The sequence below is a fragment of the Bradyrhizobium sp. 14AA genome (assembly GCF_054185205.1).
This window is the reverse complement of sequence record NZ_JAVAYM010000001.1, coordinates 57,516-115,186: the sequence shown is the minus strand read 5'-3', so window position 1 is coordinate 115,186 and position 57,671 is coordinate 57,516. Positions and strand designations below refer to the sequence as shown.

At 62.8% G+C, this 57,671-nt stretch carries 48 protein-coding genes and 1 pseudogene (2 of these 49 cut by a window edge); 14 read left to right on the top strand and 35 right to left on the bottom strand.

Features of this window, described 5'->3' with window-relative positions; translation table 11 throughout:
• The 25 genes from RAD15_RS00490 to aceE form a co-directional block, all read right to left on the bottom strand.
• Positions 1-264, bottom strand: partial view of a hypothetical protein gene (locus RAD15_RS00490; protein ID WP_458173310.1) — the 5' portion only. It extends 45 nt beyond the left edge of the window; 264 of the gene's 309 nt are visible here — the first part of the coding sequence; it begins with the start codon at positions 262-264; its stop codon lies beyond the left edge, outside the window.
• Positions 261-710, bottom strand: a complete 450-nt coding sequence (locus tag RAD15_RS00485) for a hypothetical protein (RefSeq protein WP_458173308.1) — start codon at positions 708-710, stop codon at positions 261-263. The genes RAD15_RS00490 and RAD15_RS00485 overlap by 4 nt, the downstream gene beginning before the upstream one ends.
• A 14-nt stretch (positions 711-724) precedes the next feature.
• The gene (locus tag RAD15_RS00480; RefSeq protein ID WP_458173306.1) at positions 725-2,788 is read right to left on the bottom strand and encodes a sigma-54-dependent Fis family transcriptional regulator; all 2,064 of its coding nucleotides are present in this window, start codon (positions 2,786-2,788) and stop codon (positions 725-727) included.
• Between the two features lie 103 nt (positions 2,789-2,891).
• Positions 2,892-3,386 carry a hypothetical protein gene (locus RAD15_RS00475; RefSeq protein WP_458173304.1) on the bottom strand — a complete coding sequence of 165 codons (495 nt, stop codon included), beginning with the start codon at positions 3,384-3,386 and terminating at the stop codon, positions 2,892-2,894.
• Between the two features lie 171 nt (positions 3,387-3,557).
• Complete coding sequence (gene groEL / locus RAD15_RS00470; RefSeq protein ID WP_458173302.1) at positions 3,558-5,189, bottom strand: chaperonin GroEL; 1,632 nt, start codon at positions 5,187-5,189, stop codon at positions 3,558-3,560.
• Between the two features lie 104 nt (positions 5,190-5,293).
• Positions 5,294-6,130, bottom strand: coding sequence for a metal-sulfur cluster assembly factor (locus RAD15_RS00465; RefSeq protein WP_458173300.1), 837 nt, complete (start codon positions 6,128-6,130; stop codon positions 5,294-5,296).
• Positions 6,131-6,135: 5 nt separating this feature from the next.
• The gene (locus tag RAD15_RS00460; RefSeq protein ID WP_458173298.1) at positions 6,136-7,158 is read right to left on the bottom strand and encodes an amidohydrolase family protein; all 1,023 of its coding nucleotides are present in this window, start codon (positions 7,156-7,158) and stop codon (positions 6,136-6,138) included.
• Between the two features lie 123 nt (positions 7,159-7,281).
• Positions 7,282-7,653, bottom strand: coding sequence for an MmoB/DmpM family protein (locus RAD15_RS00455; RefSeq protein ID WP_458173296.1), 372 nt, complete (start codon positions 7,651-7,653; stop codon positions 7,282-7,284).
• 6 nt (positions 7,654-7,659) lie between these two features.
• A complete protein-coding gene (locus tag RAD15_RS00450; RefSeq protein WP_458173294.1) occupies positions 7,660-8,730 on the bottom strand; it encodes an aromatic/alkene monooxygenase hydroxylase subunit beta in 1,071 nt (356 codons plus the stop codon).
• Positions 8,731-8,790: 60 nt separating this feature from the next.
• Positions 8,791-9,831, bottom strand: a complete 1,041-nt coding sequence (locus RAD15_RS00445; protein ID WP_458173292.1) for a 2Fe-2S iron-sulfur cluster-binding protein — start codon at positions 9,829-9,831, stop codon at positions 8,791-8,793.
• 85 nt (positions 9,832-9,916) lie between these two features.
• A complete protein-coding gene (locus RAD15_RS00440) occupies positions 9,917-11,587 on the bottom strand; it encodes an aromatic/alkene/methane monooxygenase hydroxylase/oxygenase subunit alpha (protein ID WP_458173290.1) in 1,671 nt (556 codons plus the stop codon).
• A 1,196-nt stretch (positions 11,588-12,783) separates the two neighbouring features.
• Entirely contained in the window at positions 12,784-13,836 is a 1,053-nt protein-coding gene (locus tag RAD15_RS00435; RefSeq protein WP_458173288.1) for an NAD(P)-dependent alcohol dehydrogenase, read from the bottom strand.
• Positions 13,837-14,673: 837 nt separating this feature from the next.
• Positions 14,674-16,389, bottom strand: coding sequence for a PHA/PHB synthase family protein (locus RAD15_RS00430; RefSeq protein ID WP_458173286.1), 1,716 nt, complete (start codon positions 16,387-16,389; stop codon positions 14,674-14,676).
• Between the two features lie 69 nt (positions 16,390-16,458).
• A complete protein-coding gene (locus RAD15_RS00425; protein WP_458173284.1) occupies positions 16,459-17,835 on the bottom strand; it encodes a sigma-54-dependent transcriptional regulator in 1,377 nt (458 codons plus the stop codon).
• On the bottom strand, positions 17,832-19,694 hold the full coding sequence (locus RAD15_RS00420; RefSeq protein WP_458173282.1) for a sensor histidine kinase: 1,863 nt from the start codon (positions 19,692-19,694) through the stop codon (positions 17,832-17,834). Before RAD15_RS00420 ends, RAD15_RS00425 begins: the two co-directional genes overlap by 4 nt.
• 7 nt (positions 19,695-19,701) lie before the next feature.
• Positions 19,702-20,706: a cytochrome d ubiquinol oxidase subunit II gene (locus RAD15_RS00415; RefSeq protein WP_458173280.1), complete on the bottom strand. Its 1,005-nt coding sequence runs from the start codon at positions 20,704-20,706 to the stop codon at positions 19,702-19,704.
• Positions 20,703-22,094 (bottom strand): cytochrome ubiquinol oxidase subunit I, encoded by a 1,392-nt coding sequence (locus RAD15_RS00410; RefSeq protein ID WP_458173278.1) that lies wholly within the window; start codon positions 22,092-22,094, stop codon positions 20,703-20,705. Before RAD15_RS00410 ends, RAD15_RS00415 begins: the two co-directional genes overlap by 4 nt.
• A 66-nt stretch (positions 22,095-22,160) precedes the next feature.
• Positions 22,161-23,483: an NAD(P)/FAD-dependent oxidoreductase gene (locus RAD15_RS00405; RefSeq protein ID WP_458173276.1), complete on the bottom strand. Its 1,323-nt coding sequence runs from the start codon at positions 23,481-23,483 to the stop codon at positions 22,161-22,163.
• A gap of 50 nt (positions 23,484-23,533) precedes the next feature.
• Positions 23,534-25,810, bottom strand: a complete 2,277-nt coding sequence (locus RAD15_RS00400) for an NADP-dependent malic enzyme (RefSeq protein WP_458173274.1) — start codon at positions 25,808-25,810, stop codon at positions 23,534-23,536.
• A gap of 66 nt (positions 25,811-25,876) precedes the next feature.
• Positions 25,877-26,602, bottom strand: a complete 726-nt coding sequence (gene phbB / locus RAD15_RS00395; protein ID WP_458173272.1) for an acetoacetyl-CoA reductase — start codon at positions 26,600-26,602, stop codon at positions 25,877-25,879.
• Positions 26,603-26,720: 118 nt separating this feature from the next.
• Positions 26,721-27,893: an acetyl-CoA C-acetyltransferase gene (locus tag RAD15_RS00390; protein WP_458173270.1), complete on the bottom strand. Its 1,173-nt coding sequence runs from the start codon at positions 27,891-27,893 to the stop codon at positions 26,721-26,723.
• A gap of 57 nt (positions 27,894-27,950) precedes the next feature.
• The gene (locus tag RAD15_RS00385) at positions 27,951-29,294 is read right to left on the bottom strand and encodes a dicarboxylate/amino acid:cation symporter (RefSeq protein WP_458173268.1); all 1,344 of its coding nucleotides are present in this window, start codon (positions 29,292-29,294) and stop codon (positions 27,951-27,953) included.
• Positions 29,295-29,341: 47 nt separating this feature from the next.
• Positions 29,342-31,090, bottom strand: a complete 1,749-nt coding sequence (lpdA, locus tag RAD15_RS00380; protein ID WP_458173266.1) for a dihydrolipoyl dehydrogenase — start codon at positions 31,088-31,090, stop codon at positions 29,342-29,344.
• A gap of 18 nt (positions 31,091-31,108) precedes the next feature.
• Complete coding sequence (locus RAD15_RS00375; protein WP_458173264.1) at positions 31,109-32,671, bottom strand: dihydrolipoyllysine-residue acetyltransferase; 1,563 nt, start codon at positions 32,669-32,671, stop codon at positions 31,109-31,111.
• A gap of 23 nt (positions 32,672-32,694) precedes the next feature.
• Positions 32,695-35,382 (bottom strand): pyruvate dehydrogenase (acetyl-transferring), homodimeric type, encoded by a 2,688-nt coding sequence (aceE, locus tag RAD15_RS00370; RefSeq protein WP_458173262.1) that lies wholly within the window; start codon positions 35,380-35,382, stop codon positions 32,695-32,697.
• Between the two features lie 615 nt (positions 35,383-35,997).
• On the opposite strand from aceE, the gene lipA reads away from it, so the two are divergent.
• Together lipA and RAD15_RS00360 are read left to right on the top strand one after the other, a co-directional pair.
• Positions 35,998-36,966, top strand: a complete 969-nt coding sequence (lipA, locus tag RAD15_RS00365) for a lipoyl synthase (protein ID WP_458173260.1) — start codon at positions 35,998-36,000, stop codon at positions 36,964-36,966.
• A 196-nt stretch (positions 36,967-37,162) separates the two neighbouring features.
• Positions 37,163-37,288: pseudogene (locus RAD15_RS00360) on the top strand ((2Fe-2S)-binding protein); the annotation flags it as partial.
• Between the two features lie 58 nt (positions 37,289-37,346).
• On the opposite strand, the gene RAD15_RS00355 reads toward RAD15_RS00360, so the two are convergent.
• The 9 genes from RAD15_RS00355 to RAD15_RS00315 all read right to left on the bottom strand — a co-directional run bounded on the left by RAD15_RS00355 (position 37,347) and on the right by RAD15_RS00315 (position 48,722).
• Positions 37,347-37,982 carry a response regulator gene (locus tag RAD15_RS00355; RefSeq protein ID WP_458173258.1) on the bottom strand — a complete coding sequence of 212 codons (636 nt, stop codon included), beginning with the start codon at positions 37,980-37,982 and terminating at the stop codon, positions 37,347-37,349.
• Between the two features lie 168 nt (positions 37,983-38,150).
• A complete protein-coding gene (locus RAD15_RS00350) occupies positions 38,151-38,780 on the bottom strand; it encodes a response regulator transcription factor (RefSeq protein WP_458173256.1) in 630 nt (209 codons plus the stop codon).
• A gap of 60 nt (positions 38,781-38,840) precedes the next feature.
• On the bottom strand, positions 38,841-40,046 hold the full coding sequence (locus RAD15_RS00345; RefSeq protein WP_458173254.1) for an ATP-binding protein: 1,206 nt from the start codon (positions 40,044-40,046) through the stop codon (positions 38,841-38,843).
• Between the two features lie 391 nt (positions 40,047-40,437).
• On the bottom strand, positions 40,438-40,686 hold the full coding sequence (locus RAD15_RS00340) for a hypothetical protein (protein ID WP_458173252.1): 249 nt from the start codon (positions 40,684-40,686) through the stop codon (positions 40,438-40,440).
• A gap of 14 nt (positions 40,687-40,700) precedes the next feature.
• Complete coding sequence (locus tag RAD15_RS00335) at positions 40,701-41,540, bottom strand: outer membrane beta-barrel protein (protein WP_458173250.1); 840 nt, start codon at positions 41,538-41,540, stop codon at positions 40,701-40,703.
• 141 nt (positions 41,541-41,681) lie between these two features.
• Positions 41,682-42,947: an arginine deiminase gene (arcA, locus tag RAD15_RS00330; RefSeq protein ID WP_458173248.1), complete on the bottom strand. Its 1,266-nt coding sequence runs from the start codon at positions 42,945-42,947 to the stop codon at positions 41,682-41,684.
• 14 nt (positions 42,948-42,961) lie between these two features.
• Entirely contained in the window at positions 42,962-44,395 is a 1,434-nt protein-coding gene (locus tag RAD15_RS00325; RefSeq protein ID WP_458173246.1) for a basic amino acid/polyamine antiporter, read from the bottom strand.
• A gap of 176 nt (positions 44,396-44,571) precedes the next feature.
• The gene (locus RAD15_RS00320; protein WP_458173244.1) at positions 44,572-47,637 is read right to left on the bottom strand and encodes an efflux RND transporter permease subunit; all 3,066 of its coding nucleotides are present in this window, start codon (positions 47,635-47,637) and stop codon (positions 44,572-44,574) included.
• Complete coding sequence (locus RAD15_RS00315) at positions 47,634-48,722, bottom strand: efflux RND transporter periplasmic adaptor subunit (RefSeq protein ID WP_458173242.1); 1,089 nt, start codon at positions 48,720-48,722, stop codon at positions 47,634-47,636. The genes RAD15_RS00320 and RAD15_RS00315 overlap by 4 nt, the downstream gene beginning before the upstream one ends.
• Before the next feature lie 242 nt (positions 48,723-48,964).
• Between RAD15_RS00315 and RAD15_RS00310 the strand changes: the two genes are divergently transcribed.
• Positions 48,965-49,153, top strand: coding sequence for a DUF3551 domain-containing protein (locus tag RAD15_RS00310; RefSeq protein ID WP_458174953.1), 189 nt, complete (start codon positions 48,965-48,967; stop codon positions 49,151-49,153).
• 225 nt (positions 49,154-49,378) lie between these two features.
• Entirely contained in the window at positions 49,379-49,882 is a 504-nt protein-coding gene (locus RAD15_RS00305; protein ID WP_458173240.1) for a DUF1269 domain-containing protein, read from the top strand.
• An 18-nt stretch (positions 49,883-49,900) separates the two neighbouring features.
• On the opposite strand, the gene RAD15_RS00300 is transcribed toward RAD15_RS00305, so the two are convergent.
• A complete protein-coding gene (locus RAD15_RS00300) occupies positions 49,901-50,611 on the bottom strand; it encodes a Bax inhibitor-1/YccA family protein (RefSeq protein ID WP_458173238.1) in 711 nt (236 codons plus the stop codon).
• Between the two features lie 260 nt (positions 50,612-50,871).
• On the opposite strand from RAD15_RS00300, the gene RAD15_RS00295 reads away from it, so the two are divergent.
• The 10 genes from RAD15_RS00295 to RAD15_RS00250 all read left to right on the top strand — a co-directional run.
• Positions 50,872-51,102, top strand: a complete 231-nt coding sequence (locus RAD15_RS00295; protein WP_458173236.1) for a DUF6894 family protein — start codon at positions 50,872-50,874, stop codon at positions 51,100-51,102.
• Positions 51,103-51,270: 168 nt separating this feature from the next.
• Positions 51,271-52,704, top strand: a complete 1,434-nt coding sequence (locus tag RAD15_RS00290; protein WP_458173234.1) for a basic amino acid/polyamine antiporter — start codon at positions 51,271-51,273, stop codon at positions 52,702-52,704.
• Positions 52,705-52,735: 31 nt separating this feature from the next.
• Positions 52,736-52,975 (top strand): hypothetical protein, encoded by a 240-nt coding sequence (locus tag RAD15_RS00285; RefSeq protein WP_458173232.1) that lies wholly within the window; start codon positions 52,736-52,738, stop codon positions 52,973-52,975.
• Positions 52,976-53,006: 31 nt separating this feature from the next.
• Positions 53,007-54,128 (top strand): AI-2E family transporter, encoded by a 1,122-nt coding sequence (locus tag RAD15_RS00280; RefSeq protein ID WP_458173230.1) that lies wholly within the window; start codon positions 53,007-53,009, stop codon positions 54,126-54,128.
• Between the two features lie 6 nt (positions 54,129-54,134).
• Positions 54,135-54,734: a hypothetical protein gene (locus RAD15_RS00275; protein ID WP_458173228.1), complete on the top strand. Its 600-nt coding sequence runs from the start codon at positions 54,135-54,137 to the stop codon at positions 54,732-54,734.
• Positions 54,735-55,217 carry a DUF992 domain-containing protein gene (locus RAD15_RS00270; RefSeq protein WP_458173226.1) on the top strand — a complete coding sequence of 161 codons (483 nt, stop codon included), beginning with the start codon at positions 54,735-54,737 and terminating at the stop codon, positions 55,215-55,217.
• Between the two features lie 134 nt (positions 55,218-55,351).
• Positions 55,352-55,930 (top strand): HdeD family acid-resistance protein, encoded by a 579-nt coding sequence (locus RAD15_RS00265; RefSeq protein WP_458173224.1) that lies wholly within the window; start codon positions 55,352-55,354, stop codon positions 55,928-55,930.
• The gene (locus tag RAD15_RS00260; protein ID WP_458173222.1) at positions 55,927-56,232 is read left to right on the top strand and encodes a twin-arginine translocation signal domain-containing protein; all 306 of its coding nucleotides are present in this window, start codon (positions 55,927-55,929) and stop codon (positions 56,230-56,232) included. The genes RAD15_RS00265 and RAD15_RS00260 overlap by 4 nt, the downstream gene beginning before the upstream one ends.
• A gap of 39 nt (positions 56,233-56,271) precedes the next feature.
• On the top strand, positions 56,272-56,514 hold the full coding sequence (locus tag RAD15_RS00255; RefSeq protein WP_458173220.1) for a hypothetical protein: 243 nt from the start codon (positions 56,272-56,274) through the stop codon (positions 56,512-56,514).
• A 39-nt stretch (positions 56,515-56,553) separates the two neighbouring features.
• Positions 56,554-57,671: the 5' portion of an efflux RND transporter periplasmic adaptor subunit gene (locus RAD15_RS00250; protein WP_458173218.1), read on the top strand. Its footprint extends 124 nt past the window's final position; the window shows 1,118 of its 1,242 coding nt (coding positions 1-1,118); its start codon is at positions 56,554-56,556; its stop codon lies beyond the right edge, outside the window.

Here is a 57,671-nt window from a genome sequence, read left to right as displayed (position 1 = left end):
TTCCAGCGCGGCGCATCGAGCCTCGCACTCTGCCATTCCGGCATCCGCGCTCGCTAAGCGCCCGCGCGCGTCCTCGAGCGTCTTCGTGAACGCATACGAGGCCCCTATTTCTGCAATCTCCCGCTCGATCCTCTGGATCTCGAAACCCGCTCCGCCACCAAGCTGACGGTGCAGAAGGCTGCGCGATTGAACGGCCGATATCTGCTGAACGACGAGCAACCGCTCCTTCAGCATGTCGACAAGGGTCGCCGGATCCCCGCTCATCCGCCCGACTCGAGTTGGTCCAGAACCCGCTGCAGGCCTCCAGCACCAGATACGAAGTGTTGCTGAGCGTCATTGACGTGAGATTGCAGTGAGTCCCACAGATCGACCCTCAGTAACCGCGCCGGATCTCCGGCCATCGTCTCGATGGTCTGGAGGCCGAACTGATGCCGCAGGCCGATACCCTGCAAGACGAAATCCGAGAGTTCGCGTGCATGCGCTTCGATGAAAGGACGCAATAGCGGATGTACGCCGTAACTCATCCCTCGCTTTGCGAGCTCGGCCTCGATAAACACGATGAAATGTCGCACCAGCAGGCTTTGGCTTTCGCCGATCAGGTGCACCACGAAAGTGACGTCGCGGTCCGCGCGCGCAAGGATCTGCGAGGCCAGGGTCGCCGGGGCGAGCGGCCCTCCCCCGCCCTTCTGTTGATTGCAGACAGCCGCCATGTCTGACCCCATCCCTAGGTCTGGGAACGGTATTGGTGCAATTTGCGATACAGCGTGGCGCGCGAGAGCCCCAGCTTTTCGGCAGCGGCCGCAATATTGCCGCCGGCGTTCGCCACCGCTCTCTCGATTGCGCGACGCTCCATGTCGTCGAAACGGGCGATCTCTTCTTCGGCCTCCGTCGCGCGGTGCGCCGTTTGCGCAGGGCCTGACTTGGGCTGAGCAGGACCTGGTTCGAGGAAGTCCTCCGGCAAGTCCCTGAGGGTCACAACGCCGGTCAGCGTCATCAGTACGAGGTTCTCGACCAGATTGCGAAGTTCGCGGACATTCCCCGGCCAGCTGTAGCGCTGCAGCAATTCCATCGTGTCTGGCTCGAAGCGCAGCGCCTGGGTGTTATAGGTAGTCGCAAATTTGTGGTTGAAATGGTCGATCAGGATCTCGACATCGCCCTGGCGCTCGCGGAGAGGCGGGATGGTGAATTTGACGACGCCGATCCGGAAATACAGGTCTTTTCTGAAACGCCCCTCTGTCACTTCCTGCTTCAAGTTCCGATTCGTAGAAGCAACAAGTCGAACGTCGACCGGGCGCGGCTTGCTGTCGCCGAGCCGGTACACCGCGCGCTCCTCCAGCACGCGAAGCAGATAGGGCTGGAGATCCAGCGGCAGTTCGCCAATCTCGTCGAGGCTGAGCACACCACCATTGGCGAATTCGAAGCGTCCCGGCTTTCCTTCGCGCGTGGCACCGGTAAACGCGCCGGGAGCATGGCCGAACAGTTCGCCGCCCAGAAGGTCTTTTGAAACCGCACCGCAATTGAAGGCGATGAAGGGCTCCTTGCCCGTCTTTTGGCCGGCCGCGTGAATGAGACTGGCAAACAGCTCTTTGCCGACTCCCGTTTCGCCCTCGAGCAGGATCGCCGTCCGGCCGAACGCCGCGCGCTCGACTTTCTGGACGATCTCAAGCAATGCCTCGCTGCATCCGACGATCGCGTCCTTGGCCGACATCAGCGCTGTGCGGGCTGTCGGCGACATCTCGGATGCAGCAGGATTTGCCCGTGGCTTCGACGCGAGAACGAGCATTGCGCCCTTCACTTCTCCGTTGACGACCAGTGGCTCGATCCGCTGTTCGCGCAGTTCCTCGGGCAACGCCTGCGCCAGGTCTTTGCCCAACAGACCCTCGCGGCTTGGGAGAATTTGTGATCCGATGTTCAACTCACGCGACTGCGCGATCCGCCGCCAGCGAGCCGACGCCATATCGTTGTGATGAACGACCCGACCAAAGCGATCCAGGATCACCACGCCGTCAGTGCTGCCCATCCCTGACATTCGAGAGATACTCGCCTCGAGAAGCAGTATTCTTTCGAGCCGGATCTTTTCCGAGAGCGCGAGCTCTATATGGTTGGCGGCGATCACCGCCAATGCGACGTTGTGCCGATGAAAGATCGCCTGGGGTCCGGAAAAATCGATGATGCCGATGATGCTACCGTCGATCGGGCTACGAATGGGACTACCGACGCAAGTCCAGGCCTTGATGCCTTCGGAAAAATGCTCCGCCGCGTGGACATGGACCGGTTTGCCTGTGACAAGCGCTGTGCCAATGCCATTGGTGCCGGTCACCGTCTCGCCCCAATCGGCGCCGACTTCGAGGCGAATATCGTGCCCGGCATCTATCGTCCGTTGGTCGCCCCCGACATCAAGCACGACGCCGTTCCTGTCGGTGATGACCAACATCGTGGCCGCATCGCCGAGTACATCCGCTACACGGCGAAATGTCTGAGCGCTGGAGCCAAGCAGATCATCGTTCTTCAGACGCAGCTCATAGAGATCGTCCGGCGACGCGACGAGACCGCTGCCCTTGCAACGGGCATCGACCCCCGATTGGATGCTGCGCTGCCATGACTCCTCGATGACGCCTCGGACCAGAGCGTTCTCGCGCTTTGCGTCTCCGAACGTCAGAAAGTTTTCCCACGCCCTGTTGGTTTCCCGTTCATCGTATGGCCGCCCCTGCTCCGCGTCCGTGACGTCCGGAACTTTGTAGCCTTCCAGGGAAAATGGCGGCTTGGCCATGAACGTTTCCGTCAGCATTGGGGCACCAAACCTACATTGGCAAACAGCAGCTTGATCGGCAGAAACGACATGCGCCAGACCTGATCGAGATCGATATCCCGCCAGATCCAGCTCGTGGAGATCATTCGTTGCTTCTGGCGATCGCGTCCAAGCCAAGACGACTTGAGATGACCTGCTCCAGCTGAGCCTCCGACGTCTCGTCGGGGACGCTCACGCCTTCCAGGTCGACCAGGACTTTGTACAATTCGTCATCCAGCGGATCGAAGATCCCATTCTCGTGCGTTGCCAGCGCAAAGTATCGCGACCGGCCGCTGCCGCGCAGTTCTCCAACAAAATGGAGTTGCCGCCCCGAAGCAAGATCGGCAATCACGACGCGACCATTGAAGCTGATCAGCACGTAGGGCTCAAGCTCTTTTGGGCGGGCCCGAGGCGTGGACCAGAGCTTGCCCGATGGCTGAGGCTGTGAAGGAGTCTTCGGGTGGCGCAGCTCCTGCCAACGCCCGAGCGTCAGATGATTGGCGAGCGAGTTGATGGTCGTGCGGTTCTTCTGAAGGAAGTCCTTCGCCGCCACCTCTTCGCGGTGCGGACCGTCACGTTTGGAGATGATGTAGGCCATGTCCCGCTTCCTCCTGCCCGGCTAATCGAATGTCCGTGGAGGCTTGTTGCACGCCTCCTTCGGCCCATGCCGGAGCTGCCAAGATTGTACCGCGTTCCAGATCGTTGTCACCTAAGATATCCCGACCACGGAGCCTGAGGCGGCGCGACGGAACGCAAACCACGTACGTACTCATGCGCGGCCAAGTTTCTCCGCCCCGCCGCCGAGTGCCGGTCCCTGTGTCGAGTCAATGTACTCCGGCACGTCGGCAACCAACGTGTTGGTGGTCAGGACCAGCGTGGCGACAGAGGCTGCGTTTCGAAGTGCGGTATACGTGACCCTGACGGGGTCGACGATGCCGGCTGACACCATATCGATGAAAACCCCGTTGGCAGCGTCGAACCCGACCCCCGTCCGTGAGCTTTGCAGCTCGGCCACGACCTTCTGCGCGTCGTGCCCCGCATTTCGGGCGATGAAGGCGGCAGGACGCGACAAGGTTTCACGTACCAGCTTGATGCCTTCACCCAGGTCGCCATTGATGTTGCCGAGCGTGCGCGCCACCACCGGCGCACACTGCGCCAGTGCTGTCCCGCCACCAGGCACGATGCCCTCCTCGGCCGCCGCCCGCGCCGCGCTCAGCGCATCATCGATCAACTGGATCGTACGCTTCTGTTCGACTGGCGTGACGCCGCCCGCAAAGATGACCGCGGTTCCGCCCGACAGTTTGGCCAGTCGTTCCTTGAGCTTGTCCTGCTCGATGTTGGGCGGTGCCAGATCGTGTTGCTTTGCAACCTGCTGGCGCCGCGCCGCAATCGCGGCATCGTCACCACCGCCCCGGATAATGACCGTTTCACGCGCACTCGCCCGCACCTGCCGCGCGGTGCCGAGATCGCCAATGCCAACCTCCTCCAGCCTGCCGCCGAGTTCGCGGGCGATGACCCGCCCACCGGTGATGATGGCGAGGTCGTCCATTATCGCTTTGCGCCAGTGGCCGTAGTCTGGTGGATTGACCACAAGCACCTTGCCGCGGTTGCCATCGCCCAACAGCGTGACGACGACCTCCGGCGCGATCTCCTCAGCGACGATGACGAGCGGCCGTCCGGTCGCGGCAACCATCGCGCGGAGCGGTGACAGCTCACCCGGCGTCCTGATCTTCAGATCGGTCAGGAGAATGCAGGGCTGATCCAGCACCACTTCCATCTTCTCGACGTCCGTCACCATATGATGAGAAAGGTACCCCCGGTCGAACGACATGCCTTCGACGACCTCGAGCGTCGTGCTCGTCGTCAGCCCGTATTCGGAGCTGATGATGCCGTCCTTGCCGACGCGCTCGACCGCCTCGGCTATCAGACCGCCCAGGTGAGCGTCGGTCGAAGCTATCGTCGCCACCGCCTGCAATGTCTTGCGATCCGATACGGCGACCGCCGCTCTCTTCAGGGTCTCGACAACGACTTCGACGGCCCGGTCAATCCCCTTGCAGAGATCGACGGCCTTCGCGCCGCGCTCCAGCGCCGCAACGCCCCCTTGTATGAGGCCGTTCGCGAGAACCATCGCCGTCGTCGTACCGTCGCCCGCGACTTCGTTGGTCTGCATCGAGACCTCGCGCACCACCTGGGCGCCCATGTTCTCGAAGCGATCCGGCAGTTCGATCTCGGAGGCGATGGTAACGCCATCGCGAGACACGATGGGCGTGCCGATCGGCCTGTCGACCATCGCGTTCATGCCCTTGGGACCGAGCGTCGATTCGACCGCGGCAGCAAGCTTCTGGACTCCGCGCGCGAGAGCGCGGCGAGCTTCTATGTCATGCAGCAGAACTTTTGGCATTGCGCTTCACTCCCACGTGGTCGTCTCTTGGTTATCAGGTCGGGCGGACTTGCTGTCCGCTCCGTCTATTGGCGCTCGCAGGCGCTGCGCGTATCAGCGCAACCTTAAGCAAGCGCGACGGAATGTTTCTTCATGCCTGCCGGTCCGACAGACTGCACGCCACAGCCACTGCCGCAGCCACCGCACGGCCCGGAGGTCTGGCCCGAACGATCCCCATCGAACCCGCGATAGCGAACCGCAAGAAGGCCTCTGCACAAGGAGCTGTTAAACTCCATGTTGATACGCACTCCTCGCAACCGCTGCAGATACAGGACCACTTCGTGGCGCTTGATGGTGCGCCCATCGTAGGTGACAAAGGCGCGGTCGCCGGGGAGACTGGCGAGGCTCCGTTCGACCAGAAGCTCTCGATAGCGCGGTTTCTGGCGCGCAACTTCTTCCGAGCCGAAGTTGATCGCGTCAAACGCGCTCAGATTCATCCGGCAGATCGCTGGATCCTCATAACCCAACCCCCGTAATGCCAGTATCATGACCTCCTGGCGCCGTTCGAATGCCTTGCGACGAAATTTCTCCCGCAGATCGTCGAGCGACCCGCCGGCCGCGAAGTCCTTGAGTGCATCGCCAAACGACATACCCTCGCGGACACCTCTGTTGATCTCCTCGGCCACCATGTGATCCCGCAGTTGCGGGCGGGCCTCACGAACCCACGGCAGCGACGCCACCGCCCGACGCATGTCATCGGCCATCAGGAACGCGAAGTTCGCCGAACACCAGTAGGTCGGCAGGCGAAAGACGATATCGACCCTGTCACAATGATCGACCGAGACCTGTTCGATAAATCCGAGCTCGGTAACCGACTCGTCCAGCTCGGGGTCCGTTACCGACGCAAGGCGCTCCCACACCTCGCTGGTCTTACGATCATGCCGATGTTGGAGCGCGCTCATGGTGTCTACTCCGCCGCAGTCGCGTGAACCTGCTGCGCAAGCTTCGCCTTCTGCGCCTCGACGTCGACGCCATAGAGGCGCGCGGCGTTGAGGCCCAGAATCTTCCTCTTCGCCTCCGGAGTGAGATCGACGCCGTGCTCCTGCTTGAGATCTTCCGGCAGCTCGAAATTCCAGAACTTCTCGACCAGCCAGCGCGGCGTCCAGATCGCGTAGTCGCTGCCGAAAAGCAACTTATCTTCGCCGACCCAGAACAGCAGTTCGCTGATCACTTCGGCGAAATAGCGCGGGCGCCCGTGGATGAACGGCAGCGCCACCGCGAGGCCACCGTAAACATTGGTCTCCTGCACCGCAATCCAGCAGAAATCGTCGAGACGAGGCAGACCGCAGTGCTCAATGATGAAGTTCAGCCCCTGGAAGTCGGTCGCGGCATGATCGACGTCGTGAACATCAAACGCGTCCTTGTCCAACGGAATGATCGTCGGCCCCTTATGGACGTGGACGTTGGTGATACCGAGCTTCTGGCAGAGCTCGAGGCAGCGGTAGGCATTGGGGTCCGTGAGCTTCCACCCTCGCGAATCGCCCTTCCACTCGGCTGTATAGAGCTTGACGCCCTTGATGCCGAACGTCTCCTTCATGTAGTGGATGTATTCGAGTGCCTTCTCACCGTCCCGCGGGTCGAAGGCACCGTTGACGATGAAGCGATCCTTGTACTTCTTTGCCATCTCGGCATTGCGATCGATGGTGTTGAAGCCGTTCTTGTAGAACTCTGTCAGGTAGGTCGACTGAACGACGGCCATGTCGTCCGGACCGTCGATGAACAGATCGTGGTACATCTGGTCGGCGCTGTATTTTTCGAACTGCTCCTTCGGCCAGAGCTTGTCCTTCGGGCTGAGCGAGGTGTGATAGGCGTAGAAGCAATCGATGAACTGCTTGCCGTGGATGTTGGCCTGGTTCGCCGGACTGCCGTCCCAGAAATGGGTGTGACCGTCTAAAACGAACACTTCCTCGCCGCTGGGAGTGATGAACATGGTGGTCTCCAGGAATTCTTGGTTTGCTCTATTCGATCAAATCGAGGCGCAGTAGTCGCGCGAGAACAGTTCGAGAAGCGGTGGGGCCACGAAGCGGCCCCACCCAGTCAGGGAGAATGGAGCTCACTCGATGTATTCGAAGACCTCGTCCATGTTGCCGAACAGCGTCACCGTGTTGTCGTCGACGCGCACCATCCGTCCATAGTGGGTCGAGGTATTCACTTCGAAGATCTCGGCAGTCATTTCCTTCCCGAGAATTTCGCTGATCTCATCCATCTTGAAGATCAGCTTTCCTTCGCCGTCGATGCGGATCAGGGCCGGTTGATAGGTCACGGTCACGTTCGGCTTCTTCCCCATGAATTCGGCGATGGCCCGCGCCTCGACACTGTCATTCATGGTGACGCCGCACTGATGAGAAATTGTTTGCTCGAAACGGAGGTCTCCCATCTTCTGGAAGATATTCTGATTGGTCGCAGATCTGGAAACGACGGACATTGCAATTTACTCCTTGGGAAGGGTGAGGCCGAGCTCGCCGAGAATTTTCTTGATGCGTTCGACCGACTGCGCGCGCGCGTCGGCGTACTGCACCGGCTTTGAATGCGACTGCGACCAGATCGGCTGAAGGCCGGCGGCCGCCTTGTTGGCGAGCGCCACATGCTTGTTCACCCACCCCTGGAACAGCTTCTTGTTGTGAGCGCCATGCTGATTGTCGGTCACCAGGAGGTGCATCAGGTCGATCGTGTTCGCGAGATTGCGCTCATAGTCCGCTTCCGCGGACGAAATCACCGGCGGCGTGATGAAATCGCCGTTCGACGAGGCTACCTGCATCAGGAAGCCGCTGCGGAACAGCTCGCCGACGAGCGGTTCGAAGACGATGTTGGTGGCGAAATACTGCTCGAGATAGTCGGGCGAGCCCATGATCGACTCGATCGCTTCCCGTGTGCCCTGCCAACCCTTGTCCTCCAGCCAGGCGCGCTTGCCGGCCGTGTCGTCGAACCCCGGAATGTCCATTCCGATCTCGGCGAGATAGAGCGTAATGTCCTGGGAAAGTCGAAGCTTGTAGGACGAGTTGGTCAGCGTCGCATTGTTGATCATCTGGGTGTAGCCGTAGCGCTGGGCCTGCATCAGCGACGTGCCGAGACCGAACTCGGCGTGCTTCCACGCGCCGAGATGGTTCTGCAGGACCTTGATCCAGGCCTTGTCGAAGCTCTTCGGTGCCCCCGACTTGCGACCGTTCGCGATCACGGCCTGGACCATGGCTTCGATCTTGGACTGGCGCTGATAGTGAGTACGCTCCCACTCCTGGTCGGGGGCGCGGAACGCATGCCAGTTCGAGCTGAGCGCCGCCGTGTTGTCCTTGGTGTATGCACCCTTGCCGTTCGGAAAGGAGATGATCCAGTCCTGCAACAGATAGCGTTCCGGATCCGGTTGGACGTCAACCGTCACGTCTTCGTAGTGCGTGGCTCGCTTGCTGCGTGGCTCGAAGTACCGGTATTTCCGGCTATCTGAGTCCGGGAACACCGCAGAACCTGCTGCACCGGATTTGGCTGTTTCGGCTTGAACCGCAGTCATGGTCGTCTTCCTCCTCCTGTTGTTGGGCTCTCGAATTGGTCGTCAGCCGGTCAACGCCTCTTAGTTGGTGGCTGGCGTGAACTTGTCGAAATAGACGCGATCCGACTCGACGTCGTTCATCTGCAGCACTGGCGTCAGCGCCTCGATCATCGGCGATGGTCCGCAGGCATAGACGTCCACGTCTTCGCCGTATCCCGCATTGCGAAGGTGTGATCCGACGGCTTCGTGCACAAAGCCCTTCGCTCCACTCCAGCCCGTGTCGTCGGCTGCATGGGAGAGAACGGGGACGAAGGCAAATTCCGGATGGTTGGCGGCGAGCTCTGCGAAGCGATCGAGATAGAAAAGGTCGCTCTGCGTACGAGCTCCGTAGAAGAAGTGCAGCGGGCGCACTTCTCCCGAGCTGATGTGATCGTGCAGGATTGACCACAGTGGCGACATCCCTGATCCGCCGCCGACCAGGATCATGGCTCCGGTTTTGTTTTCTCGCCGGAAGCAGGTGCCGTAGGGCCCCTTGATTTCGACTCTGGTTCCGGCGGCGAGATCTCCGTCGAGGCGCGAGGAGAAACGTCCGTTGGGGTATTTCTTGATGATGAACGCGAGTTTTTGGCTTTCGCCCGGCGGATTTGCCATGGAAAACGAGCGCGTAATCGTCTCTGGTCCCGGGAGCGTGATGTCGACATATTGACCGGCCCAGAACTTCAGAGGTTGCTCCAGAGTAACTTCAAGGCGGCGGATGTCGTGAGTCAGGGCGGAGACGCTCGTGACCGTCCCTGTGAATTCCTTGACGGGGATCGATTTCGACAGCACTTCCTCGTCGTAATTGAGGAGCTCCACCTCGAGATCCGAATAGGCCAAAGTTCGGCAGAGCAGGATGTAGTCCTGGCTGCGCTCCATCTCGTTGAGGGCAAACGTCGAATATTTCTTCAGCTCGACATCGCCTCCCGTAAGGACGCATTTGCACGCCGAGCACTGCCCCTCCTTGCAACCATGCGGAAGCGCGATTCCTTGGCGAAACGCGGCGTCGAGAACGGTTTCGTTCTCCTCGACCTCGAACTCGATGCCCACCGGTTGCAGGCGAACGACATTAGCGGGCGCGCCCATAGGGGGCCTCCTCAAACCAGAGCTTTCATGTCTTCCGGGGAAGGATCGGGAAGGAGCCAACCGGAGCCGGCCCCTTCCGTCCCGCTTAGTTGCAGGGATTGATGGTGAATCCCTTGCGATAATCGGCGATATGCGCCTCGCGGTCGGCCGGGCTCATCTCCCGCAGCGTCTGCAGCGGGCTCTTGAGGATGTGGCCACGGACGTCGTCCAGCGTCCACATTTCCTTCTGGTCGAAACGCAGGTGCGGCTGGGCGACCAGGGTCTTGCCGTCCGTGCGGACAAAGCCGAGATCCTTGATGGCGTCGGCAATATCGACATTGTGGTAGACGCTTTCCCACTCGCGACGGCCGCTGAACCGTCCCATCGCCGGGGTCGGACGTCCCTGGTACTCGCCGGCGAAGGCTTCGACGGCCGTCCAACGATCGAGCTCATGGGCGAAGGTGTGCAGCTTGCCGTCGATCTCGTCGGTGACCATGTCCTCGCGGATGAGGCATGGAACGAGACACGACCAGCAACGATGCGGATAGACATAGCCGACGTCGCTGTTGAACAGGATGTTGGTCTGGCCGCGATGCGACAGCTTCTCGTACCATTTCCAGAACTCGCCGAACTGCGCGTACCAGCCCGGATACTTCTGCTCGAACCACTCGAAGTCCTTTTCGGTCTGAGCTTCGATGCGCCAGAAGTTGGCCGACCAGCCGACCGCAAAGAACTGCGCGACCTTGTGGACGTAGTGCTTCTCGGTCAGACGCTTCCAGGCGGTCTGGACGTCGTCATGATGGATCTTGATGCCGTACTTCTCGAGCGGCAGCATATAGGTCCGGTAGTAGTCCTCGAAGATCCAGCGGTGCCACATCTCCGCGTAGGATTCCTTATTCTTGTCACGGTTCGTAGTTCCGTACTCGATGAAGGTTCCGATCGCCGCGTCGACAATGGCGTGGTTCTGCCAAAACGCATAGCGCATGTCGCGCTCGAGCAGGAGGTGGTTCTCCGGCTCCTTCAGCATCGACATCAGCATCGAGTGGCCATTACCGATATGGCGGCTCTCATCGGACTGAACCGAGAGGAACACGGTCGGCAACGCATAGTCGCCGTTCCGGGCCGCTTCCGACGGCATGGCGACGAACAACGTGTTGGTGAACGCGGTCTCTGCAACCACGGTCAGGTAGACGTTCGCGGATGTGATGGCGTCACCGGTGATGAAGCCCTCGCCGAACTGCCGGCCGATCGTGGTGGCGTAGCACTTGCCGAACGCCTCCTCCGTGATGTCGAATCCGGCCGGGTCGATGTAGTTCTCCATGTACCATTTCTTCAGGTTCATCTGGATCGTCGAGTGACGGAATTCGTCGACCATCTGCATCGTGAAGCCGGTCCGAAGATCCTCACCCGGGGCCAGACGGCCGACCATGGCCATGGACCGCGCGGCGGAGATTTCGGGGAACGGGATGATCGCCAGGAACAGCTTCATCCACTCGACCCATCGTGGCTCGACGTTGCGGAACATGTCGCCGCGGAGCGCCGCGTCGAGCGCACCGTAGACGCGATTGTCCTTTTCCTCCTGCATTGGAAAATAGGAGCGAAGGACCTGCTTCATCGGATCCTTCGGTGCCTTCGTGATCTTGTAGTCCGTGGGGAAGGTCATCGCTTCCTGGACGTAGGACGGATTCCATCCGAGGTCTGCGATCTTCTTTGCAGCCTCACCTACGGAAATGCCCCGTTGGGCCGTGATCTTGTTGAGAGTTAGTGTTCCAGACATCTAGTCTTTCCTCCTGATCGGGTCAGAAACCACATCGATATTTCGCCTGCCCTGGCCCTCGTCGGGCCGGTCAGTGCTTACCCGTGCGTTACGGGCCACCTCGCGGCCGTTCGCACGGCCGGACGCTTGATATCGGCAAGGGTCTCAGGACGACTGTGGAGCACTAGGAGGATGATCAGGCGCGATCTTCGGAGCGGCGGTCGTCCGATCGCAGTTACTTCATCCCGCAATGATGCGCCCTTCTCGACGTCCCTTCCCTCGTTCTTTTCGCGGCTCGCCCCGTAGAGAGCAGTCGACGTTCTTGTATCGGGAGCTTTGCAACGGTTGTGCCAGCAGTCAGGAGGGCTCGTTGGGTCGCTTGTAGCTGTGCGGAAGCGGAGATTGGCGCGAACGGAGGCGTTACCGCTACCAGTTGGCGGTCGGAGCCGATGCAAATTGCGACAGAAATTGCAGATTGAGAATCTCAGCAGACCAGAAGCGTGAGTTTGCGTCGCACTATTTGCACCGCAGCAACAACCACCCGCCGAGCACCGGAATTACGTCAATGGGCGTTGATCCCAGCAACGCCCGCCCCAAGCTCCAAGGCCCAGCGACAGGAATAGAGCGCGTAACATTCGTAGTCGCAGAACGACAGACCTGTGCTGAGCTCTCTCAAATAGCTTGCATGAATTGGCCCACAGCAATGCATGCAAAGGGTCTTCGAACATGGCGTCCTACCATTCACCAGAACGAACCTCATGTGACGCTCCCGAAGCGAAGCTGTACAATGCTGTTTGAAAGTCCTGCGACTACCCGGCCTGCAATCAGCGAAGCCATTTGTGGTGGCTTCCTTACGTTGTTTGAACCGATCGACTCACTTCCTGAAGCACAGCGCCACGCGCCAGAGATAGTGGCGGACAAGCCCGAACGTCCCGCGGCAGATGGTGCAGCACCTGGCCGCGCCGTGGTGGTGGCTCTGGAAGTCCGAGTGCATTTTGTCCACTGCTGCGACGCAAATTGAGACGGCGATGCAAAATGAGACTCTCAGCGTCTGCGCGGTCACTCGCCTCGACGGCTTGCCGTACAAAATGGTCAGCGAGCCCGAAGATTTTCGCCGAGCACCATCCAAGAGAGGTTCATTCCATTACGGAGCGAGAGCCCCCTCGAGTTCCATCGCGAGCAAGTGCATACCCGCGATGGATCGGGTTGGATCGGGCTCAGGGAATAAGAACCGCACGTCCGTGAATTTTTCCGGCGTTGAGATCGTGCAAGGCCTTGTTGGCATCCGCGAGGCGATACTCGGCCGTAGCGAGTTCGACCAGACCTCGGTCTGCAAGCGCCATCAACTCGGTCAACTCGGCCCATGTCCCGACCAGATTTCCGATAATGTTCTTCTCGGCAATCACCATGTCGACGGTCGGCACCCGAATGTCCTCACCATAACCGACGATGTAATAGCTTCCCATCGGGCGGGTCATTGCCAGGCCCTTCGAGGTCGTGCCCTTCTCGCCGACGAAATCGATCACCGCCTCTGCACCATTTCCAGCAGTCAGGGCCAGAACGGCCGCTACTTCGTTGCCGTCGGCCTTCACGAGGTGATCGGCGCCTGATTTTTCGGCTAGTTTCAACGATCCTTCCGACTTGTCGACGACAACAATGTCGGCCGCACACATCGCTTTAAGGCACTGGATTCCAATGTGGCCCAACCCACCCGCACCGATGACGACGCAAAATTCGCCCGGCAAAAGATGACGTGTGGCTTTCTTGGCTGCGCGATACGCCGTGAGGCCCGCGTCCGCGTATGGCGCGACCTCTTTTGGTGCAAGGGTCCGCGGCAGAGGGACAATGTTCCGCTCCGAGGTGCAAAGGAATTCTGCATAACCACCATTGCAATCGAGGCCAGGAAATGTGCCGGCACCGTGCATGTCGAAGCCCCGGCGACAGGCCAGACACGTCCCGCCGGTGATCTTCGGATGGACGATCACAGGATCGCCTTTCTTCAGTCCCTCGACTTCCTTGCCGACTTCCTCGATCCAGCCGGCGTTTTCGTGTCCCATGATCAGGGGCAGCAGCTTGTCGCCGGTCGGATCCATGTGCGGCTTCCACACGCCTTCGACGATATGGAGATCGGTCCTACACACGCCCGCACCGCCGATGCGGACGATGACGTCTGTCGATTTCGTCAGCTTCGGATCAGGCACTTTTTCTTCGCTGACCCAGCGCTCACCGGAAAGCTTTTCGTCATACGCTCTCAGTACTTGGGCTTTCATGTTGTCCTCCTTCCGCGGCGAACTTCATGCTCGCCATCGCCGGGGCGGCTCAGCATTTTTCGTGCCAGCGGAAATGGCTCGAATGTCGCAACGCACCAAGGAATGCGTATGCAAATGCCTTTCAGCTCGATCCGAGCATGTCAGTGAATTCCCCCCTTTCCGTCACCGCCCTTGCAAATTCGTCGACCGCCGCTCGATGAGGGGCTGAATATCTTCTCGCGCGTCAACGCCCTTGAGCACGCGATCCCGGATCGCGGGAATAAGGCAATCGCAACTGCCCCGCCTGCTCGTCATATTTCGCAGCATGGCGCGATGACGGAGAGGGTGGGACCCACGATTCACGGCCGTGGTGCTAAATCGGATGACCACCCGGCCACCCTCAGGCGGGAGCGCACGCAACGGCGCTGTGAAAGAACCAAACCCATGCTTCAGGTCAGCCGAACACGCACGACGTCTGGTCGCAGTTTCGAGCCCTGGAGGACCCCAATTGCTCGGTGATCTTCACCAGCTTCTGCCTTCACTGTTGTTCTTGAATCTCTGGGCGATCGGCCGAGCGTCCAGCTCCGCCGAAGCGCTCCAAGTTTGGGGGATGACGTCCCCAGCTTCCGCTGCGTGAGCCTCAGGCCGTTCACGCTTCTCCTGACATCCGCCCACTTCCAAAGATGATCGCCGACACTGGCCTACAATAGATCGTTCTTGATCTCCCGGTGCACACGCCGCCTTCTAACTCATTGAAACGCTTTAACTCTCGCTCCAATCCATCACGGGCCAGTTTGAGCCAACTACTGAAAGGCCAATCGAACATGGTCCGCTCGGCCGCACCAATCTGCCCTGCCGTCAGCTCGCCCTTTCCTTTACATACCTGCCTGGTGCGGCCTCGCCCGGAGGGTAGAGGTTGCTGCCGAGCTGGGTCCGCGCCGCCAGCTTGTCTTGCGCCCATGGTTCGAGCCAAGCGATCCAGTCATTCCACCAACTGCCCGGCTTCTCCTGCGCGGCGGCAAGCCACGCCCCGGGATCTTCGTGCCGATCGTTCGACAACCAATAGCTTCTCTTGTTCTTCGATGCGGGATTGATCACGCCGGCAATATGTCCGCTGGCGCCGAGCACGAAGCGAACGTCGCCGCTGAACAGACCAGTGGTGCGATAAGCGGATCGCCAAGGCACGATGTGGTCTTCCATCGTCGCCAGGACATAGGCGGGTACATCGACGCGGCCCAGATCGACTGACGTACCGCACATCATCAACCTGTTTGGCTTCCGGAGGTTGTTCTCCAGGTACATATTCCTGATGTACCAGCAATACATCGGGCCCGGCAGGTTGGTGACATCAGCGTTCCAGAACAGAAGATCGAAGCGCTCGGGCGGCTTGCCCTTGAGATAATGATTGACCACGTTCGGCCAGATCAGTTCCTTCGAGCGCAGCGTCTGGAACACGAAACCAAGCTCCGCGCCCCGATAGATGCCGTCCCGCCCGATCGTCTGTTCGCGCAGGGCCACGCTCTCTTCGTCCACGAACACACCGAGGTCGCCGGGCTCGCTGAAGTCGAGCATGGTCGTCAGCAAGGTCGTGCTTGCGACCGTTTCGTCTCCTCGCGTGCGCAGAAGTGCGAGCGCCGAGGACAGGATGGTGCCTCCGACGCACCATCCGACCACGTTGACCCTGTCGGCGCCCGAAATCGATCGGGCAATTTCGATGGCCCGCATTGCGCCTTTCTCTACGTAGTCGTCCCAACCGAGATGCCCGCATGACGCATCGGGATTGCGCCAGGAAACCATGAAGACCGTCAAGCCGTGCTCGACCGCAAAGCGGACAAAGGAATTGGTCGGCTGAAGGTCGAGAATATAGAACTTGTTGATGCAGGGTGGAACGATCAGCAGCGGCCGCGCAGCCACCTGCTCGGTCGCCGGTTCATACTGGATGAGCTGAAACAATTCATTCTCGAACACGACAGCACCTTTCGATGCCGCGACGTCTTTCCCCACCTCGAACGCCTGCTCGTCCGTGATCGTGAGGTTTCCACGGCCGAGATCGGTCATCAGATTGCCCAGACCGGTGGTCAGGCTTTGGCCCTCCGTTTCGGTCGCGAGCTTGATGGCATCAGGGTTGGTGACGACGAAGTTGGTCGGGCTCATCGCCTCGACAAACTGCCGCATGAAGAACCGCAGGCGATGCTTCTCCTTCTCGTCCAGATCGAGCGCTTCGACCATTTCAATGCAATAGCGCGAATTCAGGAGATAGCATTGCTTGAGCAAGCTATAGAGCGAGTTGTCGCGCCATTCCGCGCCATTGAATCTGCGATCCCCGCGCGCGGGCTCGACCGCAGTCACGCTCTCGATGCCGGCGCTCGACTTGAAAGCATCTTCCGCGAGCACATAGAGGCGGCGCAGATACTCGGCCTGGAGCTCCGCAATCCGCGACGGCGACTCCATTATCGACCTCGTCTCCGCATCGCCGGTGGCGACGGATGCCGAGGCCCACGACCGCCACAGGCTCGCCCCCGCCTTCACGAAGGCATCGACGAATTCGTCTGGCATGTTGAACGGACGGTCCATGTTACCCTCACTTGAACGACGCACAACGTATTGGTTATTTCCTGCCCGAGACCGCTCCAGCCGGCAGCCTCACGTTCCACCGCGAAAACTCGCACCTTCCCTGATGCCGTCCACGTTCACGGCAAGACGCTTGATCTTGTCGTACAGGGTCTGCTTTGGCAGGCCGAGGAGCGCCGCGGTTGCCTGGACATCGCCCTGCTTGCGGCGCAACGCGTCCTCGATGATCGATCGCTCGATGTTCTCGAGCTGGCGAGGCAATGACCCGTCAGAGCTCCCGAGCCCGGACTTGTTGATGGTTTTGCCGTCGAGGACACCAAGCACGAAGCGGTCGGCGACGTTGCGAAGCTCGCGGACGTTGCCCGGCCATGAATAAGCCAGCAAGGCAGACGTTGTCTGCTCATCGAGGATCGGCGCATCGCGCTCGAACCTCCGGGCGGCTTCCAGCGTGAAATGCTCGAACAGGAGCGGAATGTCTTCACGGCGCTCGCGGAGCGGCGGCAGCTCGATGAAGGCGACTCCGAGGCGGTAATAGAGATCCGCCCGAAACAGCCGCTTCTCGCTCAACTCCAGCAAGTTCGCCTTGCTTGCCGCCACGACGCGGCAGTCGACCGAGATCGGCTTGTTCGAACCAACGCGCTCGATCAACCGATCCTGAAGCGACCGCAACAGCTTCACCTGCACGCTGAGCGGCATGCTCTCAATTTCATCGAGGAACAGCGTTCCTCCGTTGGCGTATTCGATCTTGCCGATGCGCTGGCGCGTGGCGCCGGTGAAAGCGCCGATCTCGTGACCGAACAGCTCGCTTTCGACGAGCGATTCCGGCAAGCCGCCGCAGTTCACCGGGACATAATTCCCGCTACGGCGCCCGCTGTGATTGTGCAGGCAACGCGCGACGACGTCCTTGCCGGTGCCGGTTTCACCGTAAATCGTGACGTCGACATTGGTCGCGGCCAACGTGGCGACCAGTCTGCGCACCTCCTGGATCTGCGGCGAGCGCCCGAGCAGGCTCGCCTCGATGCCTTGGCGGTCGGCCAGGGCAGATCGCAGCGAACGCACCTCGAGGGTCAGCCGCCTCTTCTCGGCGGCCCTGCGAACCACGGACACGAGCTGCTCCGACGAGCACGGCTTCTCGATGAAGTCGTACGCCCCGTTTCGCATGGCCTGCACGGCCATCGAAATATCGCCGTGGCCGGTGATCAGTATCACCGGGAGCTCCTGATCCAGCCGGCGCAGATCGGTCAGCCAGTCAAGACCGCTCCTGCCTCGCAGGCGCACGTCGCAGACGACGATGATCGGCCGATCCGATCTGACGGCAGCATCAGCGGCCTCGACCGACGTGAAGCCGGCGACGGCAAAGCCGGCAAGCTCGAGGGCCTGGACGCCGCCGATCCGGACGTCGTCGTCGTCCTCCACGTAGATCACGCCGATCGACTGCTCATCGCTCATGCCGGAATTCCTGCTGTGTCGACCAGTGGAAGAAGCACGACAAATTCGGCGCCGCGCGGCGCGAGATTTCGCGCCTGCAGTTCGCCGCCAAACGAGCGTGCAATGTGATTTGACAGCATCAAACCAAGACCGAGACCTTTCCCGGCGGGTTTCGTCGTCACGAAGGGTTCGAACATCCGCTGAAGGACGTCAGGCGCGATCGGTGGGCCGCTGTTGCTGATGGCGATGCGGACGCGAGGGCTAAGCCCTTCCTCTCTACTCACCCGGATCGCAATCGACTTCTGTTGCACCCCTTCCAGAGCATCCAGCGCATTCGCCAGGATGTTGCACAGGAGCTGTTCGAGCCGGATCTGATCCGCGACGACGCGGAGACCGGGCTCGGCATTCGTAGAGACATCGACGCCGCTTTCCTTGATCCGCGCTGCAACGATCTTGAAAGATTCGGCCAGAGCGTGTTCGACAGACACCGCGTCGAGAGGACTGTTCGATTTATAGGCGAAGACGCGCAGCTGGCCGGTCAGGCGGCCCAACCGGCGAACCAGTTCGCCGATCCGCGTGAGATTGCCGCGAGCATCACCGATCTTGCCGCGGTCGACGAGCAGAATTGCGTTGTCGGAAGCAGTCTGCAAAGCCGCAAGCGGCTGATTTAATTCATGCACGATACCGGCCGACATCTGGCCGAGGGCCGCGAGCTTGCCGGTATGCACAAGTTCGTCTTGCGCGGATCGCAGCTCAGCGGTTCTCTCCTGCACCCTGATTTCGAGGCTATCGTTCGCGGCTTGCAATGCCGCCTGGTTGGCAAGGCGCTGCCTGAGCTCCTTCCTGCGCTGCTCGAAGAGCCCAAACGCCAGCAATGCCGCAACCCCGGCGAGCCCCGAGAAGCCGCCGATGGCGATGGCCGTCTGCCGCATCGGCCTTTCGTCGCCGAGAAGAATGAGTCGCCATTGATTCCCGTTCAACCAGCGCTCATCGAGGCTATAGGTCCAGCCATCCTCAGCCGCGACCCGGTCGGCGCCGGCGAGATACGTCCAGCCGAGTGGCTTGAGCTCGGAGTTTCCGTACGGCTTGGACCGCGCAATATCGTCGCGAACTTCAGACGACAATGGCGCGATGGGACGAAACCGCCATTCATCCCGAGAGGAAAGGATCGTGACCTGGCGAGCGTCGATCAGGACCAGATCGCTCGCCCTGTCGCGCCATTCGCGCTCCAGCGACTCGAGATTGACCTTGACCACGGCCACGCCCTTCGTCTGCCCCCCCTCCTTCAGAGCATAAGACAAGTAGTAACCGGCCCGCGAGCTCGTGATGCCAATTCCAAAGAACGCGCCGCGGCCGCTCGCAAGAGCATCGGTCATGTACGGACGATAGGAGAGGTTCATGCCAACCGGCGTGCCCGGCTGGTCGAAATCGGCGGCGGCCAATGCTTCGCCGGAAACGGCCAGGACGTAAAGGTTGTCTGCTCCCGCAAGAAGGTTGATCGACTTCAGGTACAAGCTGACCGCGTGCTGCAGTGCGGGATCGGTGGGATCGCCCAGCAACCGAAACACGTCAGGCGACGTCTCCAGCAGCGACGGCAGGTATTCAAATCGGGAGAGGTAACCATCCAGGCGCGCGATCTCGACAGCCAGCCGCTGTTGGGCCGTGGCATGCAAATCGCCCAGCCCCCGGTAGAAAGCACCCGCATATCCAAGCCACGATGCGGCCAAGACCAGCACGAGCGCTATTGCGCCGCGAACGATCCAACCCGCTGAATGGGGAGCCACCGAGCCGGCTTCGGTGCGTTCCTTGATGTTCACCAGGGATGGAAGGCCCGTCATCTCATGAACCAAACAGATCCGAGGCGTGTCGACCGCGATCAACGACCCGTCACGCATAGTCCAACTCTATGGTTTTGCCCCGGAATACGCGATAGGAAAATCCGGTATAGGCGACGATGACAGGCACTGTCACGCACACGCCGATCAGGATGACCTTGAGCGATGCGGGGCTGCTGGCGGCCTGCCAGACCGTCAATCTGTCGATCACGACGAAGGGATAGATGCTATAGCTCAGACCCAGGAAGCTCAGGAAGAAGACCAGCACCAGAAGCGCGAAAGGCAACCAGCAGAGGCTGCTCCGCACAGCAGCAGAACCGAGCAGGAGACGCACCGCAAGCAGCGCGATCCCCGCTGTGATCGGGATCGATGCCACCGCGATCAGCGCAGGCAGGGTAAACCACCTGAGGCGAACGGTTTCGCTGATCCACGGCGTCGCCATGGAGATCAGGATCAGGCCGAGCACCATCGGGGGCCACGCGATCTTGCTCCAGGTGATCGCCTTCTCCTGAAGCTTGCCCTCGGTCTTCATCACCAGCCATGTCGCGCCGAGCAGGGCATAGGCCATCGGCAGGGCAAGCGCGATGGCACCGGCAAAAATCGGATAGTTCCAACCTTCGCCAAAGCCGCTGATGTAGCGGCCGAGCATCCAACCCTGGCAGAGCGAAGCCAACATCGAGCCGGCGATGAACAGCCGGTCCCACATCGGCTTACGATCGACCTTTCCTTTCACCCTGAAGTCGAACGCCGCGCCGCGGAGGATCAGGCCGACCAGCATCAGCGTGGTCGGCAGGTACAGTTCCGAGAGAACGAGACCGTGCGCCTTGGGAAAGGCGACCAGAAGGAGCCCGACGCCAAGGACCAACCAGGTCTCGTTCGCATCCCAGAACGGGCCAATGGAGGCAACCATGGTGTCACGCTCCTCGGGCGAGGCCCTGTGCATCAGCATGCCGACCCCGAGGTCGTAGCCGTCGCTCACGACATAAACGAGCAGCGACACTCCCATCAACCCGATGAAAATGAGAGGCAATGCCTCATCGAAGCTTATCGAGATCATGCGTATTCTCCGCTGCCCAGCTGCTGCTGCGGATCATCCGTCAGTTCTACCGGTCGGATCGCACGCAGCTTCTTGTCCGATGTTTCCGACATGTATTTCAGTACACCGACATAGGCCACGAGCAGCGCGACGTAGAGCGCGACATACACGCCGAGCGTCACGGCTATGTTGGACGACGGGACGCGGGAGGCGACATCGCTCGTCCGGACCAGCCCCGAGACGATGAAAGGCTGGCGTCCGATCTCCGTAACATACCAACCGGCGATCGTGGCAATCCAACCGGCGAAGGTCGTTGCCGCGAACAGCTTGAGCATCGATCGCGGCATCCGGGCGACATCCCACCTGCTACGCCAATATTTCCAGAGGCCGGTCCAGCTCACCAGCAGCATCAGGATGCCGGTTCCGACCATAATCCGGAATGCCAGGAACAATGGGAGGACAGGCGGATGGGCCGATTGGAATTCGTTGATCCCCCGGATCTCTCCATTTGGGTCGTGGCGCAGGATCAGACTTGCGAGCTTCGGAACCGCGAGCTCGAACTCGTTCGACCGCGTCGCGCTGTTCGGGATGGCGAACAGCAAAAGCGGCGCTCCGCGCGTCGTCTCCCAGACCGCCTCGACGGCAGCGATCTTCTGGGGCTGATGTTCCAGTGTGTTGAGTCCATGAAGATCGCCGGCCACCATCTGCGCAGGCGCGGCCAGCGCAGCCAGCACAAGCGCGCTCCGCAGGACGCGCGAAGCGCTGCTGTGTGCGACGCCCTTCAGGATCTGCCATGCGCTGATCCCGATCAGCAGGAACGCGCAGGTCAGCGACGATGCCAGCATCATATGAACAAAACGGTAGGGGAAGGAGGGATTGAAGACGATTTCGAGCCAGCTCCGCGCGTGAAATTCGCCGTTGACGATCTCGTATCCCGCCGGCGTCTGCATCCAGGAATTGAGAGCCAGGATCCAGAATGCGCTCATTAGCGTGCCGAGCGCGACGAGGCAGGTCGAGCCGAGGTGAATCATCTCGCCGACCCGCCGGTGACCGAACAGCATCACGCCGAGAAAGCCGGCCTCGAGGAAGAACGCGGTCAGCACTTCATAACCGAGCAGCGGACCTGCAATGTTGCCGACGCGCTCCATATAGCCCGGCCAATTGGTGCCGAACTGGAAGCTCATGGTGACACCGCTCACGACACCGAGCGCGAATGTCAGGGCGAATATCTTCGTCCACAAGCGATAGGCATTGAGCCAGTCCAGTTTCGCCTGCGGATCGCGAGCGCGCAGAAATTTCAGGCGGAAGAATAGCAGGACCCAGCCCAATGCGATCGAGATCGAGGGAAACAGAATATGGAACGTGATGTTTGCGGCAAACTGCACGCGCGCAAGGATCACAGCATCCATCAGCATCCCTCCCCGTTCGATACCGTCCCGTCACGGAACTGCAGCGCTGTCTGCCGTCGCGCGCAATCAATGCAGCTTCACATGCGGCTCGGTCCGCCGCGTGATCAGGCGCGCGAGCGTATCGAGCGTCACCTTCACGGACCCGTGCAGCGCATGTTCGTGCATCTTGTAAAGAGAGAGGTACATCATCCTGGCGAAGATGCCCTCGAAGACGAGATTACCGCCGACCAGAGCTCCCATCATCGATCCGACCGTGGAGAACTCGCCGAGTGACACCAGGGACCCGAAATCCCTGTAGTGATAGGGCTTGAGCGGCTTGCCTTCCAGCAAACGGGGAATCTGCGAATAGAGGTGCGAGGCCTGCTGATGCGCTGCCTGCGCACGCGGCGGGACATTGCCACGCTCGCCCCACGCGCAGGCCGAGCAATCGCCGATCGCGAAAATGTTGTCGTCGCGGGTCGTTTGCAGCGTCGGACGCACGACGAGCTGGTTGATGCGGTTGGTTTCGAGGTCAGCGATGTCCTTCAAGAGGTCGGGCGCCTTGACCCCCGCGGCCCAGACGATCAGTTCAGCTGGAATGGTCCGGCCATCGGCAAGGCTGACGCGGTCTGCCGCGACCGCCGAGACCTTGGCGCCCACCAGCACGTCGACACCGAGCCTGGCCAGCAGCTTCTCCGTCTCCCTCGAAACGCGCTCGGGCAGCGCCGGCAGAACCCGGTCGGCGGCCTCGATCAGCGTGATTCCGATGTCGTTCTGGGCATCGACCTGGTCGAGCCCGTAAGCTACCACCTCGCGCGTCGTCCGGTGGAGCTCGGCCGCAAGCTCGACACCCGTCGCGCCCGCCCCGATGATCGCGACCTTCAGTTGGTGCGCGCCCAGCGGCGAGGATTGCGCATGTGCTCGGATGCATGCATTCACCATGCGCTCATGGAATCGCTTGGCATCGACCTGCGATTCCAGCTTGATCGCGTGGTCGACGACGCCGGGCGTGCCGAAGTCGTTGTTCTGGCTTCCGATCGCAACGACCAGCACGTCGTAGTCGAAGGAGCGCTCGGGCGTGACCTGCCGTCCCTCGGAATCGACGTACTGCGCCACCCTCACCTGACGCCGCGTCCGGTCGATGCCGATCATGTCGCCAATACGATAGCGGAAGCCGTGCCAGTAGGACTGCGCGAGATAATCGACCTCGTGTGCTGCGATATCCATACTCCCGGCCGCGATCTCATGGAGCTTCGGCTTCCACACGTGTGTGCGGTTTCGCTCGATCAGCGTAACTTCGAGCTTTCCTCTTCGTCCGTATTTGTCGCCGAGGCGGGTTGCGAGTTCCAATCCTCCCGCTCCACCTCCGACGATCACGACCCGAGACTTGCCCGGCTGGGGATTACTCATGGTGGCCTCGACCGATCGCCTTCACAGCTCGCCAACCGCCTTTTCGTCGATCAATCCCTGTCCGAAACGACGTCCGCAATGGCGACGGCCGCCATGTTCACGATGCGGCGCACGGTGGAGGACGGCGTGAGAATATGGGCGGGCCTTGCGGCGCCGAGCAGGATACCGCCCACGGTCAGGCCCTGTCCCGCCGCCATGCGCAAGAGATTGTAGGAGATGTTGGCGGCGTCCAGATTCGGCATGACCAGGACGTTCGCCGGTCCCTCGAACCCGGAATGGGGAAACTCGTAGTCGCGAACCGACTGAGACAGCGCAGCGTCGCCGCGCATCTCGCCCTCCACCAGGAGATCCGGGGATCGCTCGCGAACAATGGCACGCGCCTCCCGCATCTTGCGAGCCTCCGGAATCGGGGAGCTGCCGAAGCTCGAATGCGACAACAGCGCCACCCGCGGCGTAATGCCGAAGCGCCTGACCTCCGCAGCCGCCAACAGGGCGATCTCGGCGACCTCCCCGGCAGTCGGATTCAGATTGCAGTGGGTGTCGCAGATGAAGAGCTGATGCTGCTGAAGAATGAGCATCTGCATCACCGCGAGCGTCCGCGTGCCCTCCCTGTGCCCGATCACGTTGCGGATGGCAGCAAGATGATCGGCGGTCCTTCCGATGACGCCGCATAGCATCGCATCGCCCACGCCCCTCTCGAGCAGGATCGAAGCCAGTACCGTCGCATTGCTACGTGTCTCGGAGAGCGCCAGCGCCGCCGAGACACCGTCGCGCTTCCTGTGCGCGTGATAGACCTCGGCGCATTTGGAATAGACCTGTGCATCGTGCGGATCGACGATCTCGCAGTCCTGGCCTGGCCTGAGCCGGAGACCAAAGGCCTTGATGTGCTGTTCGATCGTGGCCGGCCGGCCAAGCAGCAGCGGTCTCGCAATCTGCTCGTCGACAATGACCTGTGCGGCCCGCAGAACCCGCTCATCCTCCCCTTCTGCGAGAATGAGCGATTTTCCGCTGCCTTTCGCCAGGGAAAAGACCGGCTGCATCGCGTTGCCGGACTGGTAGACAAAACGGCTCAGCTTCTGCCGATAAGCGTCCATATCGGTGATCGGACGCCTTGCAACACCGGTGTCGGCCGCCGCCTTCGCCACCGCAGGCGCAATCATCTCGATGAGACGCGGGTCGAACGGTTTTGGAATGAGGTAGTTGCGCCCGAAGCGAAGGTCCTCGCCCTTGTAGGCGGTTGCGACCACCTCGGGCACCTCTGCCATCGCGAGGTCGGCGAGCGCGCGCACCGTCGCGAGCTTCATCTCCTCGTTGATGGTGGTCGCGCCGCAGTCGAGCGCACCGCGGAAAATGAAGGGGAAGCACAGCACGTTGTTGATCTGGTTGGGATAGTCCGAACGCCCGGTGCCGATGATCGCGTCTGGACGAACCGCCAGCGCGTCCTCCGGCATGATCTCCGGGATCGGATTGGCCATCGCAAAGATCAGGGGATCGCGCGCCATCTTCTTGACCATCTCAGGCGTCAGCACCTTGCCGGCCGACAAGCCGAGGAAGATGTCGGCATCCTGAATGATGTCATCCAGCTTGCGCGCCTCCGTCTTTACGGCATAGCGCGCCTTGTTGTCGTCCATGCTTTCGGTGCGGCCCGCATACACGACGCCCTTGGCGTCGGTCACGATGATCCGCTCGCGGCGCAATCCGAGGCTCACGATCAGATCGAGACACGCGAGCGCCGCAGCGCCGGCGCCGGAGCACACCAGCTTGACGTCCGCGATGTCCTTCTTGACCAGCTTCAGTCCATTCAGGATCGCGGCCGCTGCAATGATCGCGGTGCCGTGCTGATCGTCGTGGAAGACCGGGATATTCATTCGCTCGCGGAGCTTCTTCTCGATATAGAAGCATTCCGGCGCCTTGATGTCTTCCAGGTTGATGCCGCCGAACGTCGGCTCCATCCGGGCAATCGTCTCGACCAGCGCATCAGGATTCTCCTCGGCGAGTTCGATGTCGAACACGTCGATACCTGCGAACTTCTTGAACAGGCACGCCTTGCCTTCCATGACCGGCTTTCCAGCCAGCGCGCCGATATTGCCGAGACCGAGCACCGCCGTGCCGTTAGTGACGACGGCAACGAGATTGCTGCGCGCCGTCAGCACGTCCGCTTGCAACGGATCCGCGGCGATGACCAGGCAGGGCTCCGCCACGCCGGGCGAGTATGCAAGCGCCAGATCGCGCTGGGTGGCCATCGCCTTGGTCGGGATCACGGAGATCTTTCCCGGCGTTGGCAGACGATGATATTCGAGTGCGGCTTCCTTGAGATCCCGGTCCATCGTGTCCCTCGACTTGATTCCCTCGTTCGGGAGGCCGGTACGCGGCCTCCTTGCTATTGAGCGGCCTCAGATCATGTGCTGGCCGCCATTCGCCGATATCGTCGATCCCGTGATGAAGCCGGCATCGTCGGAAGCAAGGAACACCACTACGCGCGCGATCTCCTGCGGCTCGCCCAGCCGGCCGACCGGAATCTGCGGCAGGATGTTCTTTGCAACGACATCCGGATCGATCGCCTTGACCATTTCGGTCGCGATATAGCCGGGGCAGATCGTGTTGACGGTGATACCGGCGCGGGCGCCCTCCTGGGCCAAGGCCTTCACGAATCCGATGTCACCGGCCTTGGCCGCGGAGTAGTTGACCTGGCCCATCTGGCCCTTCTGGCCGTTGATCGAAGAAATGCAGATCACGCGGCCGAACTTGCGCGCGCGCATGCCTTCCCATACCGGCCGCGTCATGTTGAACAGCGAGTTCAAATTGGTGTTGATGACCGCGTACCATTGCTCTGGCGTCATTTTGTGGAACATGCCGTCCTTGGTGATGCCGGCGTTGTTGACCAGCACATCCACCGGACCGAGATCGGCCTCGACCTGCTTCAGGCCGGCGGCACAGGCGTCGTAGTTCGACACGTCCCATTTGTAGACGTTGATGCCGGTCCGGCTCTTGAACTTCGCAGCCGCCTCGTCATTTCCGGCATAGCTCGCGGCCACCTTGTAGCCAGCGGCCTTGAGCGCGATCGAAATTGCCTCACCGATACCGCGCGTTCCGCCGGTCACCACTGCAACTCTGGACATGATCCCCTCCTGATCCTGATCGGTTCAACCATTGCCGGCTCTCGGCCAGCCGCTATCACGCGCGGGCGGCGTCATGCCGTCCGCGTTCATTCCGCTCCGGTTGCGATGACCGGCTGTCCTACCGTTCGACCGTCAGGGCGACACCCATGCCGCCGCCGATGCACAAGGTGGCAAGCCCCTTCTTCGCACCCCGCTTCTGCATCTCGAACAACAGCGTCGTCAGCACGCGGGCGCCAGATGCGCCGATCGGATGACCGATGGCTATGGCGCCGCCGTTGACGTTCACGATCGACGGATCCCAGCCCATGTCCTTGTTGACAGCGATGGCCTGCGCCGCAAAGGCCTCGTTGGCCTCGACAAGATCGAGGTCCTTGACCTTCCAGCCGGCCTTTTCCAATGCCTTGCGCGAAGCCGGGATCGGCCCGGAGCCCATCACCGCGGGATCGACGCCGGCCGTGGCCCACGACACGATCCTCGCGAGCGGCGTCAGGCCGCGTTTGCTGGCTTCGTCCGCGCTCATCAATACCAGCGCAGCCGCGCCGTCGTTGAGGCCCGAGGCGTTACCCGCGGTGACCGAACCTTCCTTGTTGAATGCGGGCTTCAGCTTGGCCAGCGCGTCCTGCGTCGTGCCCGGACGGATATATTCATCCTGGTCGACGATAACATCGCCCTTCCGAGTCTTCACGGTGACCGGAACGATTTCATCCTTGAACCGGCCACCCTTCTGCGCGTCCTCGGCCTTGTTCTGCGAACTGGTCGCAAATGCGTCCTGCTCCTCGCGGGTGATCTGCCATCTGGCGGCGATGTTCTCCGCCGTGACCCCCATGTGATAGCCGTGGAAGGCGTCCATCAGGCCGTCCTTCAGCATGGAATCGACGAACTTGACGTCCCCCATCTTGGTGCCGCCCCGCAAGTGCGACAGATGCGGCGCCATCGACATGGATTCCATGCCACCGGCAACGATGATCCTGGCATCGCCATTGGCGATCTGCTGCAGGCCAAGGGCAACCGACCGCAGGCCCGAGCCGCAGAGCTGGTTCATGCCCCACGCCGTCTTCTCCTGGGGAATGCCGGCGGCCATCGCGGCCTGTCGCGCCGGATTTTGGCCCTCACCACCCGACAGCACCTGCCCCAGAATGACTTCGTCGACATCCTCGGGCGCGACCTTGGCACGCTGGAGGGCGCCCTTGATCGCCACGGCACCGAGCTCGTGCGCAGTCAGCGAGCCCAACGCTCCGCTGAAGGAGCCGACCGGCGTTCGCGCCGCTGAGACAATTACCACGTCCGTCATGATCAATTCCCCGTTCTCGTCTGATGTGAACGAATGGCCATTTACTCCGCGCGGCCGTCAGAAGCCGCGTGCCTCGGTGACTGCTGTCTCGAAGTCAGCTGGATCGATGTCCCGCTCGAGCCCCGTGCGCAACTTGTCGCGATCAAGCTCGCCCTCCCACCACGCCACCACGACGCAGGCAACGCCGTTGCCACAGAGGTTGGTCAGCGCCCGGCACTCGCTCATGAACTTGTCGATGCCGAGCACGATCGCCATACCAGGGAGCAGCTCGGGCCTGACGGCGGCGAGCGTCCCTGCGAGCGTGATAAAGCCCGCGCCGGTGATGCCCGAAGCCCCCTTCGAGGTCAGCATGGCAACGACAAGGATCGTCATCTGCTCGCCGAAGGAAAGTTCGACGTTCATCGCCTGGGCGATGAAGAGCGTCGCAAGGGTCATGTAGATGTTGGTGCCGTCGAGATTGAAGGAGTAACCGGTCGGCACCACCAATCCGACGACGGACTTGGAGCAGCCGAGCTTCTCCAGTTTCTCCATCATTTGCGGTAGTGCGCTCTCCGAGGACGAGGTGCCGAGCACGATCAGCAGCTCGTCTTTGATGTATTTAAGGAACTTGAAGATCGAGAAGCCGGCGACGCGGGCGACGATGCCGAGCCCAACGACCACGAACAGGAACGCCGTGAGATAGAAGGTTGCGATCAGGCCGGCGAGATTGCCGAGCGCCTGGGGACCGTAGCGACCGATCGTATAGGCCATCGCGCCGAAGGCGCCGATGGGTGCGACCTTGACCACGATCGAGATGACGCCGAACATCGCATGGGCGACATCGTCCACGAACGACCGGACCGTATGCGCCCGCTCGCCGAGCCCCATCAGCGCAAAGCCGAACAGGATGGCGAACAGCAGGACCTGCAGGATCTCGCCTTGCGCGAACGCCCCGACGACCGTGTCCGGAATGATGTGCAGAACGAAGTCCACCGACTTCATCTCGCTCGCCTGCTTGGCGTAGCCGGCAACAGCTGCGGCGTTCGACTGCCCCTGGAAGCCCGAGCCTGGGCGAAGCACGTTGGCGACGATCAGGCCCAGCGCCAGCGCAAAGGTAGATACGATCTCGAAATAGATCAGCGCTTTGACCGCAACCCGGCCTACCTTCTTGACCTCGGAAATGTGGGCAATGCCGGAGACGACCGTGCAGAAAATGATCGGTGCGATGGCCATCTTGATGAGCTTGACGAAGCCGTCGCCCATCGCCTTGATCCAGTCATTCTTGCCGAGATCCGGCCAAAGCCAGCCGACGAGGACACCGAGCACGATTGCCGCGAGCACCTGAACATAAAGAATCCGGTAGAACGGCTTCTTCTGCGGCGCAGCTATCGCTCCGGACGTCGCAATGGTCGCTCCAGACATGGTGTTTCCCTCCCTGATCTCGCTGTGTGCGGCCTTGGCAGGCCGCGCTATTTCTTCTTCTGCGGCGGCAGATCGGTGCAGTGGCCCTCAAACACCTCTGCGGCCATGCCGATGGACTCGCCAAGCGTCGGATGCGGATGAATCGTCTTGCCGATATCGGCCGGTTCGCAACCCATCTCGATCGCAAGGCAGATTTCGCTGATGAGATCTCCTGCATGCGTGCCAACGATGCCGCCACCGATGACGCGATGGGTCGTCGTATCGAACAGCAATTTGGTGAAGCCCTCGTCGCGACCGTTGGCGATGGCGCGGCCCGATGCCGCCCAGGGGAAGACCGACTTCCCGAACTTGATGCCCTCGGCCTTGCACTGGTCTTCGGTCTTGCCGGCCCAGGCGACTTCGGGATCGGTATAGGCGACCGACGGGATCTGCCGCGCGTCGAAATAAGATTTCTCACCGTGAGCAACTTCGGCCGCGACATGGCCTTCATGCACGGCCTTGTGCGCCAGCATCGGCTGCCCGACAATGTCGCCAATCGCAAAGATGTGCGGCACGTTGGTGCGCATCTGCTTGTCGACGTCGATGAAGCCGCGATCGGTCACCGCGACGCCGGCCTTCTCGGCACCGATCTTCTTGCCGTTCGGACTGCGGCCGACCGACACGAGAACGAGGTCATAGACTTGCGGCCCGGCAGGTGCCTGGGCGCCTTCGAAGCTCACCTCGATGCCAGCCTCGGTCGCTTTCCCGGCGACCGTCTTGGTTTTCAGCATGACCTTGTCGAAGCGCTTGGCGTTCATCTTCTCCCAGACCTTGACCAGGTCGCGGTCGGCGCCCTGCATCAGGCCGTCGAGCATTTCGACGACATCGATGCGCGTGCCGAGCGTCGAGTAGACCGTTGCCATTTCAAGCCCGATGATGCCCCCGCCGATCACCAGCATGCGCTGAGGGATCGATTTCAGTTGCAGCGCCCCGGTCGAGTCGACGATGCGGGGATCATCGGGCAGGAACGGCAGCTTCACCGCCTGACTGCCGGCGGCGATGATCGCGTTCTTGAACTTGACGGTCTTCTTAGCCCCCGCGGTGACGACTTCGAGATGATGCGGATCGAGGAAGGCGCCGACGCCGGTCACGACCTCGACCTTGCGGGCGTTCGCCATGCCGGCGAGGCCGCCGGTCAGCTTCTTGATGACGCCGTCCTTGAAGCCGCGCAGCTTGTCGAGATCGACCTGCGGCACGCCGAAGGAGATTCCGTGATCGGGCAGATGCTTGACCTCGTCGATCACCGAAGCCGTGTGCAGCAGCGCCTTGCTCGGGATGCAGCCAACGTTGAGACAGACGCCGCCGAGCGTCTCATAACGCTCGACCAGCACGGTCTTCATGCCGAGATCGGCAGCGCGGAAGGCGGCGGAGTAGCCGCCGGGTCCGGCGCCGAGCACCAGCATGTCGCATTCGATGTCCGCCTTGCCCGAATGGGACGCCGCGACAGGCGCAACCGGCGGCGCAGCAGCCGGCTTTGAAGCCGGAGAGGCCGCAGGCGCTGGCGCAGCCGCAGCTGCCGTCGTCTTCAGCACCAGGATCACGGATCCTTCGCTGACCTTGTCGTCGACCTTGACCCTGACGTCCTTGACGACGCCCGCATGCGAGGACGGGATCTCCATCGACGCCTTGTCGGACTCGACCATGATCAGGCTGGTGTCGACCGCCACGGTCTCGCCAGGCTTCACCATCACCTCGATGACCGCGACGTCCTTGAAGTCGCCGATGTCGGGAACCTTGACTTCGATCTGCTCAGCCATGCTGCTTTTCCCCGATCCTCAGAACAGCACGCGCCGCAGATCGGCGAGCACGTTGGCGAAGTAGACGTTGAACCGCGCGGCCGCCGCGCCGTCGATGACGCGGTGATCCCAGGACAGCGACAGGGGCAAGGTCAGGCGCGACGTCCAGCTCTTGCCGTCAGGCGAATGCTGCTTCCAGTAGCCCTTACACACGCCCATGATCGCGACTTCTGGCGCGTTGATGATCGGCGTGAAGTAGATGCCGCCGATGCCGCCGAGCGATGAGATCGAGAAGGTGCCGCCCTGCATCTGGTCCGGCTTGATCTTGCCCTCGCGCGCAAGCTTGGCGAGCGCGTTCATCTCATTGGCGATCTCCGGCAGCGACTTCTTGTCGGCATCGCGGATGACAGGCACCATCAGGCCGTTCGGCGTGTCGGCTGCAAAGCCGATGTGCCAATAGTCCTTGTAGACCAGCGTATCGCCGTCGAGGCTGGCGTTGAACTCCGGAAACTTTTTCAGCGCCGCGACGGCTGCCTTCACCATGAACGGCAACAGCGAGAGCTTGACGCCGCTCTTCTCCAATTCCTTGTTCATCTTCACGCGGAACTGCTCGAGTTCGGTGATGTCGGCCTCGTCATGGGTCGTGACATGCGGGATGACGACCCAGTTGCGGTGTAGATTGGCTGCGGAGATCTTCTTGATACGGCCGAGCTCCTTGCGCTCCACCGGACCGAATTTTGCGAAATCGATCTTGGGCCAGGGCAGAAGATCGATGCCGCCAACGCCGCCTCCGCTTGCTGCCGCAGTCTGCGGCTTGGCGGCCGCGGCCCCGCCGCCCTTGGCGAAGGCCTCGACGTCCTCGCGCTGGATGCGGCCGTGATTGCCGGTGCCCTTGAGCTTGCCAAGGTCGACGCCCATCTCGCGCGCCAACTTACGCACCGCCGGCCCGGCATAGGCCAGCGCGAAGGCTTGTTCATCGATCCCGCCTGCTTGCACCGCGGGAGCCGCGACTGCCGCAGGTGATGCCGGCGCGGGCGCAACATGGCTCGCGGCAGCGGATGCGTCGCCGGTCGCGAGCACGAGGATGATCGCTCCCTCGCTGACCTTGTCACCCGTCTTTACCTTGATCTCCCGCACGGTGCCCGAGAGCGGCGCCGGCACTTCCATCGTCGCCTTGTCCGATTCGAGCGCGATCAGCGGATCCTCGGCCTTGACGCTGTCGCCGGGCTTCACGAAGATTTCGATGACCGGCACATCCTTGAAGTCACCGATGTCGGGGACCCGCACCTCGGCGACGCCCGCCGGCGCGCTGACGGGCGACGGCGGTGCGCTGACGACCGGGCGCGTTTCAGCGTGCTCGCCCGCGCCCTCGAACTGCACGATCACCACACCTTCGCTCACCTTGTCGCCAACCTTGACGACCACGGACTTCACCACACCCTCGCGCGGCGACGGCACCTCCATGGTCGCCTTGTCGGACTCCAGCGCCACCAGCGGATCCTCCGCCTTCACCTTGTCCCCCGGCTTGACGAAGATCTCGATGACCGGGACGTCTTTGAAGTCACCGATATCGGGAACCTTGATGTCGATCAGACTACTCATCGCTCTGCCCTCGGCTCCCTGGCTCACACGGTCCACGGCGCAGCGCGCCCGGCGTCGATCTGGTATTTCGCGATGGCCTCGGCCACGACGGCGGGCTTGATCGTCCCTTCATCGGCGAGCGCCTTGAGCGCGGCGACGGCGACGTAGTGCCGATCGACCTCGAAGAACTTTCTGAGCTTCACGCGATAGTCGCTGCGGCCGAACCCGTCGGTGCCGAGCACGACGTAGCGGCGCCCCGCCGCCTGGACGTATTCCCGGATCTGGTCGGGGTAGTTGCGCATGTAGTCGGTGGAGGCCACGACCGGCCCCAGATGGCCCTTGAGCTGCGATTCCACCCAGCTCTCGCGACGCGGCTCGGTCGGGTGCAGCAGGTTCCAGCGCTCAGCCGCCATGCCGTCGCGACGCAGCTCGTTAAAGCTGGTCGCGCTCCAGACATCGGCGGTCACGCCGAAATCCGCCTTGAGCAGGTCGGCGGCTGCGATCACCTCGCGCAGGATCGTGCCCGAGCCGACGAGCTGGACACGCAGCCCTTTCTTCGCGGTCTCGCCGCCGTCCTTCAGGAGATAAAGGCCCTTGAGGATGCCCTCCTCCGCCCCTTCACCCGCATCGGCCAGCGCGGGATGCGGATAGTTCTCGTTCATCAGGGTAAGGTAGTAGTAGACGTCCTCCTGCGCCTCGTACATGCGGCGCATGCCTTCGCGGACGATGGTCACGACCTCATAGGCGAAGGTCGGATCGTAGGAGATGCAGTTCGGGATGGTCGCCGCGAGCACATGGCTGTGGCCGTCCTCGTGCTGCAGGCCTTCGCCATTCAGGGTGGTGCGGCCCGCGGTGCCGCCGAGCAGGAAGCCGCGTGCCCGCATGTCGCCTGCGAGCCAGGCGAGATCGCCGACGCGCTGCAGGCCGAACATCGAGTAGTAGATGTAGAACGGGATCATCGGCACGTTATTGGTCGAGTAGGACGTCGCCGCGACGATCCAACTCGACATCGCACCACCTTCGTTGATGCCTTCCTGGAAGACCTGCCCGCTCTTGTCTTCGCGGTAGTACATCAGCTGGTCGGCATCCTGCGGCCGGTAGAGCTGACCGACCGACGAATAGATGCCGAGCTGCCGGAACATGCCCTCCATGCCGAAGGTGCGGGATTCGTCCGGCACGATCGGCACGACGTGCTTGCCGATCGCCTTGTCGCGCACGAGGGCGCCGAGCAACTGCACGAACGCCATCGTCGTCGAGATCTCGCGCTCGCCGGTATTTTCGAGCAGCCGCTGGAACGTCGAGAGCGGCGGAATTTGCAAGGACGCGGATTTCCGCCGGCGTTGCGGCAGGTAGCCGCCGAGCTTTTCGCGCTGCGCCCGGAAATACTTCATTTCCGGACTATCTTCCGGCAGCCGGAGGAAAGGCACCTTGGCCAGGTCCACGTCGGCGACCGGCACCTGGAAGCGGTCGCGGAAACCGCGCAGCGCGTCCTGCGTCATCTTCTTCGCCTGATGGGCGATCATCTGGCCTTCGCCGGATTCGCCCATGCCGTAGCCCTTGACGGTCTTCGGCAGAATGACTGTCGGCTGCCCCTTGTGGTTTACGGCCGCGGTGTAGGCGGCGAAGACCTTCTCGGGATCATGGCCGCCGCGCGCAAGCTGCCAGATCTCGTCGTCGCTCATGTCGGATACGAGTTGCTTCGTTTCCTCGTACTTGCCGAAGAAGTGTTCGCGAATGTAGGCGCCGCTCTTGCTCTTGAAGTCCTGGTATTCGCCGTCGACGCATTCTTCCATGAGCCTGAGCAGCAGCCCGCTCCTGTCCTTTTCCAGCAGGCGATCCCAGCCCGAGCCCCACAGCACCTTGATGACATTCCAGCCCGCGCCGCGGAAAACGCTTTCGAGCTCCTGAACGATCTTGCCGTTGCCGCGAACGGGTCCGTCGAGCCGCTGCAAATTGCAGTTGATGACGAAGATCAGATTGTCGAGGTGCTCGCGGCCGGCGAGCGAGATGGCGCCGAGCGATTCCGGCTCGTCGGTTTCGCCGTCGCCCATGAATGCCCAGACCTTCCGATTGGACGTCTCGGCCAGCTTGCGGTTCTCGAGATATTTCAGGAACCGCGCCTGATAGATCGCCATCAACGGCCCCAGCCCCATCGACACCGTCGGGAACTGCCAGAAATCCGGCATCAGCCACGGATGCGGATAGCTCGACAGACCCGTGCCTCCGGTCTCCTGCCTGAAGCTAAGGAGTTGCTCCTCGCTCAAGCGGCCCTCGAGGAAGGCGCGCGCATAGATGCCGGGGGAACAATGCCCCTGCACGAAGATCAGGTCGCCGCCATGGGTGTCGGTCGGAGCGTGCCAGAAATGGCCGAAGCCGATGTCGTAAAGCGTCGCAGCCGACTGGAAGCTCGCGATGTGGCCGCCGAGCTCCGAGCTCTCCTTGTTGGCGCGCAGAATAATCGCTAGTGCATTCCAGCGGATGAGGGAGCGAAGCTTGTGTTCGATGGCTCGATCGCCCGGCAGGGGCGGCTGCTGGTCTGCGGGTATCGTGTTGCAATAAGGCGTGGTCAGCGACTGCTCGATCTCAAGGCCACTACGTCGCGCCGCATCGAGCATCGCGTTGACGACGAATTCGGCGCGTTCGTTGCCGCGGTGGCCGCGGACCGCCGACAGGGCATCAAGCCATTCCCGGGTTTCCTGCGGGTCCTGATCGTGAGCGTCCGCGATCGTCATTATCTTCTCCATTGCATGCCAAGCCGAAGTCGAGCGCCAACATTCATTGCGGCCCGCGTTCATGCGGACGCGCAGCAATGCCGAACGGGCGATATCCCGGTCGCTTTAGGTCGTGAGTTGAATGTTGCCTGGCATCTGAACGTCCCCTCGCGCTGTCTATTTTAGAGCTGTCGCTTCTTTTGACCGGTCATTAAGCAGCATTCATGCCAGCCTACGGAAAGTACGGCATTCTCAGCGATGTCGTTCAATTTGCGTGGTTTTTGCCGGATAGCGCGTCGCTGCCGCTAGGATATCCGAGCCGGATCCGTCTGAAGCTCCGGAAAACCGGCCAGAGCGACCACCCGAAATATCGGATTGTCCCGACGGAAGGTTCCGAATGCCGGGCGATGCCGTCGTCCTCGCAAGGCCATTGGGGACAGGAGCATCCGCGAAGGATGCGCCTGGTTACGCGTGAGAACAACGCGCGTTCGCAAATCAGGTTGACGCGCCTCGTCGCGATAGCTGAATGTCAGCGGCCAAGCGCACGAGACTCCGGTGTTACCGCACGATTGCTTGCGCAGGTCGAGACGTATCGCGCAGTTCGAGCGGGGCTCTAGCACATCATGGGATGGGTGTATGACGGTGATACTTGATCTCCTCAACAACGATCCGCGCGCGACGCAGCCGACCGAGAGGTTGCGCCATCCCGAAAAGGCCAATCGCCCCGACACGCCGCTGCAAAGCAAGCCTGCGTGGATCCGCGTCAAAGCCCCCGGCTCTGCCCAATGGACCGAGACGCGACGTATCGTGCGCGAAAACAAGCTCGTGACCGTCTGCGAGGAAGCGGGCTGCCCCAACATCGGCGAGTGCTGGGAGAAGAAGCACGCGACCTTCATGATCATGGGTGACACCTGCACGCGCGCTTGTGCGTTCTGCAACGTACGCACCGGTCTGCCCGGCCCGCTCGATGCCGACGAGCCCGGCAAGGTCGCCGACGCCGTGGCCAAGCTTGGGCTCGAACATGTGGTCGTGACTTCGGTCGATCGCGACGACCTCGCCGACGGAGGTGCCGCTCATTTCGCCGCGACCATTGCCGCGATCCGCGCAACGAGCCCGGCGACGTCGATCGAAATCCTTACGCCTGATTTCCTGCGCAAGCACGGCGCACTCGAAACGGTCGTTGCGGCGAGACCGGACGTGTACAATCACAATCTGGAGACGGTGCCGTCAAAATATCTGACGGTCCGCCCAGGCGCGCGCTATTTCCATTCTGTTCGCCTCTTGCAACGCGTGAAGGAACTCGACCCGCGCATCTTCACTAAATCGGGGATCATGGTCGGCCTCGGCGAGGATCGCAGCGAGGTGTTGCAATTGATGGACGATCTGCGTTCGGCCGACGTCGACTTCCTGACCATTGGCCAGTATCTCCAGCCGACGCGCAAGCACCATGCCGTGATACGCTTCGTGCCTCCTGACGAATTCGAGGCCCATGAGAAGACCGCCTATGCCAAGGGTTTTCTGATGGTCTCGGCCACGCCGCTGACGCGATCCTCACACCACGCGGGCGACGACTTCCGCAAGCTGCGCGAGCGCCGACGCGCTTAGCTATCTCTGCGGCTGGATCGCGCTCCTCCACAAGCGAAGAAGATCGAGGCTGATCAAAAGTGGTCCGAAGCGGCCACTAGCCCGGTGGCACCTGCTCGTTGCAGCAGGCGCGAAGCGGCAACAAGATTCTGCGTTTCAACGCCTTCGGTGAATTGTTGATAGATCGGGGCGAGCAGTCGCTAGGAGATATATCGACATGATCGAGCTCACGGTGAACGGGATCAAGCGCCAGGTCGACGTCGTTCCCGAGATGCCACTCTTGTGGGTGCTGCGCGACGAGCTCGGCATCACCAGTGCCAAATACGGCTGCGGGGTTGCGCAATGGCCTATTGATCGACGACGTGGATTGGTCTCCTGTGAGAGACCTTTCGTCGTGTGCATCAGGGTGAAACCAGCTTCTTGCGTACGGCATAGCGCACCAGTTCGGCGGTGGAGGACATTCTGAGCTTGCGCATGGCCGAGGCACGATGGGTCTCGACCGTCTTCACGCTCAGATTCAGGATCGCGCTGATCGACCTGTTGGTGTTCCCTTCCGCGATCAGCTGGACCACGCTCTGCTCGCGCGACGTCAGCAGCATGTCGGCCCGGTTCTGCTTGTTCGCCTGATAATCATGAAGCAGCTTCTCCAGGAGGACGCTGGTGAAGTAGGGCCTGCCGTCGAGCAAGGCTTCGATGGCGGAAATCAGGTGCTTGCGGGCGTCGGACTTGAACAGGAAGCCGCGAATGCCGGCCAGGATGGCCTCCGTCAGGAGTTCCTCGCTTTCATGCATGGTCAGGATCAGCACCTCGGTTCGCACATGCAGCGCCCTGAGCCGACGGCTGACCTCCAGGCCGTTCATGATCGGCATGGAGTAGTCGACGATCACGATGTCCGGCCGGCTCTCCAGTGCCAGCGCGACCGCCTGCTCGCCGTTGGTGGCCTCTCCGCTCACGATCCAGTCGGAACGCGTTCCAACGATCGCGCGAAGCCCGGAACGCACGATTTCATGATCATCCGCAATCAAGATGCGTTTCACGTCGTCGTTCCCGCTTGCCGGCCCCGCCCGACCGGGCGGACAACGGCAGTGACCGGCCGTAAAGTCGAGCGATCATACGGCGCCCTGCGGCAAGGGTTATCCCACAAAACCCTGAGACGCCCCGGCGAAGGTACTGACGCCCCGGGGGCGGCTCGCCGATGTCACCGTTCAGGCCTCGACCAGCCCGGTGCGGACCGCGTATCGGACAAGGCCCGCCGTCGAGTTCACCTCCAGCTTGCGCATCGCAGCGGCCCGATGCGCCTCGGTTGTCTTGACGCTGAGATTGAGGATCGCACTGATCCCCTTGTTGCTGTAGCCTTCCGCAACCAGCTTGACCACGAGTTGCTCGCGCGCCGTCAGCTCATGGTGCCGCTCGCCGTTGACACCCGACCCGCGATCGAATTCCGTCACGCAGCTCGTGGTGCAGAACGTCCGGTGCAGCAGCAGCGCCTCGACCGCCGCTAGCAACAGCTTGTTCGCGTCCGACTTCACCAGGAACGCACGCGCGCCGGCCTCGAATGCCTGCTGCGCGATCAGGCCCGAATTGTGCACGGTGAAGATCAGAACCTCGGTCTGCAGCGGATGGTCCTTGATCCGCCGCGCCGCCTCCACGCCGGTCATCCGGGGCATCGAGAAATCGAGGATGGCGACGTGGGGCTGGCTCTCGATCGCCGCAGCGACCGCCCGGCCGCCATCGGTGACCTCGGCCACCACCTCCCAATCCGCCCGCTGTTCGAGCACCGCCCGCAAGCCGGACCGCACCGCTTCGTGATCGTCGGCTATCAGAATCCGCTTCATGGCAGCACGCTCCCAATCCCTCGCGGCGGTCCGGCCGCCCTTCCGGCCTGCCGCCGCGGGCTAATGTTCCTTTGTTGATCGTGTGCCTGCGTGAGCCCTCATGATGCTCGTGGCTCCTCGCCGATGCCGCCTGCTCGCTGCGAGACGACGCGGAAATATCGCGCACAAGACGGTTCCGGAAAGTGGCGCCGTCCGGCTCGACCGGATGTCGAGCGTGCCCCCGATCTCATGCAGCCTCACCCGCATCGCGGGAATTCCGACCCCGATCGATACCGGCCCGTGGCCGCGCCTGCCGGCATCGGGAAGACCGCGTCCATTGTCGCTGATCGTCAGCACGAAACGGTTGTCGGCAACGTCGATGATGATGGCCACCTCCGTCGCCTTCGCGTGACGGAAGACGTTCGTGAGGGCTTCCTGAACGACGCGCAGCAGCGAACGCTTCGTTTCATACGGCAGCCGATCGACATCCGGCACGATGTTCACGGTCACACGCAACGACGTGCGCGCCGCAAATCCTTCCGCATACCGCTCGATCGTGGCCTTCAATCCCTCACCTGCCAGATTCCGCGGATGCAGGAGATAGGCAAAGGCGCGGAGCTCCCGGAGGGCTTCGTCGATCGACGCGTCGATGTCGTCGCAGAGCCGCTCTGCCAAGGTCGCGTCGCCCAGACTGCTCCGCAGCCGCATCAGGCCGAGGCTGGCGGCGATCAGATGCTGGCAGGTCGAATCGTGCAGATCGGAGCCGATCCGTTGCTGGATGCCCTCCTGAATGGCGAGCAGGCCGACGTCGATGTCGAGCCCGTCGTCGCATGCGGCGGCATGCTCGAAAGGAGCATTGCGCAGCTCGCGGTGGCTGCCGACCAACCGAACCAAACCGCCGTCCATGATCGGCGTGACCGTCGTTTCCATCGTCCGCGGCGCCCCGCCAAGCGCGAGCCGCTGGCGGATCCTGACCTCCGTTCCCTCCGCGAGGCCCGCCCGAAGCGCCTCGCAGACGGACCTTGCGTCGTCCGCGCTCATGCAATCGAAGACGTCCATGTCGCTGACGTCCTCCGACGATACGCCGAGCCGAGACTCGAATGCGGGATTGATTCCCTCATAGGCGAAGTGACCGCGCAAGGACGGGCGCGCGGCGAAGAGAAGATCTGCCGAAGAGGTCCAGTAGAGTTCGTAGATCGATTCTTGCGAACCTATGCGCAGCCAGTTCTTCAGACCGGTTCGATCCGACTCGCTGTCGGGGGAGCCATGTGGCTTCACGGTACGCACTCACTGTATTCCGGCGACGCCCGATATTGGCGACGATATCGCAGGTCCCCTCCCCACCCCACCGGCAAGACATCCGCCACCGGATCCGGAAGACGCACGCCGCTGGGGCTGGCCAATCATACACCCCGCCGCGCAACCACACCATCAGGTAGTATTATTTCCAGATTGAAATCTCGAATTCGTGAGGCATGCTTTCCGCGGCGGGCGATATGCAGTTTGTGCCACGCCGGCGACGTCAAATCCGATGCAACAGAGATTCAAAATCAAGACGTGGATGGCCGCGAAGTCACTGCGGCAACGTGGGTGCAGCGATACGCAGCAGCACACCTTCCGCAATTCGCCAGTGCCATTCCCGGCGCGCGGCAGCCATCGGACACGATGCGCGAGCAGGCTAGCGGCTGCTGCTCGTGCCCGACTTCTTCTTCCTCGCTGTCGTCGCCTTCGGCGCGGCGCGGGTCGGCGCAATATCGAGAGGATGGGACGGCTGCTGCAGACGATGCGTCGCGGCGTCGTCGCGAAGCGCATCGGTATCGAGACGCTGGCCTCGATCCACCGAATCGCGAGGATCGGCAAGCGCGACGGATGCGGCTAGACTTCCGGCGACGATGCACGTCAGCGTCAACAGGCGTCTTGCGGGCATCTTTCGGGCCTCCATCAAAAAGCGAAGTCCAGGCGAGGGCCGATGCGAACGTCCCTGTATCGCCGCAGCGGAACGTTCGACGTTCGCGCCTCGTACAGCACCGTGGTCGTGAGCGCCACGTTGCTGGCGAAATTATACTTCAGTCCGACATCGACCGAATAGAGCTGATCGTGACGGCCGGTATTGAGCCCGTCGGTGAACCAGTAGGCCTCGAACAGCGGCGTACTCACGATCGACCATCTGGGATCGAGCTTGACCTCGATACCGAGCACGGCGTCAAAGCGCCAGCGGCGCGCTTCCGCCAGATCGGAGAACCGGTAGGTCAGCAGTAGCAGCGGCGAAAACGTCGCGTTGTCGACGCGGAAGTCGCGCGCCACCGAGCCCATCACGTCATGGGACACGAATGCGAGGTCGCGGTAGACGCCGTCGAAATCATATCGGTTTTCGTAGATGGCGGAGAAGCGCCAGCCGTCCCAATTCTCGGTCAGACGCGCGCCCATGCGCGCCACGGCGAAGTTGCCGTCCTTCTCCCGCGAAAAGGCTTCGTACTGTGCCCGCGCATAGAGCCGGTAGGACAGATCGTTGGTGAGGTTTCCGTCGAGCCTGACGCTCACGTCCGGCTCATAGTAGATGTCCGACTTGCGGTTGTCGCGGGTGAAGAGCGCATTGTCGGTGAAGGTCGGCGAGATGGAACCGACGACGCTCCAGGACGGCGCGGAATAGTAGGGTACGGCGGCAACCGGGCTCGTCTTGAACTCGTTGAGATCGAGGTCCGCCGCCCCGGCCGTGCTCGCGCCGAGTAAGCCGAGGACTGGCAAGCCGACGATCGGCAGAAGAAATCCAGCGCTTCGCATGGCGCCCACCTCCGATGCTGCTGCGCAGACCGGTCTCGCGCCAAGCTGCGCAATGATTATGGCGTGTTAATGTCACATTTTTAAATCACTGGTTGACGCGCTCATTCAGCGTGCGACGGAGGCAGCAAGGTCACACCCGCCTTAGTAGTCGACCGCGTCCCTGATGATCGGGCATGTCATGCAATGACCGCCGCCGCGCCCTCGTCCGAGCTCTGCGCCGACGATGGTGATCACCTCGATCCCCTCCTTGCGCAGCAGCGTGTTGGTGTAGGTGTTGCGGTCATAGGCGAACACGACGCCGGGGGACGCGCAGACGAGATTGGCGCCGCTGTCCCACTGGGTTCGCTCGCGCAGATAGGCGTTCCCGCCGGTCTCCACGACGCGCAGCCTCTTCAGGCCGAGCGCTTCTGCGACGACGACCACGAAGGGCTTCTCGTCCTTGCGCAACTCGAGGCCGGCGGCATTGTCGGCCGGCCGATAGGAAAATGCGGTAATGTTGTTGACGATATCGGGATAGAGCAGCACGCAATCGCGGTCGGCGAAGGTGAAGACGGTATCGAGATGCATCGCCGCGCGGAGCTTGGGCATGGCGGCCACGATCACCCGCTCGGCAGCCTTCTTCCTGAACAGGGCCGCGGCAAGCTGGCTGATCGCCTGCCTCGAGGTCCGCTCGCTTAGCCCGATCAGAACGTTGCCTTTGCCGATCGGCATCACGTCACCGCCTTCCAGCGTGGCGAGGCCGTGATCCTGCGTCGGATCTCCCCACCAGACATTGACCTTGCCGGCGAAATCCGGATGGAACTTGTAGATGGCGGTGGCGAGGATCGGCTCCTCATGGCGCGCCGACCAGAACAGCGAGTTCAGCGTTACGCCGCCATAGATCCAGCAGGTGGTATCGCGCGTGTACAGTGTGTTCGGAAGCGGCGGCAGCAGGTATTCGGTCATGCCCGCCGCTTCCCGGATCAGGCGGAGCATCTCGCCGCCATGCGCCTCGGGAAAATCATGGGTCGACAGTCCACCGATCAGGGTCTCCGCCAGTTCACGGGGTTTGAGGCTTTCCAGATAGCCGCGCAACTCGTCGATCAGCCCGAGCCCGACCTGGTTGGGAACCACCTGGTTGTCGAGAATCCACTTCCTTGCCTCCGGAATGGCCACGGTGTCGGTGAGCAGATTGTGCATCTCGACGACGTCGATCCCGCGGTCACGCATCTTCTGCACGAAGTCGAAATGATCGCGCTTGGCATTGTCGACCCACAGCACGTCGTCGAACAGCAACGTGTCGCAGTTCGTGGGCGTGAGGCGCTGATGCGCGCGGCCCGGCGAGCAGACCATCACCTTGCGCATCTGACCGACTTCCGAATGAACACCGAACGGGATCCTTGAATCCGACGTCTGCGCTGTCGCCATGGGAGATGCCTCGCCTAGATGGTGATGTAGCCGGTCGCCAGGCCATGAATCCCGATCACCGCGCCGATCACGGCCGCGATGAAGATGACCCAATCGATCGTAGTGAAGATCTTCGCCTTCTGCTGGAGGCGCGCCCAGAAATACAGCACCGTGCCGGGAGCGTAGAGGATCGCCGACAGCAGCAGGTATTTCATTCCGGCCGCGTAGATCAGGAAGAGCGTGTAGACGACGGCGATGCCGGTGAAGATCAGGTCGCGCCTGCGCTCGTCCGGGCTCTTCTCATAGGTCTCGCCCCGCTTGACCAGCAGGAGCCCGTAGGCGGCGACCAGGAAGAACGGAATGAGGTTCATGACGCTGGTCAAATTGAGCATCAGCGCGAAGGCGTCACGGGACCAGTACGTGCTGATGACGAACAGCTGCACGACGATATTGGTGAGCCAGAGCGCCGCTGCCGGCACCTTGTTGGCGTTTTCGGTGCCGAACACGCGCGGCATATCCCTGGTCCGGCCGGCGGCGGAGAGTACCTCGGCACAGATCAGCGACCATGCGAGATAGGCTCCGAGCACCGAGACCAGAAGTCCGATGCTGACGAAGACGGCGCCCCAATGCCCCACCACCGCCTCCAGCACCGTCGCCATCGACGGCTGCCGCGCGTCGGCGATCTCCGCGCGCGGCAGCACGGCATAGGGCAGCATCGTCACGAGCACCATGAGGCTCGTGACGACCGCAAAGCCCATGATCGTCGCGGCACCGACGTGCGATCGCTCCTTGGCGTAGCGGGAATAGACGCTGGCCCCCTCGATCCCGAGAAAGACGAACACCGTGACCAGCATGGTCGCGCGGATCTGATCGAACAGACCCTTGTCCGGCATCCCCTCGCCGCCCCAGAAATTGGCGCGGAACAGGCCGGTCTTGAAGGCAAACGCCAGGATGACGATGAAGATCAGGATCGGCACGATCTTGGCGACGGTGACGATGGTGTTGATCGCGGCCGCCTGTTGCACGCCGCGCAGGATCATGAAGTGGAACAGCCAGATGCCGATCGAGGCGACGATGATCGCGGTGACCGTATTGCCGTCGCCAAACACGGGAAAGAACGCGCCAAGGGTCGACTTGATCAGGACCCAGTAGGACACGTTGCCGATGCAGCTGCCGGTCCAGTAGCCGAGCGCCGACAGGAAGCCGGGATAATCGCCAAACCCTTCCTTCGCATAGGCGTAGACGCCGGCATCGAGATCCGGCTTCCGCTCGGCCAGAGTCTGAAACACGCGCGCCATCGTGTACATGCCGCCGCCCGCGATGCACCAGGCGAAGATGGCGCCGAACGGGCCGGTTGCCGTGCCGAACGTACGCGGCAGCGAGAAGATGCCCGAGCCGACCATGGAGCCAACGACCATTGCCGTCAGCGCAAACAGCGAAAGCTTTTGGGTCGATGGCGTCGCAGTCATGGAAAGACCTCGAACCGCGAGCGAAGACCGATGCCGTGACCGACGTCCTGAACGACGTTCCGAACGAGGTCTTGGCCGGTCTACTCATTCCAGGGCCGAACATGCGCCCCGGCGTGAAGGCGGCCTATCAGGTGATTACCTAGTCAAAGTCCGGGATTACCCTCGCGGCACGGCGCTCACGCCGCGCTGGATGCATCGGGAGCCGCGACCGGCTCCTTCCCGCCCAGCCAGGCCACGTACAAGGTCGGCAGGAAGACGAGGGTCAGAGCGGTTGCGACGAGCAGTCCGCCCATAATCGCAAAGGCCATCGGCCCCCAGAAGACGGTCGGGGCAATCGGAATCATGCCGAGGACAGTGGAGACCGCCGTCAGCATGATCGGACGAAAGCGCGAGCTGCTGGCATCGACCACGGCCTCCCATGCGCCCTTGCCTTGCGCGCGCTCGGCCTCGATCTGGCCGATCAGGATCACCGCGTTCTTGCTGATCATGCCGAGCAGCGCGAGGACGCCGAGAATGGCGACGAATCCCAGCGGCCGTCCCGACAGCAGCAGCGCCGCGACCACGCCAATCAGACCAAGCGGCGTAACGCTGACGACCATCAACAGCCGCGGGAAGCTCTGCACCTGGACCATCAGCACCGTGAACATGACGAGCAGCATCACCGGCACGACGGCCATCACGGACGCCTGGGACTTCCGGCTCTCCTCCACCGTGCCGCCGACCACGACATCATAGGACGGCGGCAGCGTCGTCCTCAGCTTGGCAATGGCGGGCGCCAGCGTATTGACTACCGTCTCCGGCAGTACGGTGTCGGGAATGGCAGCTCGGACCGTCAGGGTGGGCACGCGGTCGCGCCGCCAGATCAGCGGGAATTCCTGATCGTATTCGAAAGAGGCAAACTGGCTCAGCGGAACGGTCCGTCCGCCCGGGAGCGGGACCTGCAGGGTTCGCAGGGTCGTCAGCGAGACGCGCTGTTCGTCCGTCGCGCGGGCCACCACGTTGACCAGATAGATGTCGTCCCGAACTTGCGTAACGGGCGTGCCGGAGATCACGGTATTCAGAACGGTCGAGATCGCCTGCGAACTCAGGCCGAGAAGCCGTGCCTCATCCTGATTGACGCGGATGCGCACCTGGCGATCCGGCTCCATCCAGTCGAAATTCATGCTTCTGGCGCTGGGTTCGGTGGCGAGGATCTGCGCCACCTCGAGCGCGATGTCGCGGACCCGCTCGACGTCGGGACCGCTGACACGATATTGCAGCGGCCATCCGACGGGGGGACCGAGGCCGAGCGGCGAGACCGACGAGATCGCGTTCGGGAATTCGTCCGCCAGGAACCGCTCCAGCTTCGCCTGCAAGCGCTCGCGCGCCGCGACGTCTCTCGCCACGACGACCGCCTGGGTGAAGAACTCGTTCGGCAGCTCGACGCTCAGTGGCAGATAGAAACGGATCGCACCGCGCCCGACATTGGTGCTCCAGTGCGCGACGTCGGGATCACCGGACAGCGCGCCATCCAGGCGCTTGGCCGCGGTTTGGCTGGCGTAGATCGACGCGTTCTGCGGCAGGCTGATGTCGACGAGCAGCTCCGGCCGGTCGGACAGTGGAAAGAACTGTTGCGGAATGAGCGGGAGCGCGAGCAAGGATGCGACAAAGAGCGCTGCCGTGCCCCCCAGCGTCAGCCATTTGGCGCGGATCGCCAGCACCAGAAAACGCCGATACAGCCGGAAGACCGCTCCGGGAGCGGCAGCGCCCGTCTGCTTGGGCGGCACCAGGATGACGATGCCCAGCAGCGGCGCGAAGATGACCGCGACGAACCATGATGCCAGCAGTGCGATCGCAACCACCACGAACAGCGAGAACGTGTATTCGCTGGCGGCGCTGGCGGCAAAGCCGACCGGAATGAAGCCGGCGATGGTCACCAGCGTCCCGGCCAGCATGGCGGGCGCATGGGTGCGGAAGGCGTAGCTCGCGGCCGCCGTCTTGCTGTCGCCCAGCGCCAGCCGGTTGAGCGTGGCATCTGTCGTCGTCATGGCGTCGTCGACCAGCAGCGCAAGGGCGATGATGAGGGCGCCGAGCGATATGCGCTGCATGTCGATGCGAAGAAGCTCCATGCTCGGAAACACGATCGCAAGCGTGAGCGGAATCGCCAGCGCGATGACGAGGCCGGGGCGAAGACCGAGGCTGACGAAGCTCACCGCGAGAATGATCGCTATCGCCTGCACCAGCGAGGTCATGAACTCGCCGATCGCCTTGTCCACCACGACGGCCTGGTCGGCAACCAGGCTCGGCTCGATTCCGATCGGCAGGTCGGCGGTGATCGTTGCCATCGCCGCTTTGATGTTCCTGCCGAGAGCGAGGATGTCGCCACCGTCGCGCATGGCGATCGCGAGCCCGATCGCCGGATGACCGTTGATCCGGAACAGCGGCTGCGGCGGATCGGCATAGCCACGACGCACCGCCGCAAGATCGCTCAGGCGGAGCATGCGACCACCGGCGGCGAAATTGATGCCGGCGATGTCCTGCTCGGACTGGAAGCTTCCCGACACCCGAAGCGAAATTCGCTCGGAGCCGGTCTGGATCGTCCCGGCCGGCATCACGATATTCTGCGCCTGCAGCGCGGCGATCAGCGCCGTCCGGTCGACGCCTAGATTTGCCAGCTCCTTCTTGGAGAATTCGACGAAGACCACTTCGTCCTGCGCGCCCAGCAGCTCGATCTTCGCGACGTCAGGCACGCCCAGGAGGCGCGAGCGGATCGCCTCGACCCGGTCACGCAGTTCGCGCTGGGTAAACCCGTCGCTGGTGAAGCCGTAGACGATGCCGAAGGTGTCGCCGAAATCGTCATCGAACGCCGGGCCGATAACCCCCGCAGGAAGGGTATGGCGGATGTCCCCGATCGTCTTCCGCACCTGATACCAGGTATCGGAGACGTCCCTTGCGTTGGCGCTCCCCTTCAGGTTCACGAAGATCGTGGTGAGGCCGGGCCGGGTGAAGCTGCGCAGGAAATCCAGATGCGGCGTCTCCTGCAATTGACGCTCGAGCCGTTCGGTCACCTGCTTCATCGTCTCTGCAGCCGTCGCGCCCGGCCACGCCGCCTGTACGACCATGGTCCTGATGGTGAATGCGGGATCCTCGTTCCGGCCCAGCCGGACATAGGACAGAACGCCGGCGAGCACGGCGACGAGCATGAGATAGATGACGAGCGAGCGACGCTCGAGCGCCCATTCCGAGAGATTGAAGCCGGTCATGGCTCCGACCCGAGCACGCGCACCTTCTGGCCGGGATGAAGCGCCTGGACACCCGCGGTCACGACGATCTCGCCAGCGTCGAGCCCTTGCGAGATGATGACCTGTGCCTGATCGAACCGCAGGACATCGACATTCCGGACCGAGACTGTCTTGGTCGAGGGATCGAAGATCCAGACGGCCGGCTGTTGGTTCATCCTCGTCAGCGCGGTTGCCGGAATGTCGATCACCGGTCCGGCGCCCGCCTCGGCGCGGCCGACCACCGTGACCCCCAGCCGCATCGCCGCGGGCGGATCGCTAAGTCCCACCTTCACCTCGAAGGTCCGCGTGACCGGGCTCGCCTGTGCGGCGACCTGCCGGATGCGGCCTTGCGCGGTCACTGTCGGATCGTCCGTCAGGGAGACGGTCACTTGCAGATTGGCCGGCGCCGCACGCACCAATTGGGCGGGCACTTCGAAGATTGCATCGCGGCCATCCTGCCGCGCAATCCGCGCAATCGTCTGTCCGGCCTGGATCACCTCGCCGGCGGCTGGCCCTGTCTCGGTGATCTTGCCCGGCGCGTCGGCCCGCACCTCGGTGAAGTTGACCTGGTCATGCGCCGCGCTCAACTGAGCCTCGGCCGCGTCGACCTGGGACTGGGCGGTCTGTTGCGCCTGCGTTGCCGCCTCGAAATTGGCCCGCGTGGTCCATCCCTGCGCGAGCAATGTCTGCTGGCGTTCGAAGTGATTGCGCGCCTGGGTGAGCTGGCCTTGCGCGGCGGCGAGAGCCGCCTGCGCCTGCCGCAGCGCATTCAATTCGTTCTGCGATTCCAGTTGCGCCAGAAGCTGGCCGGCCTCGACGCGATCGCCGAGCCTGGTGTTGTTCGCGAGCAGCCGTCCGGAAATTCGGAATGCGACGCTCATCTCATCCTCGGCTTCGATATGTCCGGTGAAGGTGAACGGCGTCGGCGATTCCCGCTTCTCGATCGTCGTCGTGCGAACCGGGCGCGGAGCCGGCGCGACGTCCTTCGCAGCGTCCCTTTCGCAGGCCGCCAGCAGCATCGATGCCGCTCCAGCCAGAATCGTCGTCCTGAGCGTCCGCGTCGGCATGACATGATCTCCGGTCGACTTCACCGGACAGGATTTTGCCGAGGCCCCATCGCTCTTGTATCGGTAAATCTACTGAGCATCCCTGGATACAATCGTGATCGGCGCTCTTGCCGGACAGCTGATCGATCACGCGCGGTTGCACGACAGCGTCCACGTCAGATCTCCGGTAGGGACTGGATGATTCCCTCTCCTTCGTCAGGCAATCACCCGATAGCGAGAGCGTCACGCACGGCGCATAACGCCTGCACCGGCCATCATGGTGGCGCGACGCGCGCTCGCCAAAGCCGCCGGCGCCTGGGCGCGCGCAGGATCTGGCGTGGTGCACGAAGATCAAGGGAATGACCAACTGCATGTACTCGACGCGCCAACAATGCCGCGCATCGATCAGCGGACGAAACGGCACCTGTATTCGGAATCGTCACTCGGGGTAGTGACGGCAGAACCCGGCTTGTCCAGACCTCGCCGGTCGGGCGTCGCAAGACGATTCTGGTCGTCACGCGCCGCCCAACCTCCGAAGCGGGCCGCGTGTGCGGGTGCGCCTATTGGGACATTCATCCGCCCGGGGCAGGGTTTCCTCCGATCCCGGAGGTGCCGCCAGCAAGATACCGTCCCCGCCAATACTCCGGTCCGCTTTTTCGATCCAACGGGAGGTCTCCATGTCCGATCTGGTCGCGATCGTGTATCCGTCCGAGGCGAAAGCCGAAGAAGTGCGTCAGCGGCTGCTCAAGCTGCAGAAGGAATATCTGATCACGATCAGCGACGCCGTGATCGCAGTGAAGACGGATTCGGGCGACATCAAGCTCGATCAGCTCGTCAACACCACCGCCATGGGGGCGATGACCGGAAGCTTCTGGGGCCTCCTCATCGGCGTCCTCTTTCTCAATCCGATTCTCGGCGTGGCCGTGGGCGCGGCGTCGGGTGCGCTGGGCGGCGCGCTTTCCGATTTCGGCATCGACGATTCCTTCATGAAGAACCTGTCTGCCAATCTCCAGCCCGGCAACGCCGCCCTGTTCGTCCTGATCAAGCACATGACCGCGGACAAGGTGATCAAGGAGATCAAGGACGCCGGCGGCGTCGTGCTCAAGACATCGCTCGATGAGACCAAGGAAGCGGCGCTGCGCGACGCACTCGCCAGTGCGGTGGAGCGGCCGGCGGCCTGAGCCGCCGCCTCCCGCCTCTCAACGGCGGCCGCCCGCAAGCCGCAACAGCATCAGGAACAGGTTGAGGAAATTGAGATAGAGCGACAGCGCGGCAACGACCGACTTGCGGCCCGCGGTGGTGTGGTCATCCATGATGTCGTACATCGCCTTGATCCGCTGCGTATCGTAGGCCGTCAGGCCGGCAAACACGCCGACGCCCACGATCGAGATCAGCCAGTCGAGCGCGGTCGACGCCAGGAACAGGTTGACCAGGCTCGCGACAATGATTCCGATCAAGCCCATGAATAGGAAGGTGCCCAATCCCGAGAGGTCGCGCCGGGTCGTGTAACCGAGGAGACTGAGCGCCCCGAACGTTGCGGCGGCGATGAAGAAGACGCGGGTGATCGACGCATTGGTATAGATGTGCAGCAGTATCGACAGCGATACGCCGACCAGCGCCGCATAGACGAAGAACAGAATCCGCGCCGTGGACACCGACAGCGTGTTGATGCGCGAGCCGATGAAGAATACCAGCCCGAGCGGCGCCAGGATGAAGACCCACATCAGCGGACTCTGCAGCAGCTCGGGGCCGATGAGCTGATAGGTCACCCAGGCGACGACGGCGGTCAAGCCGACGCCGGCGGCCATGTAGCCGTAGATCCGCAGCATGTAGTCGCGCAATCCGGCATCCACCGCGATCGCGCCGCCCGCGGCGTCTGCGGCTGCAAGGTTGTGATCATAATTCGACATCGCTCGCCTCCTCTGGATCCCGTCCAGTGAAGTCAGGCTAGGCTTCGCCCCCGCGGAGCAACATCGGACAATCCCCCGAAGACGCCAGGTGAAAATCACCCTCCTCCGATGCGACCGCCGGACGCGCCAGTGCGGCCCGCAGCGCCGCGCTCCTTACAAGGCCGTAAGCCGGGAACTTGTGCTGTGCCCTAAGCCTTTTGGTGGAGGCACCTTACGCCTTTGTCACTGGAGGCCGGCCGCGCTCCGGCCTAATCGGGGACATGCGGTTTTTCTTCCATATCACCGACAAATACGGTGTCTCGGCCGACGGCACCGGGTGGGAATATTCCGGGCAGGACGCGGCCGTGCTGCATGCAAGCCGCCTTGCCGCCGAGCTTGCCAAGGCCGGCGAATTCTTCCGTGGCAGTGTCGTGCTCGTTGCCCGAGCCACGGAGTCCGCCTCCTGCCGCGCGAGCGAGGACGGCGCCGCCGCATCGCATCCCAAGTCCTGACGTCTCAAGTCCTGACGTCTCAAGTCCTGACGTCCCGCGCGCCCGCCGATTTCCTGCCCCGCTCCCTACAGAGAATCCCTGATGGGCGCACCGGGTGCGGACCTCTAAGGTCTTCGCGTGGGGCGGCCGCGGCAAATGCGGCCGTCCCGGATTGGAAGGCCATCCGTCATGGCGGCGAACGAGGCCGATCAGAAACTCTCGCGCAACGCGCTGATCGCGCTTGTGATCGGGTCGATGGTCGGCTCCGGCATCTTCGCATTGCCGGCCCAATTCGGACGCGCCACCGGCGCGCTCGGCGCGATCATTGCCTGGGCGATCGCCGGCACCGGCATGCTGACGCTGGCCTTCGTGTTCCAGTCGCTGTCCCGGCGCAAGCCGGAGCTCGACGCCGGCATCTATGCCTACGCCAAGGCCGGCTTCGGAGACTATATCGGCTTTGCCTCCGCCGCGGGCTACTGGATCGGCTGCTGCCTTGCCGACGTCGCCTGTCTCATCCTGATCAAGGCCACGCTCGGGCAGTTCTTCCCCGTCTTCGGCGATGGCACGACGCCAATCGCGATCGCTTCGGCGTCCGTGCTGCTGTGGAGCGTCCATGTCCTGGTGCTGCGCGGCATCAAGGGGGCTGCCGCGCTCAACACGGCCACGACCTTCGCGAAGATCATTCCGATCGTGCTGTTCATCGTCGTGGCTGCGATCGCCCTGAATGGCGAACTGTTCTCGGAGAATTTCTGGGGCGCGGAAGAGCCCGGCGCCCGGGATGTGCTGGCCCAGGTCCGCGGCACCATGCTGCTCACGGTGTTCGTCTTCGTCGGCATCGAGGGCGCGAGCGTGTATTCACGCTACGCCAGAACTCGTTCCGACATCGGCATCGCGACAGTCACCGGCTTTCTGACGGTCCTCTGTCTGCTCGTGCTCGTGACGCTTCTGTCCTACGGCGTCCTGCCGCGAGGTGCGCTTGCGGATCTGCCGACACCGTCGATGGCGGGCGTGATGGAAGCGATGGTCGGCCGCTGGGGCGGCGTGTTCATCAGCGTCGCCTTGCTGGTCTCGATCCTCGGCAACTACCTGTCATGGTCGTTGCTTGCGGCCGAGATCCTGCACTCGGCGGCGAACGAGCGCACCATGCCGGCCTTTCTCGCGCGCGAGAACGCGCACAAGGTCCCCGTCGGGGCGCTCTGGCTCACGAACTGCGCGATACAGACGTTTCTCGTCGTGAGCTGGTTCGCCGAATATGCCTTCACGCTCGCCCTGAAGATGACGAGCGCGATGACGCTGATCCCGTATTTTCTCGTGGCCGCGTACGGCCTGAAGCTCGCATCAACCGGCGAGGCCTATGAGGCCGGCGAGCGCGCCCGCACCACCGACGGGATCGTCGCGACCGTCGCGACGCTCTATGCGGCCGGCATGATCTACGCCGGCGGCCCGAAATTTCTCCTGCTGTCCGCAATCCTCTACGCACCGGGAACGCTGCTGTTCCTGATGGCCAAGCGCGAGCGCAAGGAGAGGCTCTTCAAGCCGGTCGAATCTGTCCTGTTCGGGGCGATCGCAATCGCCGCCGGCGCCGGAATCTACGGGCTTGCCGTCGGCGCCATCTCGATCTGACGAGTAGTCGCTAATCGCAATGGAGGCGCGCATGAATATCCGGGCCGTGTATCGCACCCTGATGCTGGGTGCAGCGGTGTCCGTCGCCGCTCCGTCGACCATTTCCCTGGCTCAGCCCAAGGACACCACCGTGGCGGCACCGAAGCAAAGCGGCGCGGCCGCGCCAAGCGATACAAGACCCAACACCAATACCAATCCGGTCAAGCACCGGTACTGGCGACATCGCGGCGGCAAGCATCCGCACTTCGGCGGCCGCCGCGTTCGTAGCTGAGGCATGGCCGCGCATGGCAGTGGATCGGTCGATGAGCGATTCCGGGACGGGAGCCGAGCGAATCCGCGAGGTTGTTCTGCACGAGAGCCTCGTTGAGGACTCCGCGGGAGCCGGACGGCCGAGCCTCCTCGCGATCGGGCTCACTTTGCTCGCCGCGGGCGTTGCCCTGTTCCTGGTGTGGCAAACGGTCTCCAGCCTCCTCATCGTCTTCGCGGGGGTGCTGTTCGCTGCCTTTCTCGATGCCGCAGCGCGGGCTCTGGCGCCGGTCCTTCCGTTCGGTCGCCTGTCGCGTTTGACGCTCGTCCTCCTGCTGCTCTCCGCCCTGTCCGGCTTCGGACTGGCCTGGGGCGCGGGCAAGCTGCCGGAGCAGACGCGCATCTTGCTCAAGGTCATGGATGCCCAGGTCGACATCCTGCAGGAGCATCTGTTGTCCTATGGCGTCGACCTGCTCGGCCCGGAATGGGGCCGCGACTTCGCACAATGGCTGTTCGCCGATCAGGGCCGCTTTCTCAGCCACGCGCAATTCCTGCTGGGTGGCGCCTCCAGCCTCCTGACCGGGGTGCTCGTGATCCTGTTCCTCGGGATCCTCTTTGCCTTCGATCCCACCAGCTACCGCGAGAGCGTGGTCGTGCTGGTCAGGCAATCCAATCGCGCCCGCACGCGCGCGGTGATGGACGAGATCGGCAACGTCATGCGGCTATGGTTCGTCGGCCAGTTGATCCGCATCATCCTGATGACGCTCTGCGTCTGGCTCGCGCTCTATCTCATCGGGCTGCCGGGGCCGTTCGTGCTCGGGCTGCAGGCGGGCTTGTCGAATTTCATCCCCTATCTCGGGCCGATCGTCGCCGCGATCCCGATCGCCCTCGTGGCGATGCCGCTCGGCGCCTCGCTGCTGATCTGGGCCGTCGTCGTCTACACCATCATCCAGTCGATCGAAGGCTACGTGATCGGCCCCCTGATCCAGCGCCGGGCGGTCGAGACGCCGCCGGCCTGGACGCTGGTTGCGATCGTCCTGCTCGGCGCCCTGTTTGGCGTCATGGGCATCGCGCTTGCCATGCCGCTCGTCGCCGTCGGACGCGTCGCGATCATCCGGTTCTATGTCGAGGACTATCTCGGCGACGGTCCCGAGCCGGCAACGGATCATCGTGAGTGACCAGCCATGAGCGAAATCGACGCACAGCAACACGATGCCCCCGAGCCTCCCCCGACGCGCGCAGGAGCAGCTCATTTTCTCTGGCAGCAGCTTCCGTATGCCGTCGCACTGCTGCTCGCCATCGCAGGCGTCGCCTATACCAACGTCTCGCACCAGCCCCTGGTCGGCTATTGGGAGTTTCTGGCGCTCGCCATCGGCGTCGTCTGCGTCATTACCAAATGGCCGGAGACCGAAGGCAGGGAGAGGCAGATCCGTCTGATATGGACCCAGGCGCTGCACTGGATCGCGGTCCTGATCACGATGAACATCATCCTGGTCTCCGGGGTTCAGCAATTGCTTCCGACGCCCGCGACCGGCCTCGTCCTGCTGACGCTGCTTGCGCTCGGCACGTTCCTTGCGGGCGTGAGCCTGCTGTCGTTGCAGATTGCCTTTCTCGGCCTTGCGATGGGCGCGGCCGTGCCGGCGATATCCTGGCTGAAGCAGTCCATCTTCTTCTTCCTGCTCGGCGCCGTGCTGCTGATCGGCCTCGCGATCTCGTTCTGGCTGCGCCAGGACGGCCGCCCCTCGGGCGGCGCAACGGGCGCCAAACATCCGACGGAGGCTTGAATGCGAACATTGCGATATCTTGCAGGCATCTGCGCGTTGACCGTCCTTTGCACCACCACGTCCGCGCGCGCCGAGAGATTCAGGATCGGCAGGCTGCTGTGCTTCTCGGAGCCACGCGTCGGGTTGGTGCTCGGGTCGACGCAGGCGATGCGCTGCGTGTTCAACGGGCTGCGTCCACCCCGGCAGTACATCTACGAGGGACGGATCAGGCGCGTCGGCCTTGATCTCGGCGTGACCAGCGCCGGCACGCTGTCCTGGGCCGTCTTCGCCCGGACCTCGCGGATAGGTCCCGGCACGTTGCGCGGCAGCTATGTCGGCGCGAGCGGCAATTTCGCGCTCGGCCCCGGCCTCGGCGCCAACGTCCTGATCGGCGGCTCGCGGAGAAGCATCATGCTGCAGCCGATCTCGATCGAGCGATCGATCGGACTCAATCTCGCCGCCGGCGTCACCCATCTGACGTTGGGCCCGCGAGGCCAGCCATGATCGGCATCTCGCCGCGCGCGAAACTGGCGGGGCGGATCGGAACATTCCCGCCCCGCGCCTCAGGGTTTCGTCCGATGTCGGCCTTCCCCATTCGACGCTAGGGTTCGGTGCGTATCGCCGCCCGGGAGGAATGCATGTCAGTGTCCGACAGTCGCCGAACCGTCGACGCCGTGCTCGCACCGCCTCGGTGGGCTTGTGCGCTCCTTGGCATCGTCCTGATCGTCGCCGGCCTCTTCGCGCTCGGCGACCTCGCCTTCGCCACCATCATCAGCGTCAAGTTCATCGGGCTCACCGCAATCGCGGCCGGAGCGTTCGAGGTCGCGCATGCGTTCTGGATCAGGGAATGGGGCAGCTTCCTGTGGCGGATCGTTCTCGGCGCGCTCTACCTCGCCTTCGGCCTGGTGCTGCTCACCCAGCCCATCTCGGGCGCGCTGATCCTGACCTATTTCCTCGGCGCGGTGCTGTTCGCGTCCGGCGTCGTTCGATGCGTGCTGAGTTTTGCCTACTGGCGTCAGAACGGCTGGATGATGCTCATCTCCGGCATCTTCGCCGTCATCGCCGGGGTGCTCATCCTGTTCGGCTTCCCCGACATCAGCGTCTGGGCCCTCGGCTTCCTGCTCGGCGTCGACCTGATCTCGCACGGCCTCGCATGGTTGCTCTACGCGCTGCAATCGCTGCGGACGACCGAAACTCGGAGGAGAAAAGCACAATGAATGCTCCCAACCGCCGTGCCTTCCTCGGCCTTGCAACGAATGCCATTGCCGCGGCCGCAATCGGCGCCGTCGGCGTTCGCCTCATCGGCGTCGCGGAGGCGATGCCGATCGATCCCGATCCCGGGCGGGCCGGCGGGTCGTCGTCCCCCGTGATGCCGGCGCAGTGGGGACCGGGGCCCGGTCCGGGCTGGGGCGCCCCGCCACCGCGTCCGGGTTGGCGTCCGCCGCCGCCGCGCCGCCGCCGCCGCTGGGTTTGCTGGTGGCATCGCGGCCGTCGTCATTGCGGATGGCGCTGGCGCTAGGACGCCTCCCGAACCCTTGCCAAGGTGATGGAGGGAATCGTGCGCAACAATTACCAATGGGTCATCGCCGCCGTGCTGGCCGCGCTTCTCGTTGCGGCCACCTGGTTTTGCGTGTCGGTCTGGCGATCGACGCCGGCGATGCCGGTCTACGGCAACGTCATCCTGGTCGGGGCCGCGATCCTCATCCTGGTGTTGGGCTGCGGCCTGATCGCACTGATGTTCTACAGCCATCGCAAGGGCTACGACGAACCCGCGCGCAGCGACAGGGCCGCGCGGGAGTGACCCAGTCCGCTGTTCTGAGCGTGGAGCAAGGAGCGGACAATGAAGCTTGCCGACATCCCGATCCGATTGCTGGCGGCAGGCCTCATGACCGTGCTGACCGACGGGGCCGCCCGGACTCAACCCGCCAACCCCGCGCCTGCCGTCGGAATCGTCGAAGCGACGCGGCGGCCGATCACCGAGAGCAGCGAGTTTCTCGGCCGCATCGAGGCGATCAACCGGGTCAACGTCGCCGTCCGCGTCACCGCTTTTCTGGAACAGCGGCTGTTCAACGAGGGCGCCGAGATCAGGAAAGGCGACCAGCTCTATCGCCTCGAGCGCGGCCCATTCGAGGCCGATCTCGCGGCCAAGCAGGCACAGGTGGCGCAGCTCGAGGCAACGCTGGAGAATGCCAGGCAGACGACGGAGCGCGCACGCACCCTGCTCGGCGGACCGGCCGGGCAGCAGTCGACCTACGACGCTGCGATCGCAAACCAGCGCAGCCTCGAAGCCCAGGTGCAGGCCGCGCAGGCCCAGGTCCAGGCCTCGCAGATCAACCTCGACTACACCGTGATCAGCGCGCCGATCGACGGCAAGATCGGGCGCACGGCAGTGACGGAGGGCAACATCGTGAGCCCCTCTTCCGGCGTGCTGACCACGATCGTCAGCCAGGATCCGATGTACGTCACGTTTCCCGTACCGTTGCGCCAGGGGCTCGAGCTGCGCGAGCGGTACGGTCCGCAAGGCGGCCTTGAAGCGGTGGTGATCCGGTTGCGCCTGCCCGACGGGCGCATGTACGGCCAGTCCGGCAAGCTGAACTTCGTCGACAACAGCATCGCGCAGAACACCGACACGATCACGGTACGAGGCGAGATCGCCAATCCGATCCTGCGCGCTCCGTCCGCGGCCGGCGTCATCGCCCACGAGCTGACCGACGGCGAGTTCGTGACCGTCGTGCTCGAAGGCGTCCAGCCGATCGAGGTGCTCGCGATCCCGCGCTCGGCGGTGCTGTCCGATCAGCGAGGCGACTACGTTCTCGTGGTGGGCACGGACAACAAGGCCGAGCAGCGGCGTATTCAGCTCGGACAATCGACACCGACGATCGCCGCGGTCGTCGACGGGCTTGCGGCCGGCGACAAGGTGATCGCCGAAGGCTTGCAGCGAGTTCGTGCCGGCCAGAC

Bases quoted from the DNA above. Each gene is read 5' to 3' on its own strand.
- RAD15_RS00485 (WP_458173308.1), bottom strand. From the start codon at position 710: ATGGCGGCTGTCTGCAATCAACAGAAGGGCGGGGGAGGGCCGCTCGCC.
- RAD15_RS00480 (WP_458173306.1), bottom strand. From the start codon at position 2,788: ATGCTGACGGAAACGTTCATGGCCAAGCCGCCATTTTCCCTGGAAGGC.
- RAD15_RS00475 (WP_458173304.1), bottom strand. From the start codon at position 3,386: ATGGCCTACATCATCTCCAAACGTGACGGTCCGCACCGCGAAGAGGTG.
- groEL (WP_458173302.1), bottom strand. From the start codon at position 5,189: ATGCCAAAAGTTCTGCTGCATGACATAGAAGCTCGCCGCGCTCTCGCG.
- RAD15_RS00465 (WP_458173300.1), bottom strand. From the start codon at position 6,130: ATGAGCGCGCTCCAACATCGGCATGATCGTAAGACCAGCGAGGTGTGG.
- RAD15_RS00460 (WP_458173298.1), bottom strand. From the start codon at position 7,158: ATGTTCATCACTCCCAGCGGCGAGGAAGTGTTCGTTTTAGACGGTCAC.
- RAD15_RS00455 (WP_458173296.1), bottom strand. From the start codon at position 7,653: ATGTCCGTCGTTTCCAGATCTGCGACCAATCAGAATATCTTCCAGAAG.
- RAD15_RS00450 (WP_458173294.1), bottom strand. From the start codon at position 8,730: ATGACTGCGGTTCAAGCCGAAACAGCCAAATCCGGTGCAGCAGGTTCT.
- RAD15_RS00445 (WP_458173292.1), bottom strand. From the start codon at position 9,831: ATGGGCGCGCCCGCTAATGTCGTTCGCCTGCAACCGGTGGGCATCGAG.
- RAD15_RS00440 (WP_458173290.1), bottom strand. From the start codon at position 11,587: ATGTCTGGAACACTAACTCTCAACAAGATCACGGCCCAACGGGGCATT.
- RAD15_RS00435 (WP_458173288.1), bottom strand. From the start codon at position 13,836: ATGAAAGCCCAAGTACTGAGAGCGTATGACGAAAAGCTTTCCGGTGAG.
- RAD15_RS00430 (WP_458173286.1), bottom strand. From the start codon at position 16,389: ATGGACCGTCCGTTCAACATGCCAGACGAATTCGTCGATGCCTTCGTG.
- RAD15_RS00425 (WP_458173284.1), bottom strand. From the start codon at position 17,835: ATGAGCGATGAGCAGTCGATCGGCGTGATCTACGTGGAGGACGACGAC.
- RAD15_RS00415 (WP_458173280.1), bottom strand. From the start codon at position 20,706: ATGATCTCGATAAGCTTCGATGAGGCATTGCCTCTCATTTTCATCGGG.
- RAD15_RS00410 (WP_458173278.1), bottom strand. From the start codon at position 22,094: ATGGATGCTGTGATCCTTGCGCGCGTGCAGTTTGCCGCAAACATCACG.
- RAD15_RS00405 (WP_458173276.1), bottom strand. From the start codon at position 23,483: ATGAGTAATCCCCAGCCGGGCAAGTCTCGGGTCGTGATCGTCGGAGGT.
- RAD15_RS00400 (WP_458173274.1), bottom strand. From the start codon at position 25,810: ATGGACCGGGATCTCAAGGAAGCCGCACTCGAATATCATCGTCTGCCA.
- phbB (WP_458173272.1), bottom strand. From the start codon at position 26,602: ATGTCCAGAGTTGCAGTGGTGACCGGCGGAACGCGCGGTATCGGTGAG.
- RAD15_RS00390 (WP_458173270.1), bottom strand. From the start codon at position 27,893: ATGACGGACGTGGTAATTGTCTCAGCGGCGCGAACGCCGGTCGGCTCC.
- RAD15_RS00385 (WP_458173268.1), bottom strand. From the start codon at position 29,294: ATGTCTGGAGCGACCATTGCGACGTCCGGAGCGATAGCTGCGCCGCAG.
- lpdA (WP_458173266.1), bottom strand. From the start codon at position 31,090: ATGGCTGAGCAGATCGAAGTCAAGGTTCCCGACATCGGCGACTTCAAG.
- RAD15_RS00375 (WP_458173264.1), bottom strand. From the start codon at position 32,671: ATGAGTAGTCTGATCGACATCAAGGTTCCCGATATCGGTGACTTCAAA.
- aceE (WP_458173262.1), bottom strand. From the start codon at position 35,382: ATGACGATCGCGGACGCTCACGATCAGGACCCGCAGGAAACCCGGGAA.
- lipA (WP_458173260.1), top strand. From the start codon at position 35,998: ATGACGGTGATACTTGATCTCCTCAACAACGATCCGCGCGCGACGCAG.
- RAD15_RS00350 (WP_458173256.1), bottom strand. From the start codon at position 38,780: ATGAAGCGGATTCTGATAGCCGACGATCACGAAGCGGTGCGGTCCGGC.
- RAD15_RS00340 (WP_458173252.1), bottom strand. From the start codon at position 40,686: ATGCCCGCAAGACGCCTGTTGACGCTGACGTGCATCGTCGCCGGAAGT.
- RAD15_RS00335 (WP_458173250.1), bottom strand. From the start codon at position 41,540: ATGCGAAGCGCTGGATTTCTTCTGCCGATCGTCGGCTTGCCAGTCCTC.
- arcA (WP_458173248.1), bottom strand. From the start codon at position 42,947: ATGGCGACAGCGCAGACGTCGGATTCAAGGATCCCGTTCGGTGTTCAT.
- RAD15_RS00325 (WP_458173246.1), bottom strand. From the start codon at position 44,395: ATGACTGCGACGCCATCGACCCAAAAGCTTTCGCTGTTTGCGCTGACG.
- RAD15_RS00320 (WP_458173244.1), bottom strand. From the start codon at position 47,637: ATGACCGGCTTCAATCTCTCGGAATGGGCGCTCGAGCGTCGCTCGCTC.
- RAD15_RS00315 (WP_458173242.1), bottom strand. From the start codon at position 48,722: ATGCCGACGCGGACGCTCAGGACGACGATTCTGGCTGGAGCGGCATCG.
- RAD15_RS00305 (WP_458173240.1), top strand. From the start codon at position 49,379: ATGTCCGATCTGGTCGCGATCGTGTATCCGTCCGAGGCGAAAGCCGAA.
- RAD15_RS00300 (WP_458173238.1), bottom strand. From the start codon at position 50,611: ATGTCGAATTATGATCACAACCTTGCAGCCGCAGACGCCGCGGGCGGC.
- RAD15_RS00295 (WP_458173236.1), top strand. From the start codon at position 50,872: ATGCGGTTTTTCTTCCATATCACCGACAAATACGGTGTCTCGGCCGAC.
- RAD15_RS00290 (WP_458173234.1), top strand. From the start codon at position 51,271: ATGGCGGCGAACGAGGCCGATCAGAAACTCTCGCGCAACGCGCTGATC.
- RAD15_RS00285 (WP_458173232.1), top strand. From the start codon at position 52,736: ATGAATATCCGGGCCGTGTATCGCACCCTGATGCTGGGTGCAGCGGTG.
- RAD15_RS00280 (WP_458173230.1), top strand. From the start codon at position 53,007: ATGAGCGATTCCGGGACGGGAGCCGAGCGAATCCGCGAGGTTGTTCTG.
- RAD15_RS00275 (WP_458173228.1), top strand. From the start codon at position 54,135: ATGAGCGAAATCGACGCACAGCAACACGATGCCCCCGAGCCTCCCCCG.
- RAD15_RS00270 (WP_458173226.1), top strand. From the start codon at position 54,735: ATGCGAACATTGCGATATCTTGCAGGCATCTGCGCGTTGACCGTCCTT.
- RAD15_RS00265 (WP_458173224.1), top strand. From the start codon at position 55,352: ATGTCAGTGTCCGACAGTCGCCGAACCGTCGACGCCGTGCTCGCACCG.
- RAD15_RS00260 (WP_458173222.1), top strand. From the start codon at position 55,927: ATGAATGCTCCCAACCGCCGTGCCTTCCTCGGCCTTGCAACGAATGCC.